At 71.5% G+C, this 54316-nt stretch carries 56 protein-coding genes and 1 tRNA gene (2 of these 57 cut by a window edge); 38 read left to right on the top strand and 19 right to left on the bottom strand.

The features are described from left to right. The 6 genes from EJV46_RS07470 to EJV46_RS07445 all read left to right on the top strand — a co-directional run. Window positions 1-38 carry the 3' end of a 4-hydroxy-tetrahydrodipicolinate synthase gene (locus tag EJV46_RS07470; protein ID WP_131547916.1) on the top strand. 898 nt of this gene lie to the left of the window's left edge, so 38 of the gene's 936 nt are visible here — the last part of the coding sequence; its start codon lies beyond the left edge, outside the window; the stop codon is at window positions 36-38. 151 nt (window positions 39-189) lie between these two features. After that, window positions 190-1887, top strand: coding sequence for a thiamine pyrophosphate-dependent enzyme (locus EJV46_RS07465; RefSeq protein WP_131547915.1), 1698 nt, complete (start codon window positions 190-192; stop codon window positions 1885-1887). A 53-nt stretch (window positions 1888-1940) separates the two neighbouring features. Continuing rightward, window positions 1941-2681, top strand: coding sequence for an SH3 domain-containing protein (locus tag EJV46_RS07460; protein ID WP_131547914.1), 741 nt, complete (start codon window positions 1941-1943; stop codon window positions 2679-2681). A 72-nt stretch (window positions 2682-2753) separates the two neighbouring features. Beyond that, window positions 2754-3581: a 2,3,4,5-tetrahydropyridine-2,6-dicarboxylate N-succinyltransferase gene (gene dapD / locus EJV46_RS07455; RefSeq protein WP_131547913.1), complete on the top strand. Its 828-nt coding sequence runs from the start codon at window positions 2754-2756 to the stop codon at window positions 3579-3581. Window positions 3582-3685: 104 nt separating this feature from the next. After that, on the top strand, window positions 3686-4834 hold the full coding sequence (gene dapE, locus EJV46_RS07450) for a succinyl-diaminopimelate desuccinylase (protein WP_131547912.1): 1149 nt from the start codon (window positions 3686-3688) through the stop codon (window positions 4832-4834). Beyond that, window positions 4822-5400 (top strand): hypothetical protein, encoded by a 579-nt coding sequence (locus EJV46_RS07445; RefSeq protein WP_131547911.1) that lies wholly within the window; start codon window positions 4822-4824, stop codon window positions 5398-5400. The genes dapE and EJV46_RS07445 overlap by 13 nt, the downstream gene beginning before the upstream one ends. A gap of 1 nt (window position 5401) precedes the next feature. On the opposite strand, the gene truA is transcribed toward EJV46_RS07445, so the two are convergent. Genes truA through def form a run of 3 tightly spaced genes read right to left on the bottom strand, consistent with a single transcriptional unit; the run spans window position 5402 to window position 7659 of the window. Beyond that, window positions 5402-6163, bottom strand: a complete 762-nt coding sequence (gene truA / locus EJV46_RS07440) for a tRNA pseudouridine(38-40) synthase TruA (RefSeq protein ID WP_131547910.1) — start codon at window positions 6161-6163, stop codon at window positions 5402-5404. 52 nt (window positions 6164-6215) lie between these two features. After that, window positions 6216-7124 (bottom strand): methionyl-tRNA formyltransferase, encoded by a 909-nt coding sequence (fmt, locus tag EJV46_RS07435; protein ID WP_131548074.1) that lies wholly within the window; start codon window positions 7122-7124, stop codon window positions 6216-6218. Window positions 7125-7128: 4 nt separating this feature from the next. After that, complete coding sequence (gene def, locus EJV46_RS07430) at window positions 7129-7659, bottom strand: peptide deformylase (protein ID WP_131547909.1); 531 nt, start codon at window positions 7657-7659, stop codon at window positions 7129-7131. A gap of 127 nt (window positions 7660-7786) precedes the next feature. Between def and EJV46_RS07425 the strand changes: the two genes are divergently transcribed. The 13 genes from EJV46_RS07425 to EJV46_RS07365 all read left to right on the top strand — a co-directional run bounded on the left by EJV46_RS07425 (window position 7787) and on the right by EJV46_RS07365 (window position 22229). Further along, on the top strand, window positions 7787-8251 hold the full coding sequence (locus EJV46_RS07425; RefSeq protein ID WP_131547908.1) for an Hsp20 family protein: 465 nt from the start codon (window positions 7787-7789) through the stop codon (window positions 8249-8251). A gap of 11 nt (window positions 8252-8262) precedes the next feature. Next, window positions 8263-8505 carry a hypothetical protein gene (locus EJV46_RS07420; RefSeq protein ID WP_131547907.1) on the top strand — a complete coding sequence of 81 codons (243 nt, stop codon included), beginning with the start codon at window positions 8263-8265 and terminating at the stop codon, window positions 8503-8505. A 442-nt stretch (window positions 8506-8947) separates the two neighbouring features. Beyond that, on the top strand, window positions 8948-10525 hold the full coding sequence (locus EJV46_RS07415; protein WP_131547906.1) for an ABC transporter substrate-binding protein: 1578 nt from the start codon (window positions 8948-8950) through the stop codon (window positions 10523-10525). A 500-nt stretch (window positions 10526-11025) separates the two neighbouring features. Continuing rightward, a complete protein-coding gene (locus tag EJV46_RS22705) occupies window positions 11026-11379 on the top strand; it encodes a hypothetical protein (RefSeq protein WP_165585390.1) in 354 nt (117 codons plus the stop codon). Between the two features lie 19 nt (window positions 11380-11398). Further along, complete coding sequence (locus EJV46_RS07405; RefSeq protein ID WP_131547904.1) at window positions 11399-12148, top strand: DUF4410 domain-containing protein; 750 nt, start codon at window positions 11399-11401, stop codon at window positions 12146-12148. A 61-nt stretch (window positions 12149-12209) separates the two neighbouring features. Continuing rightward, window positions 12210-14825: a hypothetical protein gene (locus EJV46_RS07400; RefSeq protein WP_131547903.1), complete on the top strand. Its 2616-nt coding sequence runs from the start codon at window positions 12210-12212 to the stop codon at window positions 14823-14825. A gap of 168 nt (window positions 14826-14993) precedes the next feature. Beyond that, window positions 14994-16160, top strand: coding sequence for a flagellar motor protein MotA (locus EJV46_RS07395; RefSeq protein WP_131547902.1), 1167 nt, complete (start codon window positions 14994-14996; stop codon window positions 16158-16160). Then, on the top strand, window positions 16153-18090 hold the full coding sequence (locus tag EJV46_RS07390; RefSeq protein WP_131547901.1) for a peptidoglycan -binding protein: 1938 nt from the start codon (window positions 16153-16155) through the stop codon (window positions 18088-18090). Before EJV46_RS07395 ends, EJV46_RS07390 begins: the two co-directional genes overlap by 8 nt. Beyond that, window positions 18087-18719 carry a uracil phosphoribosyltransferase gene (upp, locus tag EJV46_RS07385; RefSeq protein WP_131547900.1) on the top strand — a complete coding sequence of 211 codons (633 nt, stop codon included), beginning with the start codon at window positions 18087-18089 and terminating at the stop codon, window positions 18717-18719. The genes EJV46_RS07390 and upp overlap by 4 nt, the downstream gene beginning before the upstream one ends. Then, window positions 18716-19231 carry a GNAT family N-acetyltransferase gene (locus EJV46_RS07380; protein ID WP_206020727.1) on the top strand — a complete coding sequence of 172 codons (516 nt, stop codon included), beginning with the start codon at window positions 18716-18718 and terminating at the stop codon, window positions 19229-19231. Before upp ends, EJV46_RS07380 begins: the two co-directional genes overlap by 4 nt. A 9-nt stretch (window positions 19232-19240) precedes the next feature. Further along, window positions 19241-20266: an LLM class flavin-dependent oxidoreductase gene (locus EJV46_RS07375; protein WP_131547899.1), complete on the top strand. Its 1026-nt coding sequence runs from the start codon at window positions 19241-19243 to the stop codon at window positions 20264-20266. Further along, entirely contained in the window at window positions 20257-21117 is an 861-nt protein-coding gene (locus EJV46_RS07370; protein WP_131547898.1) for a hypothetical protein, read from the top strand. Before EJV46_RS07375 ends, EJV46_RS07370 begins: the two co-directional genes overlap by 10 nt. Window positions 21118-21203: 86 nt before the next feature. Next, window positions 21204-22229, top strand: coding sequence for a YeiH family protein (locus EJV46_RS07365; protein ID WP_131547897.1), 1026 nt, complete (start codon window positions 21204-21206; stop codon window positions 22227-22229). A 58-nt stretch (window positions 22230-22287) separates the two neighbouring features. Here the strand turns inward: EJV46_RS07365 and EJV46_RS07360 are convergent, their stop codons facing one another. The 4 genes from EJV46_RS07360 to EJV46_RS07345 form a co-directional block, all read right to left on the bottom strand. Continuing rightward, complete coding sequence (locus tag EJV46_RS07360) at window positions 22288-23466, bottom strand: multidrug effflux MFS transporter (RefSeq protein ID WP_131547896.1); 1179 nt, start codon at window positions 23464-23466, stop codon at window positions 22288-22290. Continuing rightward, on the bottom strand, window positions 23463-23897 hold the full coding sequence (locus EJV46_RS07355) for a MarR family winged helix-turn-helix transcriptional regulator (protein WP_131547895.1): 435 nt from the start codon (window positions 23895-23897) through the stop codon (window positions 23463-23465). The genes EJV46_RS07360 and EJV46_RS07355 overlap by 4 nt, the downstream gene beginning before the upstream one ends. An 84-nt stretch (window positions 23898-23981) precedes the next feature. Continuing rightward, complete coding sequence (gene pdxY, locus EJV46_RS07350) at window positions 23982-24830, bottom strand: pyridoxal kinase PdxY (RefSeq protein WP_131547894.1); 849 nt, start codon at window positions 24828-24830, stop codon at window positions 23982-23984. Window positions 24831-24909: 79 nt separating this feature from the next. Then, window positions 24910-25146 carry a hypothetical protein gene (locus tag EJV46_RS07345; RefSeq protein WP_131547893.1) on the bottom strand — a complete coding sequence of 79 codons (237 nt, stop codon included), beginning with the start codon at window positions 25144-25146 and terminating at the stop codon, window positions 24910-24912. Window positions 25147-25390: 244 nt separating this feature from the next. Here EJV46_RS07345 and EJV46_RS07340 point away from each other — a divergent pair, with 244 nt between their 5' ends. The 3 genes from EJV46_RS07340 to EJV46_RS07330 all read left to right on the top strand — a co-directional run bounded on the left by EJV46_RS07340 (window position 25391) and on the right by EJV46_RS07330 (window position 27653). Then, window positions 25391-26008 carry a GGDEF domain-containing protein gene (locus EJV46_RS07340; RefSeq protein WP_165585389.1) on the top strand — a complete coding sequence of 206 codons (618 nt, stop codon included), beginning with the start codon at window positions 25391-25393 and terminating at the stop codon, window positions 26006-26008. 132 nt (window positions 26009-26140) lie between these two features. Next, window positions 26141-26986, top strand: coding sequence for a GGDEF domain-containing protein (locus EJV46_RS07335; protein ID WP_131547891.1), 846 nt, complete (start codon window positions 26141-26143; stop codon window positions 26984-26986). Between the two features lies 1 nt (window position 26987). Next, window positions 26988-27653 carry an extensin family protein gene (locus EJV46_RS07330; RefSeq protein WP_240782434.1) on the top strand — a complete coding sequence of 222 codons (666 nt, stop codon included), beginning with the start codon at window positions 26988-26990 and terminating at the stop codon, window positions 27651-27653. A gap of 45 nt (window positions 27654-27698) precedes the next feature. Here EJV46_RS07330 and EJV46_RS07325 read toward each other — a convergent pair whose 3' ends face one another. Beyond that, complete coding sequence (locus tag EJV46_RS07325; protein WP_131547889.1) at window positions 27699-28835, bottom strand: CaiB/BaiF CoA-transferase family protein; 1137 nt, start codon at window positions 28833-28835, stop codon at window positions 27699-27701. 255 nt (window positions 28836-29090) lie between these two features. Here EJV46_RS07325 and EJV46_RS07320 point away from each other — a divergent pair, with 255 nt between their 5' ends. Beyond that, window positions 29091-29432 carry a Rid family hydrolase gene (locus EJV46_RS07320; RefSeq protein WP_131547888.1) on the top strand — a complete coding sequence of 114 codons (342 nt, stop codon included), beginning with the start codon at window positions 29091-29093 and terminating at the stop codon, window positions 29430-29432. A gap of 6 nt (window positions 29433-29438) precedes the next feature. Here the strand turns inward: EJV46_RS07320 and EJV46_RS07315 are convergent, their stop codons facing one another. The 7 genes from EJV46_RS07315 to efp all read right to left on the bottom strand — a co-directional run bounded on the left by EJV46_RS07315 (window position 29439) and on the right by efp (window position 36079). Beyond that, a complete protein-coding gene (locus EJV46_RS07315) occupies window positions 29439-30266 on the bottom strand; it encodes a DUF305 domain-containing protein (RefSeq protein WP_165585388.1) in 828 nt (275 codons plus the stop codon). A gap of 105 nt (window positions 30267-30371) precedes the next feature. Further along, window positions 30372-31538 carry an acyl-CoA dehydrogenase family protein gene (locus EJV46_RS07310; protein ID WP_131547886.1) on the bottom strand — a complete coding sequence of 389 codons (1167 nt, stop codon included), beginning with the start codon at window positions 31536-31538 and terminating at the stop codon, window positions 30372-30374. A 117-nt stretch (window positions 31539-31655) separates the two neighbouring features. Next, window positions 31656-32597: a LysR substrate-binding domain-containing protein gene (locus EJV46_RS07305; RefSeq protein WP_131547885.1), complete on the bottom strand. Its 942-nt coding sequence runs from the start codon at window positions 32595-32597 to the stop codon at window positions 31656-31658. A gap of 108 nt (window positions 32598-32705) precedes the next feature. Then, entirely contained in the window at window positions 32706-33671 is a 966-nt protein-coding gene (locus EJV46_RS07300; RefSeq protein WP_131547884.1) for a tripartite tricarboxylate transporter substrate binding protein, read from the bottom strand. Between the two features lie 528 nt (window positions 33672-34199). Continuing rightward, complete coding sequence (locus EJV46_RS07295; RefSeq protein WP_131547883.1) at window positions 34200-34655, bottom strand: OmpA family protein; 456 nt, start codon at window positions 34653-34655, stop codon at window positions 34200-34202. Next, window positions 34655-35506, bottom strand: coding sequence for an inositol monophosphatase family protein (locus tag EJV46_RS07290; protein WP_131547882.1), 852 nt, complete (start codon window positions 35504-35506; stop codon window positions 34655-34657). The genes EJV46_RS07295 and EJV46_RS07290 overlap by 1 nt, the downstream gene beginning before the upstream one ends. 3 nt (window positions 35507-35509) lie before the next feature. Next, window positions 35510-36079, bottom strand: coding sequence for an elongation factor P (gene efp, locus EJV46_RS07285; protein ID WP_131547881.1), 570 nt, complete (start codon window positions 36077-36079; stop codon window positions 35510-35512). 120 nt (window positions 36080-36199) lie between these two features. Between efp and EJV46_RS07280 the strand changes: the two genes are divergently transcribed. The 13 genes from EJV46_RS07280 to EJV46_RS07220 all read left to right on the top strand — a co-directional run bounded on the left by EJV46_RS07280 (window position 36200) and on the right by EJV46_RS07220 (window position 49536). Next, window positions 36200-36274: transfer RNA gene (locus tag EJV46_RS07280), tRNA-Thr, on the top strand. 311 nt (window positions 36275-36585) lie between these two features. Continuing rightward, window positions 36586-37353 carry a glucose-1-phosphate cytidylyltransferase gene (gene rfbF, locus EJV46_RS07275; protein WP_131547880.1) on the top strand — a complete coding sequence of 256 codons (768 nt, stop codon included), beginning with the start codon at window positions 36586-36588 and terminating at the stop codon, window positions 37351-37353. After that, window positions 37353-38408, top strand: coding sequence for a CDP-glucose 4,6-dehydratase (rfbG, locus tag EJV46_RS07270; protein WP_131547879.1), 1056 nt, complete (start codon window positions 37353-37355; stop codon window positions 38406-38408). The genes rfbF and rfbG overlap by 1 nt, the downstream gene beginning before the upstream one ends. Further along, on the top strand, window positions 38405-39226 hold the full coding sequence (locus EJV46_RS07265) for a transketolase (protein WP_131547878.1): 822 nt from the start codon (window positions 38405-38407) through the stop codon (window positions 39224-39226). The genes rfbG and EJV46_RS07265 overlap by 4 nt, the downstream gene beginning before the upstream one ends. Continuing rightward, a complete protein-coding gene (locus tag EJV46_RS07260) occupies window positions 39223-40125 on the top strand; it encodes a transketolase family protein (RefSeq protein ID WP_131547877.1) in 903 nt (300 codons plus the stop codon). Before EJV46_RS07265 ends, EJV46_RS07260 begins: the two co-directional genes overlap by 4 nt. Beyond that, window positions 40122-41039, top strand: coding sequence for an NAD(P)-dependent oxidoreductase (locus EJV46_RS07255; RefSeq protein WP_165585387.1), 918 nt, complete (start codon window positions 40122-40124; stop codon window positions 41037-41039). Before EJV46_RS07260 ends, EJV46_RS07255 begins: the two co-directional genes overlap by 4 nt. Further along, a complete protein-coding gene (locus tag EJV46_RS07250; RefSeq protein ID WP_165585386.1) occupies window positions 41036-41425 on the top strand; it encodes a GtrA family protein in 390 nt (129 codons plus the stop codon). Before EJV46_RS07255 ends, EJV46_RS07250 begins: the two co-directional genes overlap by 4 nt. 7 nt (window positions 41426-41432) lie before the next feature. Further along, on the top strand, window positions 41433-42188 hold the full coding sequence (locus EJV46_RS07245; protein ID WP_165585385.1) for a class I SAM-dependent methyltransferase: 756 nt from the start codon (window positions 41433-41435) through the stop codon (window positions 42186-42188). Window positions 42189-42193: 5 nt separating this feature from the next. After that, window positions 42194-42907, top strand: coding sequence for a bifunctional 2-polyprenyl-6-hydroxyphenol methylase/3-demethylubiquinol 3-O-methyltransferase UbiG (locus EJV46_RS07240; RefSeq protein WP_165585384.1), 714 nt, complete (start codon window positions 42194-42196; stop codon window positions 42905-42907). A gap of 2 nt (window positions 42908-42909) precedes the next feature. After that, on the top strand, window positions 42910-43884 hold the full coding sequence (locus tag EJV46_RS07235) for a glycosyltransferase family 2 protein (RefSeq protein WP_131547872.1): 975 nt from the start codon (window positions 42910-42912) through the stop codon (window positions 43882-43884). A gap of 7 nt (window positions 43885-43891) precedes the next feature. Further along, window positions 43892-45844, top strand: a complete 1953-nt coding sequence (locus tag EJV46_RS07230) for a hypothetical protein (protein WP_131547871.1) — start codon at window positions 43892-43894, stop codon at window positions 45842-45844. Continuing rightward, on the top strand, window positions 45841-47805 hold the full coding sequence (locus tag EJV46_RS07225) for a hypothetical protein (protein ID WP_131547870.1): 1965 nt from the start codon (window positions 45841-45843) through the stop codon (window positions 47803-47805). The genes EJV46_RS07230 and EJV46_RS07225 overlap by 4 nt, the downstream gene beginning before the upstream one ends. A 96-nt stretch (window positions 47806-47901) precedes the next feature. Further along, window positions 47902-49536 carry an NAD(P)/FAD-dependent oxidoreductase gene (locus EJV46_RS07220; protein ID WP_206020726.1) on the top strand — a complete coding sequence of 545 codons (1635 nt, stop codon included), beginning with the start codon at window positions 47902-47904 and terminating at the stop codon, window positions 49534-49536. A gap of 1 nt (window position 49537) precedes the next feature. On the opposite strand, the gene EJV46_RS07215 is transcribed toward EJV46_RS07220, so the two are convergent. The 3 genes from EJV46_RS07215 to EJV46_RS07205 all read right to left on the bottom strand — a co-directional run bounded on the left by EJV46_RS07215 (window position 49538) and on the right by EJV46_RS07205 (window position 52051). Continuing rightward, entirely contained in the window at window positions 49538-49822 is a 285-nt protein-coding gene (locus EJV46_RS07215; protein ID WP_255465989.1) for a 2-hydroxymuconate tautomerase, read from the bottom strand. After that, window positions 49819-50793, bottom strand: coding sequence for a tripartite tricarboxylate transporter substrate binding protein (locus EJV46_RS07210; RefSeq protein WP_165585383.1), 975 nt, complete (start codon window positions 50791-50793; stop codon window positions 49819-49821). The genes EJV46_RS07215 and EJV46_RS07210 overlap by 4 nt, the downstream gene beginning before the upstream one ends. A gap of 97 nt (window positions 50794-50890) precedes the next feature. After that, window positions 50891-52051 carry a beta-propeller fold lactonase family protein gene (locus tag EJV46_RS07205; protein ID WP_165585382.1) on the bottom strand — a complete coding sequence of 387 codons (1161 nt, stop codon included), beginning with the start codon at window positions 52049-52051 and terminating at the stop codon, window positions 50891-50893. A 172-nt stretch (window positions 52052-52223) separates the two neighbouring features. Between EJV46_RS07205 and fdhD the strand changes: the two genes are divergently transcribed. Both fdhD and EJV46_RS07195 read left to right on the top strand, forming a co-directional pair. Beyond that, window positions 52224-53042 carry a formate dehydrogenase accessory sulfurtransferase FdhD gene (gene fdhD, locus EJV46_RS07200; protein ID WP_240782433.1) on the top strand — a complete coding sequence of 273 codons (819 nt, stop codon included), beginning with the start codon at window positions 52224-52226 and terminating at the stop codon, window positions 53040-53042. 4 nt (window positions 53043-53046) lie between these two features. Beyond that, the gene (locus tag EJV46_RS07195; RefSeq protein WP_165585381.1) at window positions 53047-54264 is read left to right on the top strand and encodes a molybdopterin molybdotransferase MoeA; all 1218 of its coding nucleotides are present in this window, start codon (window positions 53047-53049) and stop codon (window positions 54262-54264) included. Here EJV46_RS07195 and EJV46_RS07190 read toward each other — a convergent pair. After that, window positions 54261-54316, bottom strand: partial view of a glutathione S-transferase gene (locus EJV46_RS07190; RefSeq protein WP_131547863.1) — the 3' end only. 628 nt of this gene lie beyond the right edge of the window; only the last 56 of its 684 coding nucleotides appear in the window; the start codon falls outside the window, past its right edge — the gene reads right to left on this strand; the stop codon is at window positions 54261-54263. The genes EJV46_RS07195 and EJV46_RS07190 overlap by 4 nt on opposite strands.

Below are 54316 nucleotides of genomic sequence, written 5' to 3'. Positions count from 1 at the left end.
TGGATGCCGCCGCCGGGCTGGCAGCCGGACAGGCCTGACCGGGCCGACGCGGATCTGGATGGGGGTTGCCGAAGCGCCCCCATTTCCCCGCGGCGGTCCGATGGGAGGCGGCACCCCTTCCCCGCGGACGGGTGACGCGCCGGTGAACCCGGTCTAGCTTCCGGCCGGTTCCGAAGGGGGAAGTGTCGCATGGCGAAGTCGCCGAAGCAGGGTCAATCCATCACCGAGCGCAGCGGCGGCAAGCTGCTGGCCGACGCCCTGGTGGCACAGGGCGCCACGCATGTCTTCGCGGTCCCCGGGGAGAGCTATCTCGACCTGCTGGACGGCCTCTACTCCGTTCGCAACCGGATCGAGCTCATCACCTGCCGCTTCGAGGCCGGCGCCGTCCACATGGCCGAGGCCCATGGCAAGCTGACCGGCAAGCCGGGCGTCGCCATCGTCACGCGCGGCCCGGGCGCCTGCCACGCCGCCATCGGCGTGCATGTCGCCATGCAGGACAGCACGCCGCTGATCCTGCTGGTCGGCCAGATTCCCGTCGTCGAGACCGACCGCGAGACCTTCCAGGAGGTCGACTACCGCAAGATGTTCGCGCCGCTCGCCAAGTGGGTGACGCAGATCGACGACGCCGACCGCATCCCCGAGATCATGGCCCATGCCTTCGACGTGGCGGTCAGCGGCCGTCCGGGCCCGGTGGTCGTCGCCATTTCCGAGGAGATGCAGAAGGATCTCGTTTCCGTGCCCGACATCGGGCCCGCGAAGGTGCTGCCCGCCCATCCGGCGCCGGCCGCCATTCCCGAGATGATGGCGCTGCTGGCCAAGGCCGAGCGCCCGCTCGCCATCGTCGGCGGCAGCGGCTGGACGGAAGAGGGCCGCGCCGCCATCCGCGACTTCGTCGTCGCCAACGACATCCCGACCGCGGTCTCCTTCCGCCGGCAGGGGCTGTTCGACGGCACTTCGGAGCATTTCGCGGGCGATCTCGGCGTCGGCGCCGATGCGAAGCTCGTGGCCGCCGCCAAGGAAGCCGACCTCATCCTCGCCTTCGGCACGCGCATGGGCGAGCCGGTGAGCCAGGGCTACACGCTGCTGGACATGGCGGGCGCCACGCCCATCGTGCAGGTCTATCCCGACCAGGCCGAGATCGGCCGCGTCTACCGCGTCGCGCTCGGGGTCACCTCCGACGTGAACGCCTTCGCCGTGGCGCTGCAGGGCCAGAAGGTGAAGCAGCCGCGCTGGGGCGCCTGGCGCCAGCAGGTCCGCGCCGCCCGCGAGGAGCAGGCGGCCGCCCCGGAATACGAAGGCAAGATCAACCTCGCCCGCGCGCTCCAGGCCCTCGAGAAGGAACTGCCGGCCGACACCATCTTCACGACGGATGCCGGCAACTTCGCCACCTGGCCCACGCGCTTCATGCATGTGAAGGAGGGCCAGGATTTCCTCGGCCCGACCAACGGCGCCATGGGCTATGGCGTGCCGGCGGCGATCGGCGCGGCCATCTCCTATCCGGACCGGCAGGTGGTCTGCTTCGTGGGCGACGGCGGCTTCATGATGACGGGCCAGGAGATCGCCACCGCCTTCCACCACGGCGTGGCGCCAATCATCCTGGTCTTCAACAATGCCATGTACGGCACGATCCGCATGTACCAGGAGCGCGTCTACCCGGAGCGCGTCAGCGGCACGATGCTGACCAACCCCGACTTCACCCGCTTCATCGAGGCCTTCGGCGGCCATGGCGAGCTGGTGGAGACCACCGAGGAGCTGGTGCCGGCCTACAAGCGCGCGGTCGCGAGCGGCAAGCCCGCCATCATCGAGATCCGCATCAATCCGGAGCAGGTCACGAACCGCGCGACCATCTCCGACCTGCGCGCGCAGGGGAAGGGCGCGAAGAAGTAGCCCGGTCCATTCCGGGATATGCGTTGCGGGGCGAGGGGAGTTATCCTCGCCCGGTGCGCAATCCATGGAACCTTCTGGTCGTCCTTCTTGCTCTCGGCGCCTGCGACGAGAAGGAGGCCGCCGCCCCGGCGCCCGCCCCGGCCTCCCGCCAGCAGGCGGCGCGGGACGCGGCGACGGCCGCGCTGCGCGAGCGGCTGGGCGGGCGGGAGACTCAGCTGCGCGGTGTGCAGGTGTTCTCCCAGGCGCTGGCCGACACCGTGGCCGTCTGCGGCCGGTCCAGCGCCGGGGTGGGCGATCCCTACATCCCCTATGTCGCGGTCCTGGCCTTTCAGGGCGGCACCGCGCGCGTGACGGGCTTCACGCTCGGCGCCACGGGCCCCGAGGCCACGCGCGTCTTCCTGGAAATGGTGGACCGCTGCTTCGACGGCGGCGGCCCCCTGACGAACCGGCCCATGGCGCGCAGCTACCCGCCCTTGCCGGTCATCGGCGCGGGCGATCCCGCCGAGACCGCCGCACTGCCGCCGTCCCAGCCCAGCCCGCCCACGGCCGCCGCTCCTCCAGCGCCGGTTCAGGCCGGCAGCCTACCCGCCTCCCGGCAGACGGTCGTCACCTGGTCCCGCACCGGCGCCAATCTTCGCAGCGGGCCGGTGGGCGGCGAGGTCATCGGCGTCGTTCCGGCCTCGACCACGCTCGAGGTGATCGGCGAGGCGCCCGGCGGGTGGTACCAGGTGGGGCGGGACGGCGTGGCCATCGGCTGGCTGCATGCCTCCGTGCTGGAGCCTTCCGGACGCTGAGATCGGCGCTGGGCCTGATTGACTCCCCCGCGCCTCGCTGCGAAGCCTCTTCGCGTCATCCGAGGAGCCGTCATGTCCAGCCTGCAATCCACCATCGAGTCCCTCTGGGAGAAGCGCGACACGCTTTCCGCCGCCACCCAGGGCGAGCCGCGCGAGGCCGTCGAGGCGGCGCTGGAGATGCTGGACAGCGGCAAGGCCCGCGTCGCCGAGCCCAAGGACGGCGGTTGGCACGTGAACCAGTGGCTGAAGCAGGCGGTGCTGCTCTCCTTCCGGCTCAGCGATTCCGCGCCCATGGACACCTCCGCCGGCGCCTACGACAAGGTGCCGCTGAAGTGGGAGGGCTGGGGCCCGAACCGCTGGAAGGAAGCCGGCTTCCGCGCCGTGCCGGGCGCCATCGCCCGCCGCTCCGCCTATATCGCGCCGAACGTGGTGCTGATGCCGAGTTTCGTGAATCTCGGCGCCTATGTGGGCGGCAGCACCATGGTCGACACCTGGGCGACCGTCGGTTCCTGCGCGCAGATCGGCAAGAACGTGCATCTCTCGGGCGGCGTGGGCGTCGGCGGCGTGCTGGAGCCGCTGCAGGCGAACCCGGTCATCATCGAGGACGACTGCTTCATCGGCGCTCGCTCCGAGGTGGTCGAGGGCGTGATCGTGGAGCAGGGCTCGGTGCTCTCAATGGGCGTCTTCCTCTCCGCCACCACCAAGATCATCGACCGCAACACGGGCGAGATTTTTGTCGGCCGCGTGCCGTCCTATTCGGTGGTGGTGCCGGGCAACCTTCCGGGCAAGCCGCTGCCCGACGGCACGCCGGGGCCGAGCCTCTACTGCGCCGTGATCGTGAAGCGGGTGGACGCGCAGACGCGCGCGAAGACCTCGATCAACGACCTGCTGCGCGACTGAGCGAGGGGTCGTTCGCATGCGCTCACGCCCCTCGCTCAGTTGCTTTGCTTTGACGCATTTTCCGAGCCTTCGAGCAAAGCCGCTCGACTTGAAAATGCTTTAGCGTGCGCGGCAATCTTCCCGAGGAGCCGAACGACCCGATCCCGCTGGCGCAGGCGCTCATCCGCTGCCGCAGCGTGACGCCGGCCGACGGCGGCGCGCTCGCGACCATGGAGGCGGCGCTCGCGCCGCTGGGGTTCACCTGCACGCGGCTGAAATACGGCGAGGTGGACAATCTCTTCGCCCGCCGCGGCACCGGGGGGCCGCATCTCTGCTACGCCGGCCATACCGACGTGGTGCCGCCCGGCGACGAGGCCGCCTGGGCCGACGATCCCTTCGCCGCGGTGATCAGGGACGGCGTGCTCTATGGCCGCGGCGCGTGCGACATGAAGGGCGGCATTGCGGCCTTCGTCGCGGGGCTGGCCGACTTCCTCGCCGCCAATCCGGACCATCCCGGCTCCATCTCGCTGCTCATCACCGGTGACGAGGAGGGGCCAAGCGTGGACGGCACCCGCCGCGTCTTGGAATGGATGGCGGAGAACGGCCACACCCCGGACATGTGCGTGGTGGGCGAGCCGACCTCCAAGATGCAGCTCGGCGACACCATCAAGGTGGGACGGCGCGGCAGCATGAATGCCTGGATCACCGTGAAGGGGCGGCAGGGCCACAGCGCCTATCCGCATCTCGCCGACAATCCGGTGCATCGGCTGATCCGCGTGCTGAACGCCCTCACCGCCGCGCCGCTGGATGCCGGCTCGCAGTTCTTCGAGGCCTCCACGCTCCAGGTCACCGGCCTCCAGGTGGACAATACCGCGACCAACGTGATCCCGGCCGAGGCCAAGGCCTTCTGCAACATCCGTTTCAACGACCACCATCACTCCGCCGCGCTCACCGAGCGCCTCCGCGCGGTGCTGGCCGAGCATGCGCCGGATCATGAGCTGCGCGTCTCGGTCTCGGGCGAAAGCTTCCTCACCGAGCCCGGCCCCTTCGTGGAGGCGCTGCAACGGGCGGTGCGCCGCGGCACGGGGCTGGAGGCGAAGCTCGACACCGGCGGCGGCACCTCGGATGCCCGCTTCATCACGCATTACTGCCCCGTGGCCGAGCTCGGCGCGGTCGGCGCCACGCTGCACCAGCGCGACGAATCCGCGCCGGTCGCGGAGCTGCGGGCGCTCGCCGGGCTCTACCGCCTCGTGATCGAGGAGTGCCTGCGCTGAACCCGCCCAGCGTGGCCAACGGCATCGCCGCGGCCCTTCTCTTCGCGCGCGGTCGGGCCGTCGGCCTGGCGCTGATCGCCCCGGGAATGGAGGGCGCGCGGCATTCCTTCCTTGCGGCGGCCATCTGCCTGCCGGTGCTGCTGGCGCTGCGCGTCTTCGGCTGGTCGATGCAGGGCGCGCCGCCGAGTGGCGCCGCCGTGGCGCTGGCGGCCGAGCTGATCGGCTACACGCTGGGCTGGGTGGCCTTCGCGCTGGCCTCCCGCGTGCTGGCGCATCAGGCGCAGCGCGGCGGCGACTGGCCGCGCTTCATCGCGGCCTGGAACTGGTCGAACCTCGTGCAATATGCCTTGCTGATCGTGCTGCTGCTGCCGAGCGTGCTGGGCCTGCCGGGCTGGATCGGCAATGCGCTGGGGCTGGCGGCGGTGGGCTATGCGATCTGGCTGGAGTGGTTCGTCACGCGCACGGCGCTGAACCTGCCGGGGCTGACGGCGGCGATGTTCGTGATCCTGGACCTGGCGCTCGGCCTGTTCATCGGCGGCGTGACGGCGCGCATCTCGGGCGGCTGATTCAGCGCCAGTCCAGCGGTTCGGGAAAATCGACCCTTAGGAAGCAGAGGCCCTGCGGCGGCGCGGTCTGTCCGGCGAGGCGGCGGTCCTGCCCGTCCAGAACCTCGCGCGGCCAACGGACGGGCCGGCGTCCCAGCCCGACCTCGTAGAGCGTGCCCACGAGGTTGCGCACCTGATGGTGCAGGAAGCTGCGCGCGCTGGCGAGGACGTGGATTTCCTCGCCGGTCCGGATCACGTCCAGCCGGTCGAGGGTGCGCAGCGGCGAATCCGCCTGGCAGGACGCCGCGCGATAGGCGGAGAAGTCGTGCTTGCCCAGCAGCCCCTGCGCGGCCGCATGCATGGCCTCCGTATCGAGCGGCAGCGGGACATGCCAGACGCGTCCCTCCTCCAGCGCCGGCTTGGCCCTCCGCGCGAGGATCCGGTAGCGGTAATGGCGCTGGACGGCCGAGAAGCGCGGCGACCAGCCCTCCGGCGCGAAGGCCGCCGCGCGGATGGCGATGCGATGCGGCCTGACGTGGAAGTCCAGCGCGGCCCGCATGCGATCGGGCGGGAGCCCGGCGGACAATTCCAGCTGCACGACCTGGCCTTCGGCATGCACGCCGGAATCCGTGCGGCCCGAGGCGGTGGCGAGAGGCACGACGCCACCATTCAGCGCGGAAGCGGCCTCCTCGATCGCCTGCTGGACCGAGGGGCCGCTTGCCTGCCGCTGCCAGCCAAAGAAGGCCGTGCCGTCATATTCGACGAGGAGAGCGTAGCTCGGCATCAGGCGAGCTCCGCCAAGGGTTGGCGTGGCGGCTCATTGGCGCGGCTCGGCATCAGCCGAGCCGCGTGCCGGTGGGGAGCGGAAAGCCGCGCAGGAGGGCGTGGGCATCCATCGCGCCGCGGCCGGGGCGCTGGAGCCGGGTGAGGCGCAGCGCGCCCTCGCCACAGGCGACGGTCAGCGCCGGGCCCGGCAGCACCTCGCCTGGCGCGCCCGCGCCGGCGGCGGGCTCGGCCGCGAGCACGCGCAGCACCTCGCCTCGATGCGGGAAATACGCGCCCGGCCAGGGGTTCATCGCCCGCACCCGCGCATCCAGGGCTGCCGCCGGCTTCCTCCAGTCGAGCAGCCCATCCGCCTTGGTGAGCTTGGGCGCGTAGGTGGCGCCTTCGTCGGGCTGCGGGATGGCCGGCGGATCCTCGTCCAGCGCGCGCAGGATCAGCCCGGCGCCCATGGCGGACAGCGCATCGTGCAGCTCCGGCGTGGTGCTGCGCGGGCCGAGCGGCACGGTGCCCTTCAGCAGCATCGGGCCCGTGTCGAGCCCTTCTTCCATCCGCATGATGGTGACGCCGCTTTCGGCATCGCCATGCAGGATGGCGGCGTGGATCGGCGCGGCCCCGCGCCAGCGCGGCAGCAGGGAGGCGTGGATGTTGAGGCAGCCGCGCCGCGGGGCGTCGAGCATGGGCCTGGGCAGGATCAGCCCATAGGCCGCCACCACCGCGACATCGAGGTCTAGCGCGGCGAAGGCCTCGTGCTCCGCCGTGTCGCGCCGCACCCGCGCCGGCGTCCGCACCGGCAGTCCGAGCGCCAGGGCCGCGCGATGGACGGGGCAGGGGGTCTCCTGCTGCCCGCGCCCGGCGGGCTTGGGCGGCTGGGTGTAGACGGCGCGGATGTCGTGGCCGGCCGCGTGCAGCGCATGCAGGGCGGGCACGGCGAAATCCGGGCTGCCCATGAAGGCGAGGCGCAGCGGCCTAATCGTCACGCGTCTTGGCCTTCAGCTCCTTGGCCAGCTTCCGCAGCAGCATGTTGCGCTTCAGCGCCGAGAGATGGTCGACGAAGAGGACGCCGTTCAGATGGTCGATCTCATGCTGCAGGCAGACGCCGAGCAGCCCTTCCGCCTCCATCTCGCGTTTGGAGCCGTCCAGCTCCTGCCAGCGCAGCTTGATCCGCGCCGGCCGCTCCACATCCGCATACTGCCCGGGCAGCGAGAGGCAGCCTTCCTCGCGGATCGCCATCTCCTTGGTCGCCGCCGTGATCTCCGGGTTCACCAGGATCATCGGCGCCGGCGGCTCCTCCTTGCCGGCCACGTCCAGAACGATCAGCCGGAGATTCGAACCGACCTGCGGCGCCGCCAGGCCGATCCCCGGCGCGGCATACATCGTGGCGAGCATGCGGGGGGCCAGCGCGCGGACCGCGTCCTCGTCGCCGGGCGCGATCAGCCGGGCCTTCTGACGCAGCCGCGTGTCGGGAACCAGCAGGATGGGAAGTTTTTCGTCGTTCATGATGCCGGGGGAGGTAGCGCCGCGTCCCGAGGCTTGCAACGTCGCGCTCGACGGGCCAAGTCTAGCCGCGCCGCTTGCCGCCTATTCCAGGGGCCTTCGGAAATGCTCGCTCCTGTCAGGAGGCTCAATGTCGCGTTCCTCGGTGTTCGGTTCGCCGCTGTTCCTCGGCTTCGACCATCTCGAGCAGATGCTCGACCGCGTCCAGAAGAACGCCGACGGCTATCCGCCCTACAATATCGAGCAGACGGGCGAGGCGCGCCTGCGCATCACGCTCGCCGTCGCCGGATTCTCCATGGACGACCTGGCGATCACGCAGGAGGACAACCAGCTCGTCATCCGCGGCCGCCAGCGCGACGACAGCGAGGGCCGGGTGTTCATCCATCGCGGCATCGCGGCGCGGCAGTTCCAGCGGGCCTTCGTGCTGGCCGAGGGCATCGAGGTGGAGGGCGCCTTCCTGGACAACGGGCTGCTCCACATCGACCTCCAGCGCCCCATGCCCGAGGTGAAGGTGCGCTCCATCCCGATCGGCCGGCAGGGGGCCGGTCCGACGCGTCCCGTGGTGCGCCAGCGCGTGCGCGACGAGGACGTCTAGGAGGCCGTGGAGTGAAGCCCTCCAGCCTCTGGACGCTCGGCGTCTGCCTCGTCGTGCTGGGACTGGGCGCGCACTGGTTCGGCTGGGATGCCCTGCTCTGGTTTCCCCGGGCGGTGCTGGACTGGCTGAGCTGGGGACCCGCCGCCCTCATCGAGGCCATCGAGGACTCGCCCGGCACGATCGGCCTGATCGCGCTCGGGGTCGTGCTGATGGTCGTGGCGAAGATCGCGATGCGGCAAAAGGGCCGCAGCTGAGGCCGCAGGGATCGGGGCGTCTCAGGCTCTGCTTCGCGGTGACGTGGGCCGCCAGGCCCATCTTCCCGCCGGCGATGCCGGCCGCTACTCCAACCCGGACATGGACTCGCTGACGGCGCGTGCCTCGGTGGTCATGGACGATGCCCGGCGCGAGGCGATGTGGCGCGAGGCGGTGGCGATGGTCGCCGACGACGTGCCGACCATCCAGCTCTTCCAGCTCAACAACGCCTGGGCGCTGCGCCCCGGCCTCGCGCATGGACGAGCGGACCGTCGCGATGGGGGTGCGGCCCGCGCCCTGACCCGGAGACCCCGATCGGCGAAGACCGCTTCGGATGGACGGCCTGAAGGAGCTCTTCCAGAGGTCCGCCGGAGGCCGGTACGCAGCCGGTTGGGCACAGGCCCCGGCTCTGTTAGAGTCCCTGCACGGACAAAGGGGATGGACATGATCAAGCGACGCGCCCTGGCGCTGGCGGCTCTCCTGCCGCCGGCCGCCGCGATGGCCCAAGGGCAGGACCGCACCCTCACCATCGGGGCCGGTGCGCCGGTCACCACCATCGATCCGCATTTCCACAATGTCGGGCCGAACAACGCGCTGGTCATGCACATCTTCGACCGGCTCGTGGAGCGCGACGGCCATGCGCGCCCCCATCCGAGCCTGGCCACGAGCTGGCGTCCGGTCTCCGACACCGAGTGGGAGTTCAAGCTGCGCGAGGGCGTCACCTGGCATGACGGCAAGCCCTTCACGGCCGACGACGTGGTCTTCACCTTCTCGCGCGTGCCGAACGTGCCCAACAGCCCGGGCGGCTTCGGTGGCTTCCTGCGCGCGATCTCGCGCACCGAGGTGAAGGACGCGCACACGCTGCGCCTCCACACCCGCCAGCCGCATCCGCTGCTGCCGCTCGACCTGGCCTCGGTCGCCATCATCTCGCGCCATGCGGGCGAGGGCATGGCCACCGAGGACTACAACAGCGGCCGCGCCGCCATCGGCACGGGTCCCTATCGCCTCGTCTCCTACCGCTCCGGCGACCGGGTGGAGCTGCAGCGCAACGACACCTACTGGGGCGAGCGCGAGCCCTGGGCGCGGGTGAACTACCGCATGATCCTGAACGACGCCGGCCGCACCGCGGCCCTGCTGGCCGGCGACGTCGACCTGATCGAGCAGATTCCCACCAGCGACCTCGCCCGCCTGCGCCGCGAGCCGCGGCTGCTGGTCACCGAGATCGCCAGCCTGCGCACCGTCTACATGGCGCCCGACTATTCGCGCGATGGCGGGACCCCGCTGATCACCGACAATGCCGGCGCGCCGCTGCCGGTGAATCCCTTCAAGGACGTGCGCGTGCGCCGGGCCCTCTCCATGGCGATCAACCGCGACGCGCTGGTCGAGCGCGTGATGGAGGGCGCCTCCGTCGCGACCGCGCAATGGCTGCCCGAGGGCGCCTTCGGCTACAATGCCGACGTCCGGCCGCAGGGCTTCGATCCCGAGGGCGCCAGGCGCCTGCTCGCCGAAGCCGGCTATCCGGAGGGCTTCCGCCTGACGGTCCACACGCCCAACGACCGCTGGCCCAACGACGCGCGCCTCACCCAGGCGGTGGCGCAGATGTGGACGCGCATCGGCGTGCGCGTGCAGGTCGAGGCTTCGCCCTGGACGGCCTTCGTCCCGCGCCGCGCCCGGGTGGAGTATGCGATGCAGATCGGGGCCTGGGGCAGTTCCACCGGCGAGGCCTCGAACTACCTGGCCAATGTCGTCGCCACGCATGACCGCCAGCGGCTGACGGGGGCGAACAACAACGCGCGCTATTCCAACGCCGAGTTCGACCAGCTGACCGCCCGTGCCTCGGCGACCATGGACGACACGGCGCGCAACGAGCTCTGGCAGCAGATCACGGCGCGCTATGCCGAGGAGATGCCGATGATCCAGCTGGTGCAGCTCACCAACACCTGGGCGCTGCGGCGAGGGCTCCGGCACGAGCCGCGGATGGACGAGCGGACGGTGGCGATGGGCGTGAGGCCGGAGCGCTGATTCGAATCACGAGGGCGGAGGCCCGCGATCGAGATCCCCGTCGGGGAGCGCGAGGGTCGGGGTTTTCCTTTACCGACAGTAGATCGAATCCATCGAGGTCGGGCGACGAGGATTCAAGTGCCTTCGTCAGCCCTGTTGCTGTCTCGCGTGGTCATGACCTGGTCAGCGTTGGGTTTGCCTGATGTCGGATCGGTGGGTGGCGCTGCCGGCGGAGCTAGAATTGTGAAATTCCTTGGGAGGAAGATCACAGAATTCGCACGATTTCGGATCTGGAGCTCGTTTACTCATTTTATGTACCATCCCGATCATAAAGACACACATTTTTACGCCGTGATTTCGTTATATTAGAGAAATTTCGGATAAGATAATTTCTTGTTATTGAATGGTATGTAGAATATTTGGTGGAAAGCTCCACATCTCTTCAAGTACATATCCTGCCAACGAAGAGTGGGGGATCAGTGGCGCGATGCGGTGTCAACCTGCGGGGGCGATGCCCGCGATTGGCGGCGCGCTGCATCCTTTCGCTGTCGCCGCCCGGATGGTTCAAGGGTGGCCCTGATTTCGTCGAGCCTTCCGCAACCATGGACCGCGCATGGCCGGCCGACCGGCGCCTCGCGACGCGTAATGCGGTCGCGGATGCGGGCTGGTGGCCCAGCTTCGGCGACGCGCTGATCGATTGGGCCTCGCGGGAGAACCTGTCGCTGCAGCGGGCCGGCGTGCGCGTGCTGCGGCCGCGCGCCTCGATCAACCTCGCGGTGCTCTTCGTGCCGTCCTTCTTCACGGTGCTCCAGGGCATCGAGCAACGCCTGCGTCGACGCCGAACCCGAGCGGCATCGGGAGCCGCCCGGCCATGAACAGGAGAGGACAACAAGGATGACCCCCTACGACTGGCCGCGCCGCGGCCTGATCATCGCGGCCTCCGGCCCGCTCCTGCTGGCCGCCTGCGCCCGCGAGCAGACGGTGGAGGAGCATCGCTACCGCGGCCCGCCCCTGCCACGGCCGCAGCGCATCTTCGTCCCCGATCTCGGCCTGCTCGCCGGCGACGTGAAGCTCGACGACGGCGTGCGGGCCAGGCTGATGCGGGAGATCTCCTCCGAGCCGGTCGGCGAACAGCGGCTCGCCGCCGGCCGGGAAGCGGCCGGCAACGTCACGCAGGAGATCGTCGCGCGGCTCGCCAGCTTCGGCCTGCCGGCCGAACGCACCACCAGGCCGGTGCCGGGACTTCCCGTTCCGAACGTGGTGGTGGAGGGGCACGTCCTCTCGGTCGATCAGGGCAACCGGACGCGGCGCACCATCGTCGGCTTCGGCGCGGGGCAGAGCCAGGTCGTCGTCGAGATCCAGGTCTATTTCCGCGACGTCACCGGATCTCCGCGCCTGATCGACCAGTTCGAATCCGCCGCGGAAAGCCCGCGCACGCCCGGCGCGGCCGCCACCATGGGCGCGGGCGCCGCGGCGGGCCGGGCCGCCGAGGCCGCGGCGAGCAGCGGCATCATGCGGGGGGTGAGCGAGGCACGCTCGGCCGATACCGGCGCGGAGGGCCGGCGCGTCGGCGATGCGCTCGCCCTCCGCCTCGGGCGACTCTTCGCCCAGCTCGGCTGGGTTTCACCATCGGCGGTGGGTTGAGTCGGGAGGAGCGGAGGCGAGGGCATCACGCTCCGGAGGCAGCCAGGGCAAGGAGGACACCATGAAGCACGATGCGGGGGTCGCCACTCGGCGACGGATTCTTCTCGCCGGCGCTGCCGTCGTCGCGGCGCCGTGGCCGGTCGTCGCGCAGCAGGCCACTTCGGCGGCCGCGGCGCCGGGGCCGTGGCCGCATGTGACGAACGTGCAGGGCGCGACGGTCACGATCCATCAGCCGCAGGTCATCTCCTGGCCCGGCCAGACGGTGCTGAACGCCCGCGCGGCGGTGGGCATCGAGCGTCCCGGGCAGCCGCGCCCGTTCCTCGGGACCTTCGAGATCACGGCGGACACGCGGGCCGACCTGCAGACGCGCATGGTGAGCCTGACGAATCTGCGCCTCGTCTCGTCGCGCTTCCCGTCGCTCGACACGAACCAGGCCGCCCAGATGGAGCAGCGCCTCCGCGCCGCGCTGGCCTCCGTCACGCTGCGCCCGGTGCCGCTCGACACGCTGCTCCTCGCGCTGCGCGAGGGCGCACCGCCCGCCGACAATGCGGGCATCGCCAATGATCCGCCGCGCATCTTCCACAGCGAGCGCCCCGCAAGCCTCGTCGTCTTCGACGGCACGCCGGTGCTCGTGCCCGTGGCGAACACCGGGCTCTCGGTCGCGGTCAACACCAACTGGGACGTCTTCGTCGACACGGCCGGCAACGCCGGCTGGTTCCTGCTGAACGACGGCGCCTGGCTCTTGGCGCCTGCGGCCCAGGGTCCCTGGGCCCCGGCGGGCGCGCTGCCCGCCGGCTTCGCCCGCCTGCCGGAGGGCGACGACTTCGCCGCCGCGCGCGCCGCGCGGCCGGGCCGCAGCCCCACGGCCGGGCAGATGCCGGCCATCTTCGTCTCGCTCACGCCGGCCGAGATCATCATCACGGAAGGTCCACCGGCCTTCGCGCCGGTGCCGGGCACGGCGCTCCAGCACGCCGCGAATTGCCGCGCTCCGCTGTTTCGCAGCACGGCGGACGGAAGGATCTACGTGCTGTTCTCGGGCCGCTGGTTTTCCGCTGCGGCGCTCGACGGCCCCTGGGCCTTCGCCACGCCGAACCTGCCGGCGGACTTCGCGCTGATCCCGCCGGAGAGCCCGGTGGGCAGCGTGCTCTCCTCGGTGCCGGGCACCTCGGAGGCACAGGAGGCCGTGCTCCAGGCACAGATTCCGCGCCAGGCGACGCTGAGCCGCAGCGCAACGCAGCTCACCGTCACCTATGCCGGCGCGCCGCGCTTCGCGCCGGTCCCCGGCACCAGCATCGCCTACGCCGTGAACACCACCTACGAGGTGCTGCGCATCGGCAGCCGCTTCTATTGTTGCCACAACGGCGCCTGGTTCGTGGCGGCCGCGCCGACCGGGCCCTGGGCGCTGGCGGATTCGGTGCCCCCGGAGGTGCAGCGGATTCCACCGAGCAGCCCCCTGCACAACGTCAGCTACGTGAAGGTCTATGCCGCGACGGCCGCGGCCGTCACCTTCGGTTATCTGGCCGGCTACACGGCGGGCTACGTGTCCAATGGCGTCGTGGTCTATGGCACGGGCTACTATTATCCGCCCGTGGTGCTGCCGGGGCCGGTGCCGGTCTACATGCCCTATCCCTGCACCTATGCCGGATCTGTCTGGTACAATCCGGCCAATGGCGCCTGGGCGCGCGGCGGCGCGGTCTATGGCCCCTATGGCGGCGCGCGCGGCGGCACGGCCTACAATCCGGCGACGGGGGCCTATGCCACGGGCGGCTCGGTCTATGGACCCTATGGCGGGGCCGGAGCCTTCTCGGCCTACAACCCGAGCACGGGCGGCTATGCCCGCGGCAGCGCGGTCTGGGGCCCCGGCGGCGGCACGGCGGAAGGCAACTGGTACAACCCGCGAACCGGCGTCGCCGGCAGCACCACGCAGAACTCCAACCCCTACGCCCGCTGGGGTTCGAGTACGTTCAGCGGGCCCGGCCAGACCGTAAACACCGTCAGCGGCTCCGATGCGCGCGGCTCGGTCGGCGGCTTCTCGTCCAGCACGGGGGCCGCGGGGGTGGGCGCGCGCGGCGTGGACGGCAACCAGGGTGGCGTGGTGCGCGGCTCCGGCGGGAATGTCTATGCGGGCGCCGACGGCAATGCCTATCGCCACACGGATGACGGCTGGTCGAAGTGGAACGACGGCTCCTGGCAGCCGGTCACCCCGCCGCAGCGCGGCGGCGGACAGAACACTCCCGGAGGCGCCCAGCAGCAGCAGCAGCGTGGCGGCGGGCAGGGCGATCTCGGAGGGGCGCAGCAGCAACCGCTGCAGCGGGGGGCTGGACAGAATGCGCGCGGCAGGGCGCCGCAGCAGGGCTCGTCGTCCATGTCGCAGCGCGAGAACGAGACCTGGAACCGGCTCGGCCAGGATCAGGCCGCGCGCGGTTTCGGCGAGGAGCGGCAGCGCTTCTACGGGGCGAGTGGGGAGGGCGGCGCCGGCCGCGGCCTCGAGGGCGCGCGGTGCCGGCGAATACCAGCGTCCCTTCGCCGAGCATGGATTCCAGGGCGGTGGAGGCGGTCGCGGCTTCGGCGGAGGGGGGTTCAGGCGATGAACGGGCGATGTCGCGCCGCAGGGGTGATGGATGGGGCTGCCCGCATCAGCGCCCGGTTGACGGCGCGGACGGCCTCAACGGCCTGACGGCAGGCGCTGGAGAACTGCGCTTTGTGGCGCACCAGGCAGGCGAAGGCCGGTTGCCCGCCCGGGGGCAGGTCGGAACAATGCCGGATGTCGTCCATGCGGCAGCCCGGCCGGCCCGCCGAACCCCCTCACTGGCGCCACCCTCCCGGCCTGGGTAGTGTCCCGTGCATGACGAAGCCGACTGCCTTCCTCTCCCGCATGCTGGCCTTCCTGGCGATCGTCGGGGTCGTCGTCGCGCTGCTCTACCCCTCGCTGCACCATGCCTTCGAGGCCAACCCGATCCTCAATGGCTTCATCCTCTTCGTGCTCGCCTTGGGCGTCATCTGGAATATCCGCCAGGTGCTGCTGTTGCGCCCCGAGGTGGATTGGCTGGAAGCCTTCCGCAACCCGCGCCAGGGCGATCCGGCGCGCCCCACGCCACGCCTCCTCGGCCCGATGGCGAGCATGCTGGCCGCGCGGCGCACGGATCGCTTCACCCTTTCCACCGCGGCCATGCGGTCGCTGCTGGACGGCATCTCCTCGCGGCTGGACGAGACGCGCGAGCTCTCGCGCTACATGACCGGGCTGCTGATCTTCCTCGGCCTGCTCGGCACCTTCTGGGGGCTGCTGCTGACCATCGGCGCGGTCGCCGAGGTGATCGGTGGCATGTCGGTGGGCTCGGGCGACGTGAACGCGCTGTTCAACCAACTCAAGGCCGGGCTGGCCGAGCCGCTGCGCGGCATGGGCGTGGCCTTCTCGTCGTCGATGCTGGGCCTTGCCGGCGCGCTGGTGCTGGGCTTCCTCGACCTCACCGCCGGCCAGGCGCAGAACCGCTTCTATACCGAGCTGGAGGACTGGCTGGCCAGCCAGACGCGGCTCTCCTCCGGGGCGCTCGGCAGCGAGTCCGAGGGCGGCTCCATGCCGGTCTTCGTCCATGCCCTGCTGGAGCAGACGGCCGAGAACCTCGAGCAGCTCCAGGCCATCATGGCCCGCGGCGAGGAGGCGCGGGGCACCACCGCCACCGCCGTCGCGCAGCTCGCCGAGCAGCTGTCGCTCCTGGGCGACCAGATGCGCGGGACGCAGCAGATGATCGCCCGCATGGCCGAGCAGCAGGCGCAGCTCACGCCCGTGCTGACGCAGCTGGCCGCCCATCAGGGCCAGAGCGCGATCGACGACGCGGCGCGCGGGCATCTGCGCAACACCGAGCTGCTGCTCGCCCGGCTGCTGGAGGAGGTGGCCTCGGGCCGCGCGCAGTCCACGCAGGAGCTGCGCAGCGAGATCCGCGTGCTGACGCGCACCATCATGGCCATCTCCGGCGGTGCGCAGCAGATCCCGGGCGGGAATCCGGGTGGCTAGGCGCCGCGCGCGCGTCACGGGGTTCGATCCCTGGCCGGGCTATGTCGATGCCCTGTCCACGCTGCTCATGGTCATCATCTTCGTGCTGCTGGTCTTCGTGCTGGCGCAGGGTTTTCTCTCGACCGCCCTTTCCAACCGGGACCGCGCGCTCGACCGGCTGAACGCGCAGGTGGCCGAGCTGGCCGAGCTGCTGTCGCTGGAGCGCGGGCAATCGGCCGAGCTGCGCCAGCTCCTGACCCGCGCCGCCGACGACCTGCGCGGCGCCGCCGGCTCGCGCGATGGCCTCGCCGAACAGCTCCGCGTGCTTCAGGCCGAGCGGGACGGGCTGGCCGGCGATGCCGCGACCCTGCGGGGCGAGCGCGACCGGCTGATCGCGCGCCTCGCCGACCTCGAAGCCGTGCGTGGCGCCACGGCGCAGCAGCTCACCCGGGCGGAGTCGCAGCTGGCGGAAGCCCTGGGCCGCGCCGAATCCGCGACCGGCGACGCGGCGCGCACGGTGCAGCGGCTGAACGAGCAGGCCCGTACGGCGGGCACCGAGCGCGCGGCGAACGAGCAGCTGCTGGCCGAGGCCAACCGCGGCCTCGCCGCGGCCCAGGCCGCCCGCATGGCGGGTGAGCGCAGCCTCGCCGAGGCGAACCAGGCGCTGACCGCCGAGCGCGCCACGCGGGCCGGCCTGGAGCAAAGGCTTGCCGAGGCGCAGCGCGCGCTGTCCGGCGAGCAGGCCGCCCGTGCCCATGCCGAACGCGCGCTGGCCGAGGCGCAGCGCGGCCTGGCTGCCGAGCGGACGGCCCGCGGCGGCGCGGAGCAGCGGCTGGCAGAGGCGTCGCGGAATCTCGCCGAGGCCACCCGCAGCCTCACGGCCGAGCGCACGGCCCGCGCCGCGGCCGAGCAGCGCCTCGCCGCCGAGCAGACGGCACGGGGCAACGCCGATCGACAGGTCCGCGAGACGGCCGGCGCGCTGGAAACTGCGCGCCAGGAATTGGCCACGCTGCGCCGTCAGGCGACGGAGCAGGCTGCCCGCGCCGCCGAGCTGGAGCGCCGCATCGCCGCGCTCCAGTCCGAGGCGGAGGCGCTGAACCGGACGGTCACCGCCGATCGGGCGACCATCGAGGCGCGGCTCGCCGATCTCGCACGGCTTCAGCAGGACATCGCCCGTCTCAATGCGCTTCGCGAGCAGGCCGAGCGCGCTGCCCAGGCCGCCGCCCAGGCACAGGCCGCCGCCCAGTCGCAGGCCGCCGCGGAGGCGCAACGCCGCCAGGGCGCCGAGGGCACGGCCGCCGAGCAGCAGCGCCTCTCCCAGGCCGCGCGGGCCCAGGTCGCGCTGCTGACGCAGCAGCTCGCGGAGCTGCGCGGCCAGATCAACCGCCTGGCCAATGCCCTCGACGCCTCCGAGGCCAAGGACCGCGAGAACGAGGCGCAGGTGGTGAACCTGCGCTCGCAGCTCAATGCCGCGCTCGCCAGCCGCGTCGAGGAGCTGCAGCGCTACCGCAGCGAGTTCTTCGGCCGGCTCCGCGAGGTGCTGGGCGACCGGCCGGAACTGCGCATCGTGGGCGACCGCTTCATCTTCCAGTCCGAGGTGCTCTTCCCGCCGGCCTCGGCCGAGCTGTCGGCCGCGGGCCAGCAGCAGATCCGGCAGCTCTCGCGCGTCCTCTTCGACATCGCCTCGCGCATCCCGCCGGAGATTCCCTGGCTGCTGCGCGTGGACGGCCATGCCGACCGCTCGCCCATCCGCAGCAACCGCTACGCCACCAACTGGGAGCTCTCCGCCGCCCGGGCCATCGCGGTCGCGAATCTACTGATCGAGGCCGGGCTGCCGGCCAACCGCGTCGCCGCCGCCGCCTTCGGCGAGCACCAGCCGATCGACCCCGCCGACACGCCCGAGGCCTATGCCCGCAACCGCCGAATCGAATTGCGACTGACCGACCGATGAGCACGCCCTTCCGCATCCCCGACCACGCGCTGCTGCGCGCCAAGCTCACCCGCATCCGGCGGCGCGAGACGGACAGCGTCACCTTCCGCCGCATCCTGGCCGAGATCGGCGCCATCCTGACGAGCGAGGCCCTGCGCGACCTCGGCGAGGTGGAGGCCGGCATCGAGACGCCGGTCGGCCCCATGCGCGCGCCCGTGCTGTCCGCTCCCGAGCCCTGCCTCGTCGCGATCCTGCGCGCGGGGCTTGGCCTGCTGGAGGGGGCGCGCATCGTGCTGCCCGAGGCTCCGGTCGGCCATCTCGGCCTGGTGCGCGACGAGCACACGCTGCAGCCGACGGAATACGTGGTGCGCCTGCCGCGCGACCTCGCCGATCGCGGTGCCTTGGTGCTGGACCCGATGCTGGCCACCGGCGGATCGGCGATCCAGGCGATCCACCGGGTGAAGCAGAGCGGCGCGACCTCCGTGCGCTTCGCCTGCGTGGTGGCTGCCCCGGAAGGCGTCGCCGCCTTCCGGGCCGTGCATCCGGACGTGCCGATCACGGCCGCCGCGCTGGACGAAAGGCTCAACGAGCGCGGCTACATCGTTCCGGGCCTCGGCGACGCCGGCGACCGGTGCTTCGGGACCGAATGATCCCCGTCCTGCGCACCCGACGGCTGGTCCTGCGCGGCTTCATCGAGGCCGACCTGGACGATTTCGCGGCGATGCAGGCCGATCCGGAATTCATGCGCCATCTCGGCGTCGGCGAGAGCGCGGGAAAGCCGCGCACGCGCAGCGAGACCTGGACCTCCATGGCCACGCAGCTGGGCCAGTGGGCCCTGCGCGGCCGCGGCTTCTGGGCCCTCGAACATGAGGGCCGCTTCATCGGCCGCGCCGGCATCCTGCACCCCGAGGGCTGGCCCATGCCGGAGCTGGCCTATGGCATCGCGCCGGCCGAATGGGGCAGGGGGCTGGCCTTCGAGGCGGCCTCGGCCGTCCTGGGCTGGGCACAGGCGAACCTGTCGGAGCCGGTGGTGAGCTTCGTCCATCCGGGGAACCTTCGCTCGCAACGCCTCGCGCAGCGTCTCGGCGCGGAGCAGGACGGCATGATCGGGCTGATGGGCGTCCAGGCCCAGCTCTGGAGGTATCCGGCCTCCCGGGAGTAGGCTCTGCCCATGCCCCTCGCACTCTCGATCCTGGACCAGTCCACCATCGTCTCCGGCCGGGACGCCGCGCAGGCGATCCAGGAGACGCTGGAGGTCGCGCGCCTCGCCGACCGCCTCGGCTATGCCCGCTACTGGCTGGCCGAGCACCACAACAGCCGCAGCCATGCGGGCTCGGCGCCCGAGATCGTCATCTCCGCGATCGGCGCTACCACGCGCCGCATCCGCGTGGGCAGCGCGGGGATCATGCTGCCGCACTACTCCTCCCTGAAGGTCGCCGAGCAGTTCCGGGCGCTGGAGGCGGTGGCGCCCGGCCGCATCGATCTGGGCCTCGGCCGTGCCCCGGGCAGCGACGGGCGCACCGCCTATGCGCTGAACCCCAATGCCGGCACGGCCGCCGACAACTTCCCCTCCGCCGTGCGCGACCTGCTCGGCTGGCTCGGCGACGGGCTGCCCGAGCAGCACCCCTTCCGCGAGGTGCGCGCCAGCCCCGAGGTGCCGACCTTCCCGGAGGTCTGGATCCTCGGCAGCAGCGACTACGGCGCGCAGGTCGCGGCCTTCTTCGGGCTGCCCTATTGCTTCGCCCACTTCATCACGGACGGGCAGGGCTGCGCCGAGGCGCTGACCCTATACCGCGAGACCTTCCGCGAGATGCGGGGGCAGAAGGCGCATGCGGCCATCGGTATCTATGCGCTGGCCGCCGACACCGAGGCGGAGGCCGAGCGGCTTTTCGCCTCGCGCGCGCTGTGGCGGCTGCACCGCGACCGCGGCAACTACCCGCCCCTGCCGACGGCCGAGGAGGCCGCCGCCTATCCCTATACGGAGGCCGACCAGGTGAAGATCGCCCGCATGCGCGCGCGGGCCGTGATCGGCACGGGCGCGCAGGTGCATGCGCGCATCGCGGCCCTGGCCGAGGAACTCGACGTGCAGGAGGTCGCGGTCCTTACGCCCTGCCACGATCGGGAGGCGCGACGGCGCAGCGTCACGCTGATCGCCGAGGCCTTCGGGCTGACCGGGGCGCTGGCCGCATGCGCCTGACCCTACGGATCGCCGTGGCGCTGCTGGCCCTCGGGCTCGGCACCGCGCGGGCGCAGGAAGGGCCGGTCGTTATCTCCTCGCGCGACGGCTCGACGCGGCCGCTCGATGCGCGCCCCACCGAGCGCTCCGTGGCAAGTTTCGCCGACGTGATCCGCGCCCTCTATCCGGATCTCGACGCAGCCGGCCGCGCCGCCCGATTCGCCGGCGCGCGCGCGGTGCCGGATGCGGTGGCGGGCGGGGACAGCCCGGCCGGCCCGGCCGAGATCGACCTCGCCGGCGGCGGGGCCGCCAGCTTCTCCGTGATCTCCGAGGGCGAGCGCGACCATGTGGCGATGCTGGTGGCCGGCGTGCTCGTGCTGGCGCAGGTCGCGCCGGAATTCCGCGCGACCGACGGGCTGCTGGTGCAGACCGATCCAGGCGGCTCGCCCTCGATCGCGCAGATGCTGCTGCTGGGCGAGGCGCGGCCCGCTGCCGTGGTGCTCAACGGCCACCACAACAGCCATGAGAACTTTTCCCGGCATCTCATCGCCACGGCCGTCGAGGGCCGGCTGCAGCAGGTTTTCCAGGGGCCGCTGCTCTACTCCGTTCAGGCCAACGAGCGCGGCTGCGAGCCTCGCCGTCTCGATCAGCGGATGCTGCCGATCGCGTTGCGCGAGGCCCGGCGCGACGGCTTCGCCGAGCTGTCGATGACGGTGCGCGAGGCGCGGATCTGCACGCAGCGCGGCCGTGCGCGGACCCTGAACTCGGTGGTTCACCACGCCCGTCTCCGGTGGGACCCGGCCCAGTCGCGCTACCTGGGCGGGCTCGACGCGCTGGAGCGCCGGAATCGCCGCATGATGGGCGAGCCCTGAGGCCCGTCCCACGCGGCACGGCGGCTTGACGCTCGGCCCGCCCGGGTGGACGGTCCTGGCAACAATCGAGGCAGTTTTCGACTCCCATGGCAGCACCCAGCAGCGCCTCCGCCGCGTCGCAATCCTTCCCTGACCGCGCGCGCAGCCTGGCTCCCGGCCTCGCGCTGAGCCTCGCCATCGCCGCGGTCGCGATCGTCGTCCGCAACATGACCGGCCTGGCCGCGCTGAACCCGGTTGTCGTGGCGCTGGTGCTGGGCGTGGGGATCGGCGCCGTGATCGGGCGGCCGGCGGTGGTGAAGCCGGGAATCGCCTTCGCGGTGCGGCCGCTGCTGCGCTTCGCGATCGTGCTGCTCGGCCTGCAGGTAACGCTGGGGATGCTGGCGCAGCTCGGCCTCGGCGCGCTGGTGCTGGCGGTGCTGGTGGTGGGGCTCACGCTGCCCTTCACCATCTGGCTCGGGAAGCTGCTGGGCGTGGACGAGAAGCTGTCGGTGCTGATCGGCACCGGCACCTCGATCTGCGGCGCCTCGGCAATCGTCGCAGCCAACCAGGTGGTGCGCGGCGAGGACGAGGACGTGACCTACTCGCTGGCCGTCATCACCCTCTGCGGCACGGCCTCGCTGATCCTCTTCCCCTATCTCGGCGATCTCATGGGCATGACGGGGCGGGCCTACGGGCTCTGGGCCGGCGCCTCGATCCACGAGGTGGTGCAGGCCGTGGGCGCGGCGGCGGCAGGCGGGCCGGACGCCTCGCAGAGCGGCACGGTCATGAAGCTCGCCCGCGTCTTCCTGCTGGCGCCGGCCGTGGTGGCGCTGGGCTGGTGGGTGGCGAAGCGCCACCATGGCGAGGCCGGTCACGCCAAGGCGCCGGTGCCCTGGTTCGCCTTCGGCTTCCTGGCGCTGGTCGTGATCGGCAGCACCGGCCTCGTGCCGAAGGAGGCGGTGGACGCCTCGCGCTTCCTGGTGCCGGTGATGCTGGCCGCCTCGGTGGCGGCGCTCGGCCTGCAGACCGATCTGCGGGCGCTGCACCGCCGCGGCGCGGCGCCGCTGCTGCTGGGGATCGCGAGCACCTTCTTCATCGCGCTGCTGGCGCTGGCGGGCGTCGCGGTGATCTGAGCGTGAGGGCTCGCGCGGCCTTCGGCTGAGAAGCCGCGCCCGCGGCCCCCGCGCCGCTTCAGGACGGAGGCCGCGCCAGCCGCTGCCAGCGCAGCGCCATCCAGAAGCAGCCCTGCGCGACCACACCCGCCATCGCCAGCACCAGCGCGGCCGACAGCATCGGATCGGACCCGAGCCCGGCCAGCGCCGCGCAGGTCGCGCCGACGCCCATCTGGATCGCGCCGTACAATCCCGAGGCCGAGCCGATCACCTGCGGGTTCACGCTCAGCGCCTGGGCCATGGCGGTCGGCGACGCGAAGCCCAGGCCGATGGCGAAGGCGAACATGCAGGCCATCACCAGCACCACGCTGACGTTCCCCGTCAGCGTGGCGGCGAGCAGGACCAGCATCGCCACCGCGCTCGCGAGGTTGCCGCGGACCATCAGCTTGATCATGGAGACGCGCCCCAGCATCCGGCTCACCAGCGCGCTGCCGAGCCACATGCCGAAGACCAGCAGCGCCAGGTAGAGGCCCGTCTCGTGCGGCGGGCGATGGAACTGCTGCGTGAAGATGAAGGGCGCCGCGGCGATGAAGGCGAAGACCGCCGTCGTGGCGCAGCCGCCGCCGACCGCATAGCCGAGGAAGGCCGGCGAGCGGGCCAGCTGCAGGCAATGACGCAGGAAGGCCCGGCCGTCGCCGGAATCGGCGGGGCGCGTCTCGGGCAGCAGGCGCCAGGCCAGGAGCAGGCTCACGACGCCGAAGCCGCTCATCAGCAGCAGGATGGAGCGCCAGCCGGTGGTCTCCGCGAGCGCCGTGCCGAGGAGCGGCGCGATCGCCGGGCCCACCGTGATCATCAGATTCATCGTCGCGAGCCGTTTCGCGGTCTCCGCCGTGGCCGAGATGTCGCGCACGATGGTCCGCCCGAGCACCAGCCCCGCGCAGCCGCCCAGCGCCTGGAAGAGCCGCGCGGCGATCAGCGTCGCCGCTCCGGTGGCGAAGGCGGCGGCGAGGCCTGAGACGGCGTAGATCACCAGGCCCACCATCAGCACGGGGCGGCGGCCGAAGCGGTCGGAGGCCGGGCCGTAGATCAGCTGCCCGAAGGCGAGGCCGTAGATGTAGAGGCTGATCGTCATCTGCATCGTGCCGATGCTGGCGCCGAGATCCTCCGCCGCGCGCGGCAGGGCCGGCACGAAGATGTGCATGGCCAGCGTGCCGCTGAAGGTGAAGAGCGCGAGCAGCCAGAGCGGGACCTTCGTCACGCGTTGCGGGCCGCCGTCTCGATGGCCTGGAAGACGCGCAGCGCGGCCGCGATCTCCGCGTCGCTCACCTCGCGCAGGACCTTCTCGCGGAGCTGCCTCAGCACGCGCTCGATGCGCTGGACCAGGCGGCGCCCCTCGGGGGTGAGCCAGAGCGTCTTGGCGCGGCGGTCGTCCGGATCGTCGCGGCGCTCCAGCAGCCCGGCGGCTTCCAGCTGGTCCAGCAGCCGGACGAGGGAGGGGCCTTCGATGCCGACATGGGCGGCGAGCGTCACCTGGCGCACGCCGCCGCCGAGGCGGCCGAGATGGATCAGGGGGCTGGCCTGGGCGTCGGAGATGTCATGCGCGGCGAGGGCGTCCTGCGCGAGCCGGCGCCACTGGCGGCCGGCCTGGAGCAGGGAGGCGGTGACGCGGATCCTGTCGGTCGGTGGCATGCCTATCATTAGCATGCAATCAATGAGTCGGGGACGCAAGAAGCTGAGGTTCCCGCGGGGGGCCGGGGGCGCTGCCCCTCGATCTCAGCAGGGCTGCGCTTCGAAGACGCTCGTCGGGCTCACGAATTCCTCCTGCGCCTGGACGGTGAGAATCTCGCGCGACTTTGCCTCCCAGGTCCGCCGCAGCAGCCCGAAGACGGAGGAGCAGGCTTTCGAGAGGGCCGCCGCCGGGTGGCCGGATTGCAGGCGGTGGAAGAGGAACAGCGCCGCGATGGCGTCGCCCGCGCCGTTGATGGAGATGGGCAGCTTCGGCGTGGTCACCCGGTGGAACCGCCCGCCCTCTGCGGCGAGCATGCCGATGCTGCCCGCCGGCATGTCGGGCAGCGAGAGGCTCGTCAGCAGCACGCAGCGCGGGCCCAGCTTCTGGAGCGCGGTCACGGCCTTCTTCGCGTCGTCGAGCGTCACCACCTGGATCCCGGTCAGGAATTCCAGCTCGAAGCGGTTGGGGGTGGCGATGTCGGCGAGTGGCAGCGCGCGGTCGCGGAAGAACTCGGGAATGCCGGGGCGGACATAGATGCCGCGGTCGTCGTCGCCCAGCACCGGGTCGCAGCACCAGAGCGCGGCGGGGTTCGCGGCCTTCACCTGCGTTACCGCGTCCAGGATGGCCTCGCCGGTTTCCGCGTCGCCCATATAGCCCGTGAGCACCGCGTCGCAGCGCGGCAGCGCGCCGCGCTCGGCAATGCCCTGGACGCAGTCGCGCACCAGCTGCGCGCCGAAGACCTGACCGCGCCAGGCGCCGTATCCCGTATGATTGCTGAACTGCACGGTGTTCACGGCCCAGACCTCGGCGCCGAGCCGCTGGAGCGGAAACATCGCCGAGGCATTGCCGACATGCCCGTAGGCAACCCAGGACTGAATCGAGAGGATGTTCATCGCCGGCCCAGGATGGCGGCCGCTCGCGCCTAGCGCCAGCCTGCGGCGCGCTGTCAGGCTCCCGGAAAGTCCAGGGAGATCATAAGATGTTCCGAAGGATGCTGGCCCCCGCCGGCACGCCGGCGGCCATCGTCGCGCGCTGAGCTAGGAAGGCTGCCGCTTCGCCGACGGCAACCGCGAGCGCTCGCGCATCCTTGACCAGGGCGGCGTGCCGATGGACCTTTCGCCGGCGCAGTTCCGGGAATTCGTGCAGGCGGAGATCGCCAGCCGGGGCCAGGTGATCCGCGCGGGCAATATCCGGGCGGAGCAGTACCATCTTTCTCGCGGATCTTCTTTTTCTCGGCGCGCGTCTCGCGACCGGGGCGCTGTGTCTCGTGGCCATCTGGATGTCCCTGGCGCAGGTGCGGCGCTACCCGGGGCAGCGCGACCGTCGGCTGCGCCTGCGGATCGGGGCCGGCCTCATGGCCGTGATCGGACTGCTCTGCATCGCCGTGGGACTCGACGAGGCCTTCCGGCGCTCCGGCCTCCCCATTTCACCGTTGACCTGGATGTCGGTCTTCGTGGACGCGCTGGTGCCGGGCTTCTACATCTTCGCCTTGAGCTCCCTCAGGTCGCGCGACGAGCTGGAGCGGTTGCTCGCGGCCGCGGCCGAGCAGGATCCATTGACCGGGCTGCCCAACAGGGCCGGCTTCAAGGCGCGGGCTGCCGCATCGCTCGATGCCTGCCGGCGTTCCGGCCAGCCAGCCACGATCGCCATGCTCGACATCGATCGCTTCAAGACGATCAACGATGGCTGGGGCCACGGTGCCGGCGACGAGGTGCTTCGCGGCGTCGCGCAGGCGGCGCGCGACAGCGTGAGGGCCACCGACGTCTTCGCGCGGTTCGGTGGCGAGGAATTCATCCTGCTGATGGTTGATGTCGGCCCCGAGGATGCGCTGCCGCTGGTGGAGCGGATTCGCGCGGCGATGACGCGGGCCGTGCCGCATCCGGGCGCTCCGGAGCATCGCGTCACCATCTCCGCCGGACTTGCGGCGATCGAGGGGCATGACGTCCCGGCGATCGAGCTGGCGGCGAAGGCGGCCGATGGCGGGCTCTACCTGGCGAAGGAGGCGGGTCGCAATCGCGCGATCGTCGTATCCAGAGAGCGGGAGACATCGGTTCTGCCGGAGCGGGCGTAGAAGCCCGTTCGTCGTTGCGGCGCACCGGTTCGCGGCGCCGGGGCGCCTGACGATGCGGGGGCGTGATCCAGAACCTCGTGATTCGCGGCCTCGTGATTGGCACTGGCCACACCCACGTGGAATAATCGCGGCATGCTCCTCAAGGACTATATCTTCCTGCTCGTCAGCCTGCTCATAGGGCTGCTGTGCCTCTACGCCGCGAGTCTCGCCTGGCGGCAGTCGCGTCGTTACCGGGACAGGCCGGAGCGCCGGCTGGTCTCCACCCTGGGGAGCCTGCTGATGGCGGGTCTCGGCATCATGGAGATCCTCGGCGGCCTCGCCGAATCCGTCCTCCGCCAGGGCCAGCCGGCGCGCCCGCTCGACTGGTTCTGGCTGGGGGGCGACCTGCTGCTCCCCTGCTTCGCCCTGATGTTGGTCCGCGCCTCCCGCCTGCGCGACGAGCTGGAGCACCAGCTGGCCGCTGCGGCCGCGCACGACCCGCTGACCGGCCTGCCGAACCGGGCGGGCTTCGCGGCCATGGCCATGGCCGCGCTCGCGGCCTCCCGGGCGGCGGGCCAGCCAGCGGTCGTGGCGCTGCTCGACATCGACCACTTCAAGTCCATCAACGACGGCTGGGGCCATGCCGCGGGCGACGAGGTGCTGCGTGGCGTGGCCCGGGCCACGCGCCCGGCGATCCGGACGCAGGATGTCCTGGGGCGGGTCGGCGGCGAGGAATTCGCAATGGTCCTGCCGGGCGTGGACCCGGAGGCGGCGCTCCTTTTGGTGGAGCGGCTGCGTGAGGCCATTCGCCAGGGGGTCGCCCATCCCGGGGCGCCGGAGCGGAGCCTGACGATCTCGGGTGGGCTCGCCCAGGTCGAGGGGAACGACATGGCCGCGCTTGAGGCCGCGACGCAGCGGGCGGACCGCGCGCTCTACGCGGCCAAGGCCGCGGGACGGAATCGCGCGCTGATCGCGGATGCCGCTGCCATGGCGGCCTGACTTGCGCCTGACGACGCCCGTGCTGGGCGCGGCCATCCTGCTCGGCCTCGGGGGCCTCGCCTGGTACGGCATGCGCTTCCTGCCGCCGGAATGGGATCCGCGGGCGCCGCTGGACCTGACGGCCGAGCCCAATATGGTCACGGGGCTGAAGCTGCGGCGGCTGCGGTCCAGCCCGGAGGCCTGCTTCGCGGCCTTCGAGGCCTCGCGCATCCCTGTGACGCGCGTCCCGGACCGTCCTTCCGAGGTCGGCTGCGGATTGGAGAACGCCCTGCGGCTGCCCAGCGCGCTGCGGATCTTGCCCTCGCCGCCCGTGGTGACCTGCCGGGTGGCGGCCGCCTGGGTGCTCTACGAGCGCCATGCCCTGGTGCCGGCGGGGGTCGCCGGGGTCACGCATCTCGGCGCCCAGGCCTGCCGCAACGTGAATCGCGCCCGGCACGGCCGGCTCAGCGAGCACGCCACGGCAAATGCGCTGGACGTCGCCGGCTTCCGGATGCGCGATGGCCGGGAGTTGCGGCTCGCCCGGCACTGGGAGAGCGAGAATACGCTGCTGCGCGGGCTGCGCGATGGCGCCTGCCGCTGGTTCGGCACCGTGCTTGGGCCGGAGTACAATGCCGCACACAGCGACCATTTCCACCTGGATATGGGCAGCGCCCGGATCTGTCGCTGATCTCGCGCGGCCTTAGGCCCAAGGCTTGCCGCCAATGACGCTTCCTTAGGCAAATTCCTTCCGGATCGCGTCCGTATGCGCGCCCAGCGCGGGAACTGCGCCGTAGTCGCGCATCCCGTCGCTGAACCGCGGCGCCGGGGCCACGATTTGCACCGGGCCCTTCTCGGTCTGCACTTCCATCCGCCGCAGCGCCTTGTGCTGCGACAACCCGTGCACGTCGTTCACGAAGCCGTAGGCGGTGTTCGCCCTGGTCAGCCGCGCCACACATTCCTCGCGGCTGAGCGCGCCGAAGACGGCCGCGATATGCGCGTCCACTACCGGCCGGTTCGCGACGCGCTGCACGTTCAGCCGGAAGCCCTCGCGCGTGATGAGCTCCTTGTCCTGCAGGAAGTGCTCGGCGAAGAGCGCCCATTCGCGCTCGTTCTGGATGGAGATGAGGATCAGCGCGCCGTCCTTCGTCTCGAAGGCGCCATAGGGGCAGAGCGAGGGATGCGCGAGGCCGATCCGCTGCGGCTCCTTGCCGGTGCCTTCCAGGTAGAGCAGCGGCACGTTCATCCAGTCCGCCATGCCGTCGAAGAGGCTGACGCCTATGCCCTTGCCGCGGCCGGTGATGCCGCGCTCGATCAGCGCCTCCAGCACGGCGGCATGCGCGTTCATGCCGCAGGCGATGTCGCAGGCCGAGACGCCGACGCGGCCCGGACCTTCCGGACGGCCCGTCACCGCGGCCAGCCCGCTCTCGGCCTGGACCAGCAGGTCATAGGCCTTCATGCCGGCATACTCGCCCTCCTCACCATAGCCGCTGATATCGACGGTGATGAGGCGCGGATGCTTCTCGCGCAGCTCGGCCGCGCCGAAGCCGGCGCGGGCCATGGCGCCCGGGGCGAGGTTCTGGATGAAGACGTCGGCCTTGGCGAGCAGACTCGCCAGCAGCGCCTTGTCGGCCGGCGCCTTGATGTCGAGGCAGAGGCTCTCCTTGCCACGGTTCAGCCAGACGAAATAGGTCGAGAGCCCCTTGCAGGCGGCGTCGTAGCCGCGGGCGAAGTCACCCTCGGCGCGCTCGATCTTGATCACGCGGGCGCCGGCATCCGCGAGCTTCATGGAGCAGAGCGGGGCGGCGACGGCCTGTTCCATCGCGACGACGAGGAGGCCGGCCAAGGGCTTGTTGGCGAGGGGCTTGTTCATGATGGCGACTATCCAATGGAACCGCCTCGGCGGCCAGATGTGCGGACAAGATTCAGGGGCGGACGGGCCTGCCGCTCGGTGCCCGCTGCGCAGTGTGGCGACGGAACAGGTGGACGAAGCGGCGGCTCCGCGGGCAGAAGCGCACATCGGGCGATGCGGGATGTGCGTTCCACTTCGCGATTCCCGGGATCACGGCATTGCTGAGTGCGCTGGTTAAAGGGAGGATCGCGCCGTCCATTCCAGGAGGAAGCCTTCATGATCACCCGCATTCCCGGCGCCGTCGCGTCGCGCAGCCGGGCCATTGTCCACAACGGCATCGTCACCACAGTGACGACCTCGCCGGACAAGTCCGACGACATGTACGTCCAGGCGAAGGGAGCGCTCGCCAATATCGACAAGAACCTCATCGACGCCGGGACCTCCAAGGCGAAGATCCTGACGGCGATCTGCTACTGCGCGGACATGTCCGCCAAGCCCGCGCTCAACAAGGCCTGGGACGAGTGGGTGGACATGTCGAACATCCCGATGCGGGCCGTGATCGGCGCGACGCTCGAGGGCAAGGACCTCATCGAGATCGTCTGCACCGCGGCCGTCTGACCGTCTTCAGTGATGGTGGTGGGCGTGCCCGTCCGGGCCGCCCGCCGGCCGGCGCGGAGGCGGGCGGACAGCCATGGGCGGGGCCGCCGACCCGGCCGCAGGCGCGGCGCCGTGGCCCGCATGCGCGGCATGCTGCATCCCCTCCATCCCATGCACCATCGAGGGATCGGGCACGATGGCGCCGGCATCGCCCCGATAGGCGTCCACGACCACCCGCATCAGCGCGATCTCCTGCGTCTGGTCGGTGACGATGTCCACGTTCATCAGGCCCAGGAAGCCGTTCCTCGCCGCGGGATTGGCGTGGTAGGCCCGTGCCATCTGCACCGCCGCCTCGTGGTGGATCGTCATGGCCTTGGCGAAGAGCACGTCGCGCGCGCTGACCGGGCCGAGCGCATGGCCCGCGGGCGACGGCACCGGCGCGCGGAGGAAGCGCTGCGCCTGGGTCAGCCCCTCGGTCGCGACCGGCTGGAGCGTGAGCCCGAAGGGCAGCCGCATCGGCGGCGCGTCGAGGTTCCGCGCCACGGCCTCCAGCACGCCGATCTCGAATCGCTGGTTGGCGACGATGGCGCGCGCCAGCGCCCGCAGCAGCGGGCTGGAACGGCCGGGATCGGCCAGGTAGTCGCGGCTCATGCTGAGCGCGCCCGCGTGATGCGGCAGCATGCCGGCCACGTAGTCGCGATCCGCGCGCTGCGCCGTGTCGGAGCGGAGCGCGAACCAGGTGGTCGTGATGGCCGCCTCGCCGGGCTGGTAGGGCTCCTCGACCGCGGCGAGGGCCGGGCCGGCCCCGATCGCGACGGCGAGGGTGACGGCCAATAGCTGGGACCTGGGCGGCATCGCGGCATTCCTCATCCGTTGACGATGGAGCGCGCGCCAACGACCGCCGCCGCGCCTCCGCTCATGGAGATGGGGGATGACCCTATGGGAAGGTCAAGGCCCTCCTCAATAGCTCCGCGGCATGCCCAGCACGTGCTCGCCGAGATAGCTCAAGATCAAATTCGTGCTGATCGGGGCCACCTGGTAGAGCCGCGCCTCGCGGAACTTCCGCTCCACGTCGTATTCCTCGGCGAAGCCGAAGCCACCATGGGTCTGCACGCAGGCCTCGGCCGCGGCCCAGGCCGCATCGGCGGCGAGCATCTTGGCGGTGTTCGCCTCCTCGCCGCAGGGCAGGCCGGCCTCGAACTTCTCCAGCCCCTTGTGCAGCAGCGCCTCGGCCGCGCGCATCTGGGCATAGGCCTTGGCGATCGGGAACTGCACGCCCTGGTTCTGGCCGATGGGCCGGCCGAAGAGCACGCGCTCCTTCGCATAGGCGACCGACTTCTGGGTGAACCACTTGGCGTCGCCGATGCTCTCGGAGGCGATCAGAAGCCGCTCGGCGTTCATGCCGTCCAGGATGTAGCGGAAGCCCTTGCCCTCGACGCCGACGAGGTTCTCGGCGGGAACCTCCATATTGTCGAAGAAGACCTCGCAGGAATTGTGGTTCATCATCGTGCGGATCGGCCGGATGGTGAGGCCGTTCCCCAGCGCGGCGCGCATGTCCACGATGAAGGTCGACAGGCCCTCGGTCTTCTTCGTCACCTGGTCCTTCGGCGTGGTCCGGGCCAGCAGGAGCATCAGGTCGGAGTGCTCGGCGCGGCTGGTCCAGATCTTCTGGCCGTTCACGATGTACTTGTCGCCCTGCTTCACCGCCGTGGTGCGCAGGTTGGTGGTGTCCGTGCCGCTGGTGGGCTCGGTCACGCCGAAGGCCTGGAGCCGCAGCGTGCCGTCGGCGATGCCGGGCAGGTAGCGGTCCTTCTGCTCGGGCGAGCCGTGCTTGAGGATCGTGCCCATGATGTACATCTGCGCGTGGCAGGCGGCCCCGTTGCAGCCCTCCGCGTGGACCGTCTCCAGGATCGCCGAGGCGGCCGAGAGGCCGAGGCCTGCGCCGCCGAACTCTTCGGGGATAAGCGCGCCGAGATAGCCCGCCTCCGTCAGCGCCGTGACGAATTCGGTGGGGTAGCCGCGCCGGGCGTCGAGCTCGCGCCAGTACTCACCGGGGAAGCGGGCGCAGAGCTTGCGCACCTCCTCGCGGATCTCGGCATGCGGGAGCGGGTTGGTGACGGCGTCCATGGGAGAACCTTCTGTGTGCACTGGCGTCGCGATGGGTCGCGCGGGAACCTACGCGATTGTCGCGCGGGACACTGCTCCCGGCCAACCTTCAGGCAAAATACAATCCGGGCCAGGCACCTATGCCGGAATTGGATCGCCGAGGAGCTGCCCGTCCCAGATGCCCTCTCGCACCATGGCGGCGACCTCCTGCCGCAGCGCCTGCTCGAAATGCCGCACCGCGTTCGAGGGCTGCCGCCCGAGGGGCTGCGCCACCACCAGCTTGCGCGACAGATGCGGCTCGACGATCGGCGCCGCGCCCAGCAGCCCGGCGGCGACCTCGTCATGCACCGGCGCGAGCGGCAGGATGGTCGCGCCTACCCCACGCCGCACCAGCCCCTTCAGCACCTGCAGCGCATCGGCCTCCACCGCGATCCGCAGCGCGATCCCATGCGCCCGGGCCTCCCGCTCGATGAGCCGGCGCAGCCCGTGCTGGGGGCCCGGCAGGACCAGCTTCTCGCGCGCCGCCTCGGCGAAGGGGATGGCGTGGTCCGGCGCCGGCGCGCCGCCCGGCCGCGTCACGAAGCAGAGGTTCTCCACCAGCAGAGGCGTCAGGCGAAGGCTGGCCTGGGCCTCGGTGCCGTAGACGACGGCGATGTCCACCTCGCCGGAATGCAGCCAGTCCAGCAGATAGCCGCTGAAGGCCGGGACTGCGCGCAGCGTCACCTCGGGATATTGCGCCAGGAACCGCTCGATGAGGCGGGTCGCGAGGATGTCGCCGACGGTGGGCGGCATGCCGAAGACCACGCGGCCGCGCACGGCCAGCGCCTCCTGGCTCAGATCCGCCCGCGTCTCCTCGAGCTGGCGCAGGATGTTTCCCGCGCGCGCCCGCAGAAGCTCGCCGGCCGGGGTCAGCGCCATGCCGCGGCCGTGCCGGTCGAAGAGGGGCAGCTTCAGCTCCTCCTCCAGCAGGCGGATCTGCCGGCTCAGCGCGGGCTGGGCGATGCGCAGCCGGTCGGACGCCTTGCTGAGGCTGCCGAGCTCGGCGACCTGGAGAAAGGTGTTGAGCTGCCGGAGATCCATGGAGCCGATATAATTCCGGCATGGCTGTCCGGGCAATCTACCCGTTCCGACAAGGATGGTCGGAGGGGGTCGCCGCCCCTCCACCTCCGCCGGAGGGCATGCGGCCCTTCAGTCGGCCTGCACCCGGTGTTCCTTAACCAGCCCGCCCCACAGCGCGACCTGCCGGTCCAGGAAGGGGCGCAGCACCTCCGGCCCGCCCAGCACCAGGCGGGCCTGCTGCGTGTCGGTCATGGTCCGGCGCACGCGCTCGTCCGAAAAGCTCTCCTTCAACGCCTGGCCCATGCGCTCCTGCATCGCGGCCGGCGTCCCGTGCGGCGCGAAGACCCCCCACCAGGCCTCCGCCTCGAGCCCGGGGAAGCCGCCTTCCGCGGCCGTCGGCACGTCGCGCAGCGCCGGCAGCCGCTCGGGGCCGAACTGCACCACGGGCCGCAGATTGCCCGCCGCGATCTGCGGCGCGACGAGGGCGGCGCTGCCGATCATCATCTCCACATGCCCGGCCACCGTGTCGTTCACCGCGAGCCCGCCGCCACGATAGGGCAGGTGGGCCATGCGCGTGTTCGTGCGCGCGCCCAGCATCACCATGGTCAGGTGTCCGAGCGTGCCGTTGCCCGTACTGCCGTAGTTCAGGGCGTCAGGCGCAGCCCGCGCCGCGTTCACAATGTCGGCCAGGCTGCGATACGGCTTGTCCGGCCGCACGGCGATCACATAGGGCGCGCCGCCGATCAGCAGCACGGGATCGAGGTCGCCGGTCAGGTTGAAGGGTAGGTTGGGCAGCAGCGCCGGCAGCGTGGCATGGCTGTCGAAGGTGAGCAGCCAGGTGTTGCCGTCGGGCCGCGCCGCGGCCACCGCGCCGGTTCCGAGCGAGCCCGCGGCGCCGCTCCGGTTCTCGACCACCACGGGCACGCCGAGGCGCTGGGTGAGGCCGGGCGAGGCGATGCGCGCCACCGCGTCGGTGCTGCCGCCGGCGGCGAAGGGCACGATGATGCGGATGGGCCCGGAGGGCCAGGTCTGCGCCTGCGCGAGGGCAGGGGCGGCCAGTGGCGCGGCGAGCATCGCGCGGCGCGATAGGGTCATTCTTGGTTTCCTCCGTCGTTCATTCGGGCCTCACGCCCGTTGCTGCCACGGGCAGGCGCCCCTTGGCTACCTCCCTTGCATCTCGCTCCGGGCGGGAGCAGGCGAGTGGAGGGCGCCGCTCGCGGGACCGTTTCTGCGGGCCGGGCGCGGAGAGGGTGGCCTGCGCCTTTCCCCGGGCGAGGCGGCGACGCCGATGCGACGACATCATCTTGCGCCGTTCCCGTTTGCGCCTCCCGCCCGGGCGAGACGCTGGACCATGGCGGATGACCCGAACATGAGCGGGTGTCAGGCCGACATCCGGTTTTTCTCGATCTGGTCGCGACGGCCCCATGCTGGTCGCGAAGACCGCGACTGTCGCGAGTCGGGCTGCAGCGCGTGGCTCTCGCCGTGCAGCATCAGCGCCTGGCGCGGTCCGAGACCAGCTCGCAGATTTGGCCCGGAAGGCGATCGGGCTTCATGCACGCTTCGTTGGGTTCCGGAGGTTAATCCGTGCTGTCGCCCAGGGTTGCTCCGCCCAGGGTTGCTCGCTCAGGGCTTCGCGACGGTCGGCGCCAGCACGTCGACCGAGTCGCGGTGGGCGGCGGTGTGGCCCATGGCGCGGATGTCGACGCGGGTCTCGGGGAGCCCGCCTGCCACCAGCGCCGCCCTCACCGCCCGTGCCCGCGCCAGGGAAAGCCGCCGCGTGGTGGAAAGGTCCGTGCCCTGGCCGACCTCCGCGATCAGGGTGACGCGGCCCTCGGTGCCCGTGCTCAGCACGGCGCCGATGCGACCCAGCACGATGCGGTGCGGGGCCTCGAGCACCTCACCGCCCTGCGGGAACTCGACTCGCCAGGCGCCCGGCTCCAGCAGCGCGATGCCCTGCGTCAGCGGCACGTTGGGCAGCGGCGGCAACGGCGGGGGAGGGGCGGCGCCGGCGCCCGGGGCCTGCGCCGCGGCGATGCCGGGGAGCAGGAGAAGGGCGGCCAGCAGCGCGCGGCGGCGCATCAGCCGGCCACGGCGCGGCCCTTGGCCGCCGCAGCGACGCTTTCCAGCACCACCTCCCGGAGCTTGCCGTGCATGTGCTGGTTGCCGGCGACGATGTTGCACTCGGCATAGGGGTCGCCGCCGTCGGGGGAGGTGACGAGCCCGCCGGCCTCGCGCACCAGGATCAGCCCGGCCGCGATGTCCCACTTGTTCAGCACCAGCTCCCAGTAGCCGTCGTAGCGCCCGGCCGCGACCCAGGCGAGGTCGAGCGCCGCCGAGCCGAAGCGGCGGATGCCCGAGACCTGCGGCATCAGCCGCACGAGGGCATGGGCGAATTCGGGCTTCTTCGGCGTGGCGGCGAAGGGGATGCCGGTGGCGAAGAGCGCCTCGCGCATCTCGCGCCGGGCGGAGACGCGCAGGCGCTTGTCGTTCAGGAAGGCGCCCATGCCCTTCTCGGCCCAGAAGAGCTCGTCCGAGGCGGGGTTGTAGATCACGCCGGCCACGATCTCGGACTTCTCGTCGGAGATGCGCTTCTCGATGCCCACGCTGATGCACCAGTGCGGGATGCCGTGCAGGAAGTTGGTGGTGCCGTCGAGCGGGTCCACGACCCAGCGCCACTCCCAGTCCGCCTCGCCGGAGACGCCGCTCTCCTCCATGAGGAAGGCGAAGCCGGGGCGTGCCTTGCCCAGGTCCTCGCGCAGCGTCTGCTCGGCACGGAGGTCGGCCTGGCTGACGAAGTCGCCGGGGCCCTTCATGGAGACCTGGAGCTGCTCGACCTCGGCGAAGTCGCGCAGCAGCCGCCGGCCGGCCTTGCGGACGGCGGAGACCACGACATTGAGCGCGGGGGAGAGGCGGGGGGAGGAGCCGGACATGGCTTAGCCCTTGGCGCGCTCCACGTAGGAGGCGTCCTCGGTGCGGACGACGATGCGCTCGCCGGTGGTGATGAAGGGGGGTACCATGGTCTTGATGCCGTTGACCAGCATCGCGGGCTTGTAGGAGGAGGAGGCGGTCTGCCCCTTCACGACCGGGTCCGCCTCGGCGATCTCGAGGGTGACGAGCTCGGGCAGGTCCATCGCTACGGGGTCGCCCTCGATGAGGCGGACGTTCACCGTCATGTTCTCCTGCAGGAAGGGCAGGCGGTCGCCCAGGATCGAGTTGGGGACCTGGGTCTGCTCGTAGGTCTCCGGATCCATCAGGACCAGCATCTCGCCCTCGGCATAGGAATAGGTGAATTCCTTGTCCTCGGTGGTCAGGCGCTCGACGACGTCGGCGGTGCGCCAGCGCTGGTCCTTCTTGGCGCCCGTCTTGATGTTGCGCATGTCGACCTGGATGATCGCATTGCCTTTGCCGGGAATCATGATGTTCTGGCGGATGATCGTGTAGCGCTGGCCTTCGAATTCGATGACCATGCCGGCGCGCATCTGGTTGGCCTGCATCTTCGCCATGGGCGTGGCCCCTGTATTTCCGTGGGTTGAGCTGAGGCGGGAGGGCTTACACGCGCGGAGGCCCACGGGCAACCGGGGGGTTGTAAGCGGGCGGGGATATGGCTAGAGCACGGCCCGCACGCTGTTGTAGCTCAGTGGTAGAGCACTCCCTTGGTAAGGGAGAGGTCGGGGGTTCAATCCCCCCCAACAGCACCATCCCGCACGTGCCGTAGCGCGGAACGCGCGCCTCCCATGCCCATCCCGCGCCGGACCGGATTCCTCGCGCGCCCCGCTCGGAGATTGTTCCCGGGACGGACCAGGCCGCCACGCTGAACCGCGTGCCTCGCCTGCGCTTCCCCGAACCGCATCGGCCAGGCCCAGCCCCATGGCCCGGCCGGCTGGCCCGGATGGCGACTTGTCCCACGCCGCATGGGCGCCCGCCAGGCGACCGAATCTGCGCCGGGCGCCGTTTGCGGGAAGTGATTCGCTGCGTTACAGGACGAGATGAGCGTATCGGGCGGGGTAGTATGCAGGCGGTGATCCTGGCGGGAGGTCTCGGCACCCGGCTGAGCGAAGAGACGGTCGTGAAGCCCAAGCCACTCGTCGAGATCGGCGGCCGCCCCGCCCTCTGGCACATCATGAAGATCTATGCCGCGCACGGCATCACCGACTTCATCGTGTGCCTCGGCTACAAGGGGCACCTGATCAAGGAGTTCTTCGCGAACTACACGCTGCACATGTCGGACATGACCTTCGACCTCGCGGCGCACACCTCGGTCAACCATCGCAACGAGGCCGAGAACTGGCGCGTCACCCTGGTGGACACGGGCGAGGCGACCATGACGGGCGGCCGTCTCGCCCGCGTGCTCGACCGCGTCGAGGGCGATGCTTTCTGCCTCACCTATGGCGATGGCGTTGCCGATGTGGATATCGGGGCCTCCATCGCCTTCCACCGCGCGCATGGCCGGCTGGCCACGGTCACCGCCGTCTACCCGCCCCGGCGCTTCGGCGTGCTGGAGATGGAGGGCGACGCCGTGAGGAGCTTCCGCGAGAAGCCCCAGGGCGAGGGCGGCTTCATCAATGGCGGCTTCTTCGTCCTGTCGCCCAAGGTCGGCCGCTATCTCAGCGGCGACACCACCGTCTGGGAGCAGGAGCCGCTGCAGCAGCTCGCGGCCGAGGGCGAACTGCACGCCTTCCGTCACGAGGGCTTCTTCCAGCCCATGGATACGCTGCGCGACCGCACCTATCTCGAGCAGCTCTGGGCTTCCGGAAGCCCGCCCTGGAAGTGCTGGTGATGAGCGGCTTCTGGGCGGGGCGCCGCGTCCTCGTCACGGGGCATACCGGCTTCAAGGGCGCCTGGCTGGCCTTCTGGCTCGCGGAGATGGGGGCGGAGGTCTCGGGCCTCGCCCTGGCGCCCTCGGGCGAGCCGAGCCTGCACGACATCCTGGACATCGCGTCCCGCGGGCGCTTCGTCCAGGCCGACATCAACGACCGCGCCGCGCTGGACGCGCTCTTCGCCGCGGCCCGGCCGGAGGTCGTCATCCACATGGCGGCGCAGGCGCTGGTGCGGCCCTCCTACGAGGCGCCGGTCGAGAGCTTCGCGACCAACACGCTCGGCACGGTCTCGCTGCTCGACGCCGTGCGGCGCTGCGCCGAGGTGCGCGCCGTCGTCGTCGTGACGACGGACAAGGTCTATGAGAACCGCGAATGGCCCTGGGGCTATCGCGAGACCGACGCGCTGGGCGGGCATGATCCCTACAGCGCCAGCAAGGGCTGTGCGGAGATCGCCACGGCCTCGATGCAGCGCAGCTTCTTCGGCCCCGGCCGCCACCCCGCCCGCATCGCGACGGTGCGCGCGGGCAACGTCGTCGGCGGCGGGGACTGGTCGGTGGATCGCCTCGTGCCCGACATCGTGCGCGGCTGCCTGGGCGAGGTCGGCTTGGTCCGGCTGCGGAACCCCGGCGCGGTGCGGCCCTGGCAGCATGTGCTGGAGCCCCTCCACGCTTATCTGACGATCGCCGAGCGCCTCTGCACCGCCCCCGAGGGGATCGACCAGGCCTGGAACATCGGCCCCGACGCCGCCGAGAACCGCCCGGTCCTCGAGGTCGCCGAGGCCATGGTCGCGGCCCTCGGCCGGGGGCGGATCGAGCTGGAGCCGCAGGCGGACGCGCCGCACGAGGCGCATCTCCTCACCCTCGACTGCGCCAGGGCGCGCGCCGTGATCGGCTGGCGCCCCAAGCTGGGCTTTGCGGACTGCGTCGAGATGACCGCCTCCTGGTATGCCGCCTGGGCCCGCGGCGAGGACATGCGGGCCGTCACCCGCGCCCAGCTCGCCCGGATCGCCGCATGACCCCCAACCGCATCGACACGCGCGCACTGGCCCGCAGGCTGCGGGCGCATGCCATTCGCATGACGCATCTGGCGCGCGCCTCGCATGTGGGCTCCTGCCTCTCGATGGCCGACATCATGGCTGTGCTGCATGGCGCCGTGCTGAAGCTCGACCCGACCCGGCCGGACTGGCCGGAGCGGGATCGGCTGGTGGTCAGCAAAGGGCATGCGGCGGCGATCGTCTATGCCGCCCTGGCCGAGCTGGGCTTCCTGCCCGTCGCCGAGCTCGACACCTATTCGGCCGATGGCGGCCGTCTCTCCGGCCATGTGACGCGCACCGTGCCCGGCGTGGAGCTCTCGACCGGCTCGCTCGGCCATGGGCTGCCGGTCGCGGCCGGGATGGCGCTCGCGGCCCAGCGCTACGGCGCCGCCTGGCGCAGCTTCTGCATCGTCAGCGACGGCGAGCTGGACGAGGGCTCGAACTGGGAGGCGATCCAGTTCGCGCAGCAGTTCCGGCTGGAGAACCTCGTCCTCGTCGTGGACTACAACAAGATCCAGAGCTTTGGCCGCGTCTCCGAGGTGAGCGAGCTGCATCCGCTGCCGGAGAAGTTCCGGGCCTTCAATTGGGGCGTCCACGAGCTGGACGGCCATGATCACGACGCGCTCCTGGCCGCGCTGTCCGGGCCGCCGCCGCTGCCGGGGCGGCCCACCGCGATCGTCGCGCATACGGTGAAGGGCAAGGGCGTCTCCTTCATGGAGGACCAGCTCGCCTGGCATTACCGCAGCGCGGATGCGGCGCAGCTCGCCGCGGCGCTCGCCGAGGTGGAGGCAGGCCGATGAGGACCGAGACCATCGACGCGCTCACCGCCCATGCGCGCGCGAACCCCGATATCATGCTGCTCACCGCCGATCTCGGCTATTCGGTGCTGGAGCGCTTCGCCGAGGCGCTGCCCGCCCAATACGCCAATGTGGGCGTCTGCGAGCAGGCGATGGTCGGCATCGCGGCCGGGCTCGCGCTCTCCGGCCACCGCGTCGTGCTCTATTCCATCGCGAACTTCCCGACGCTGCGCTGCCTCGAGCAGCTGCGCAACGACGTCTGCTACCACGCCCTGCCGGTGACGGTGATCGCGGTCGGCGGCGGGCTCGCCTATGGCGCGCAGGGCTACACGCATCACGGCGTCGAGGATCTCGGCATCATGGCGGCGCTGCCGCACATGGCCGTGGCCTGCCCGGCCGATCCGCACGAGGCGGTGGAGCTCCTGCCCCAGCTGCTGGAGCGGCGGCTGCCCGCCTATCTGCGCCTGGGCCGCTCGGGCGAGCCGGTGCTGCACGACGCGGCGACCCCCGTCACGCTGGAGCGCGCCATCTGGCTGCGGCGCGGGGCGGATGTGGCGATGCTCGCCACCGGCCCGATCCTCGGGCGGGCGCTGGCGGCCGCCGAGGCCCTGGCCGCGCGCGGCATCTCGGCCAGCGTGGCGAGCTTTCCCGGCATCCGGCCGCTCGACGAGGAGGCCGTCCGTGAGGCGGGCCGGACGCATCGCGCGGTTCTGACGATCGAGGAGCACAGCGTCTCCGGCGGCCTCGGCACGCGCGTGGCCGAGACGCTGCTGGCCGCCGGGCTTTCGCCGCGTTTCGGCAAGTATGGCGTGACCGACGCGCTGCGCGGACAGATCGGCAGCCAGTCCTGGCTGCTCGACCGGCTGGGCCCCGTCGAGGATCACGCGGCGGCCCTGCTGTGAGGTTCTTCCTCACGGGCGCCTCGGGCTTCGTCGGCGCCGAGGTGCTCCGGCTCGCGGTCGAGGCGGGGCACGAAGTGGTGGCGCCGGTGCGCCCGGGCAGCGCCGCGCCGCGGCTGGCGCCCTTCGCGGGCCGCTTCAGCCGGGTGGATCTCGACCTGCGCGACACGCGGGGGCTGGCGCAGGCCGTGGCCTCGCATCGCCCGGAGGCGGTGCTGCACCTGGCCTGGGCCGGCGTGGCCAATGCCGCCCGCTTCGACCGCACCCAGATCGCCGACAATCTCGACGTCGCCTGCGCGCTCGTGGAGGCGGCGGGCGCCGCGGGGGCAGGGGCCTTCATCGGCCTTGGCAGCCAGGGCGAGTACGGCGCAGGCTCCGGGATGCGCGAGGACGTCTTGCCCGAGCCGACCAGCCTCTACGGCGCCGCCAAGGTCTCGGCCCTCTTCCTGACGCGGCAGCTCGCCGCGCAGGCGGGGATGCGCCACGCCTGGCTGCGCCTCTTCTCGACCTATGGGCCCGGCGACAATGACGGCTGGCTCATCCCCATGTTGATCACCGAGATGCTGGCCGACCGACGGCCCCGCACCACCCTCGGCACCCAGAGCTGGGACTGGATGCATGTCGAGGACGTGGCCCGCGGCATCCTGGCCGCCGCGACGACGCCGACGGCCGCGGGCGTGTTCAATCTCGGCTCCGGCCGGGCGGTGCGGGTGCGCGACGTGGTCGAGCGCATCCGCGACCTCGCGGCGCCCGGGATGGAGCTGGTCTTCGGCGAGGTCCCCTTCCGGCCCGACCAGGTGATGCACATGCAGGCCGACATCTCGCGGCTGACGGCGGCGACGGGATGGGCGCCGCGCATCCCCATCGAGGAGGGGCTGGAGGGGACTGTCGCCTGGTACCGGCGGCACAGGACATGACCGCCGAGTGGCGGCGCGTGCTGCGCTTCCTCGCGGCGGGGCTGGTGAACACGGGCTTCGGCTACGCGGCCTATGCGGCCTTCATCCTGCTGGGCGCACCGCTCGCGGTGGCCGTGGCGGGCGGCACCGTCCTGGGCTTCCTGTTCAACTTCCTGAGCTATGGCGGCTTCGTCTTCGGCAGCACGTCCCACCGGCTGCTGCCGCGCTTCCTGCTCTTCTACCTCGCGCTCGGGGCGCTGAACTTCGCGCTGCTGCGCCTCCTGGGCTGGGTGGGCGCGGGGCCGCTGGTCGCGCAGGCGCTTCTGCTGCCGGTTCTGGCAGCCTGTGGATACCTCGGCATGCGATCCCTGGTCTTCCGTGGACAGGACTCGCGGCCTGCGCCATGAGGTGCCGATGACCTCGATGCCGGCCGCTGAGGAGTTCAAGCCCATCCCCATCCGGCGGAGGGAGGGACGCCTCGGCCAGATACTCTTCGCGCTGCGGACGGCGGTGGACCTGCAGCTCCTCACCTGCGTCCGCTTCCTGCGGCCCATCCTGGGGGGGATGCGCGGCAGCGTGCTCGATGTCGGCTGCGGGGAGATGCCCTTCCGTGGCCTCCTGCCGGCCGAGGTCCGCTACACCGGAATCGACGTGCCCGCGGCAGAGGACTTCGGCATGACGCGCCATGCCGAGATCGTCGATTTCGACGGGCTGCACATCCCTTTCCCCGAGGCAAGCTTCGACAACATCCTCTGCACCGAGGTGCTTGAGCATGCCGAGGATCCGGCGGCGCTGGTCGCTGAGATGCTGCGCGTGCTGCGCCCGGGCGGCACCCTGGCCGCGACGGTGCCTTTTGCCGCCCGCGTGCACCACGCGCCGCACGATCACCATCGCTTCACCCGCTACCGCCTGGCGGCGATGTTCGCGGGCTTCGGCGAGGTGACGGTGGCGGAGCGCGGCGACGATCTGGCCGTCATCGCCAACAAGCTCATCGTCGTCTGCATGCGCCTGGTCCAGCCCTCGGTCGCGCTGATCTGGCGGCTGCCGATCCTGCTGCTCGCCGGGCCCGCGGCGCTGGTCGCGCTCGCGGTGGCGCATCTGTCGATCCGGCTGGGATGGGGCTCCAAGGCCGATCCCCTGGGCTACGGCATCCTCGCGCGGAAGGCCTGAGCCGCATGTCGAAGATCGCCGTGCAGGACGAGCGGGGCTTCAACCAGGTCTTCGCGCCGGTGGGCTCGACGCCGCTGCGCATGCGCCGCCGCAACGACTGGTTCATCGCGCAGGCCGCGCGCCTGGGCGCGAAGCGCATCCTGGAGATCGGCTGCGGCACGGGCGAGGCGGCGGCCCAGGTGGCGGCCGGCACGTCGGCCGAGGTGGTTGCCGTGGACATCAGCGACGCCTTCCTGGAGCGGGCGCGCGCCAACCACCAAGCGCCGAACCTGCGCTACGAGAAGCTGGACCTGCTCGGCGCCGATCCGCTGCGGCTCGGCCGCTTCGATCTCGTCTTCGGCAACGGCATCCTGCACCACCTGGTCGTCCGGCTGCCGGAGGTGCTGCGCGCCCTGCATGGCGTGACCGGGCCGGGCGGCGGCCTCGCCTTCATCGAGCCCAACTTCCTCAACCCTTATTGCGCCTTCATCTTCGGCACGGGCCTGGGCCGCCGCTTGGCGAAGCTCGAGCCGGACGAGATGGCCTTCACCCCTGCCCAGCTGCGCCGTGCCCTGCCGGAAGCCGGCTGGCGCGAGGTGGAGGTCGCGACGCGCGACTTCCTGCTGCCGGGCCTGCCGACCGCGCTGGCGAAGCCGGTCCTGGCGGTCGAGCCCGCGCTCGAATCCCTGGCGCTGACGCGCTGGCTCGCGCAATCCCACTTCGTCACCGCGAGGGCCTGAGCTTGGCGCGCATCTCCATCGTCTCCCCCTGCTATAACGAGGAGGAGAATGTCGAGGCCTGCCACGCGGCCGTGCTGGAGCTCTTCGCGCCCGGCGGGCCGCTCGCCCATCACGAGCGCGAGCACATCTTCTCCGACAACTGCTCTCAGGACGGGACGGTGGCGATCCTGCGCCGGATCGCGGCCGGGGATGCCGCGGTCAAGGTCATCTTGAACGCGCGCAACTTCGGGCCCTTCCGCTCCAACTTCAACGCGCTGCGCTATGCCACGGGCGATGCGATCCTGGTCTTCCTGCCGGTCGACCTGCAGGACCCGCCCGAGCTCATCCCCGAGATGGTCCGCCATTGGGAGAACGGCATCGAGGTGGTGGCCGGCGCGCGGGCGAACCGGGAGGAGACCTGGGCGCTGCGGACCTGCCGCGGCATCTTCTACCGCATCGTGAACACCCTCTCGGACTTCGACATCCCCGAGAATGTCGGCGAGTTCCAGCTTATCGACCGCAAGGTCTGGGAGGTGGTGGTCAGCCATCGCGACCAGTATCCCTATATCCGCGGCATCATCGCCTCGGCGGGCTTCCGGCGGCTGATCATTCCCTACACCTGGAAGGCGCGGAAGCGCGGCCTCTCGAAGAACAACGCGCTGCGCCTGATCGACCAGGCGATGAACGGCATCTTCTCCTTCACCGACGCGCCCATGCGCATCTGCAGCTTCCTGGGCTTCGGCATTGCCGCGCTGGCGCTGCTCTACGCGGTCTTCACCGTGGTCACGAGCTTCCTGTTCGACGGCGGCGCGCCGGCCGGCACGCAGACCATCATCGTCGCGCTGTTCTTCTTCTCGGGCGTGCAGCTCATGTTCATCGGCATGCTCGGCGAGTACATCACGGCCATCCACGCCCAGGTGCGGCGCGGCCCGATGGTGGTCGAGCGCGAGCGGATCAACCTCGACGGAACGCCCCCGGTGCCGCCGGGCCTCGGCTGAGACGGAGATGTTCGAGAGCAAGACCGGGCTGATCCTGCTCTATCTGGGCCTCGTCGGGACCGTCTGCCTCTGGCCCTTCCTTCTGCAACTGCGGCGGCACCGCTCCGGATCCGTCTTTCCCGCGCTGCTCGGCATGGCCCTGGCGGCCGGCGCCGCCGCCCTGCTGGTGGCGCGCGGCGTGGCCGGGCCGCTCGCGCCGGTCGGGCTGGCGCCCGTCATGGTCCTGCCGCTTCTCGCCGCCGGCCTTCCGGCGGTCCTGGCCGGCCTCTCCGCGCTGGTCGTCCTGTCGGGGACGGTGTGGTGGGCGCCGGCCACGGAACTCGGCGTCGGGCAAGCCGCCGTCTTCGTCCTGGCAGGGCTGGGGGCCGCGGCGCTGCCGCGCCTGGGAGGTGGGCGGGAGGGATTGCCGAAATGGCCGGCCCTGGCCTTCCTGGCGGGTGTCGGCCTTGCCGGCGCGCTGGCCACGGGCGTGTTTTCCGCGCCCGGTCCCTTCATGGCCCTCTGGCACCACTGGAGCGCCTATGTCGCGCCGGCCGAGGCCCTCCTGGCGGGCGGCATGCCCTTCCGCGACTTCCCCGTCCAATACGGCATGGGGCCGACCCTGCTGATCGCGCTCGCCTGCGGCACCGACTGCTGGCCGGGAACCTATGCCCTGATCGCGGCGACGAACGTCGCCTATCTCCTCGCCATGGGCGCCTGCGTCGTCCTGCAGATGCGGCAGGCGCCGCGGGGCGTGGCGCTGCTGGCGCTTCTCGCCCTGGTCGCCTCGGTGATGTTCTGGACCGGTTATCCGCCCGACTTCATCGGATGGCTCGTCACGCCCTCGGTCGGCGGGATGCGCTTCCTGCCGCTCGCCTTGCTGCTCCTGCATATCCTGCGCAGGGAGGTCGCCGGGGAGGGCAACGACATGCCGCGGCCCGACTGGGCCGGCCATGCGCTCTGGCTGTTCGGTCTGGCCTGGTCGCCGGAAGCGGGATTTTTCGTGTCCCTCGTCTGGTGGCCCTATCTCGCGCTGCGGCAGGCGCAGGCGCGGACGGGATCCTGGCCCGTCCTGGCGGCGCTCCTGGCCGGGGCGATGCGGGCCGTGGTCGCGACGGCGGCCGGCGTCGCGGTCCTGGTCATCGTGTTCCGCCTGGCCTTCGGAGGCTGGCCCTCCCTGTTCGGCTTCCTGGCCTACGTCCGGAACCCGCCCGGCGTCCTGCACCCCAACCCGCTCGGGCCCGTCTGGCTCATCCCCGCCGCGGTCGCCGCGGCCCTCGCGGCGATGTCGCGCACGGATGAGCGGGGCCTGCGGACCGGCTTCGCCTCCCTGGCCGCCCTGCTCGCGGCGGCCTCCTACTATCTGGGCCGCAGCCACGACAACAATGTGCTGAATCTCCTCCCCTTCCTGGTTCTCGCGCTCGTGCCGGCGGCGGCCTCGGCGGCCTCCGGCGTGCTTCAAGGCTTCTCGCGGAGCGTCATGGCAGGACTCGTGGCCTGGATCGCCACCTTCGGCCATGGATCCTGGAACGAGGCGTGGCGAAGCGGCCGATGGGCGGATCTCGGTCCCTCCCATCTGCTGCGGCAGATCCGCCTGGAGGACCCGGACGCCCAGGTGCTGTTCGATCGGGCGATGGCGGCAGCGGGCACCCCGGCGCCGGCTGCCGATGCCGTGGCGGCGCTGCGCGCGATCGGCGGGGAGGCGGCGCCCGTCTGGGTTCACGGCTACCGGCTGCTCCCGGGCTTGCCGGCCGGCCGCGGCTGGACCGGCGTCAACAACATCGGCAACTACGGGGAACTGCCCTCCGCGGTGATTGAGCATTTCGTGCGGCAGGGGCGGGACAGCTATGCCCGGCCGGGCTGGATCCTCGTCGACCGGTCCTATCCCGCGCCATGGATGGAGCACTACCGCGGGGCCTATGACATCGCGGAAGAGCGCGTCTTCGGAGGCTACACCGCCTATCGGCTGATCCCGCGATGACGGCCCTGTTCGGCGCGGCGAGCCTCGCCGCCGTTGCGCCGGACCTCGGACCGGCGGCGCATCTCCTTCTGGCGGCGATCCTGATGGTGTCCCTCGCGACGGGGCGGCTGGCCTGCCGGGCGCTGCGCCTCCCCTGCGATCCGATGCTCGCGACGGTGACGGGATTCGCGGCCTTGTCCCACGCCATGGTGCTGGCCGACCTCGTGGTTCCCGGCGCGCATTGGCAGATCCTAGCCCTGCTCGGCCTCGCCACCCTGCCAGCCTGGCGCGGCACCCTGTCCCGGCCGGTCGATACGGCGATGCTGGGGCTCGGGCTGCTGGGGGGCGCCTTCACCTTCGCCTGGAACCATGACGTCGCGGCACGGCTGGCGCAGTTCAACTCGACCGGCGCGTTCGACTTCTGGCTGGACGGCCTCGTCCATGCCGGAAACCTCGCGCAATTCGCGTCGCCGGAGGCCATCGGCCGGGGCATGATCCTCCTCGCCGACATGCCGCGGGCCCTCTACCACACCGCCTCCTACATGCCGCCGGCCCTGCTTTCCGCCGTGCTGGGCGTTCCGCCGCTCGAGGCGACCATGCTGGGCTGGCTGCCTCTCGGTATCCTGGTCATGGCGTTCGGGGTGGCGGCGCTCGGCCTCGCGCTGGGCGGACCGGTCCTGGCGGCGGTGGCGCTGCTGGCGCTCGCGCTCGTGCCCGCGCCGGAACGGCTGAGCCTGGGCAATGGCCTGCTGGGCTTCGCCTGGTTGCTCGAGACGGCGCCGGGCACGCCCTACAGCCTGGGCATCGCCGGCGCGGCACTGGCTTCGCTGGCGCGCTGGATGGAGCGCGGCGAGGAGCGGCGATGGGGCAGCCTGGCGCTGGCCTTGGCCCTGACCGCGAGCTGCTTCCTCATCCGGGTCAACACCTTCGCGCTCCTCGCCCCGGCCGTCGGCCTGGCGGTGCTGGCCGGCTGGCCGGGGCTCGCGCGCCGCTGGCGGCGGGCGCTCGCCGGCGCCGGCTTCCTCGCCTTCGCGGCCGTCCTGGCGACGCTGTCCTGGCCGGCGCTGACAGCCGATCCCGCTCAGTTCCTCTTCGGCTATGTCGATCTGGTGCACCGCCATAATCCGCCGACGCGGATCGACGGGCTCCAGGCGGCGATGGCCGCCGCCATCGGGCCGATCGGGGCCGGCCTCCTGGCCCTGCCGCTCACCCTGCTGGGCCTGCTGGGGCCCTGGCTGCCGGCCTTCCTGATCCTGGCCGTCCTGGCCCGCCGGCACCGCGCCGCCGCGGATGCGCTGCCCTGGCTGCTGCTGGCGGCCGCGATGCTGGAGATGCTCCTGGCGCCCATGTCGCGGAACGGCGACATCACCGAGTTCCGGCATCGCGCGGGACCGCTGGTCGTCGTGGCGATCGCGGTGTGGAGCCTGCGCTGGGCCGTCCTCCTTGCCCGGCCATGGGCGAGCTGCGTGATGGGGGGCCGCGGCCGCGTCGCCTGGCCTGCCGCGTCGCTGCTGTGCCTCTCCGTCCTGGCCGCGACCATCGGGGCGGCGAAGCGGCCCGCCATGGCCTGGGGGGCGCCGTATCACGGCACGCATGTCGCTCCCGGGCTGATGGCCCTGGCACCGGCCCTTCGGCGAAGCGCGGGTCCAAGGCCGCGCTTCGCGGTGGCGAACCAGCCCGCGGATGCCCGCAATATCGACGAGGCCGCGCAACTGATCGCCCTGACCGGCGTGCCGGCCTATCTGTCCTGCCCGGGCTTTCTCGTCGCGACGGGCGGCGCCTATGGCGACGAGGCCCGGCGGCGGCTGGCGGTCGTCGCGCAGCTCGGCGCCGCGCCCGACCTGGAGGCGCTGTGGGCGCGGATGCGGGCCGAGGCGGTGACGCATCTCGTCGTCACGCGGCGGACGGACCTGCCCTTCGACCGGGAGCGGCGCCATGCGGCCGCCCGATCGGGGGAATACGCGCTGTATATCCTGCCCTAGGCAGGCCCGCTCCGGCGGCCGATCGGGCCTTCCTGGCACCGACGGCATGGGGCAACATGGCGCAGGACCGTCATCACCCGGGGACCCGCTATCCGCATGTCAGCCGCCGCGCCCATGACCGAGCCCGCCATCCAGACCGACAGCTTCGACGCCATCGTGATCGGCGCCGGCATGTCCGGCCTTTACCAGCTCATCAAGCTGCGTGAGCTGGGGCTGAGGACGCGCGTCCTCGAGGCCGGGACCGGCGTGGGCGGCACCTGGTACTGGAACCGCTATCCGGGCTGCCGCTTCGATTCCGAGAGCTATTCCTACGGCTATTCCTTCGACCAGGAACTGCTGGCGGAATGGGACTGGACCGAGCATTTCGCGCCCCAGCCCGAGACCGAGCGCTACCTCAACCGTGTCGCCGACAAGTACGACCTGCGCCGCGACATCCAGTTCTCTGCCCGGGTGAAGGCGGCGCGCTGGGACGAGGCCGGCCGGATGTGGACCGTCGAGCTGGAGAATGGCGGCCTTCATCGCTCCCGCTTCCTCATCACGGCCATCGGCGCGCTCTCCTCGCCCACCATGCCGAGCTTCCCCGGCATGGAGGAGTTCCGCGGCCCCTCCTTCCACACCGGGCTGTGGCCGAAGGAGCCGGTGGACTTCGCGGGCAAGCGCGTCGCCGTCATCGGCACCGGCGCCTCGGGCGTGCAGACCATCCAGGAGGTGGCCAAGACGGCGGCGCAGCTGACGGTCTTCCAGCGCACGCCGAATTGGTGCGCGCCGCTGCACAACGGCACGATCCCTCCCGAGGAGATGGCGGAGATCCGCACCCGCTACGACGAGATCTTCCAGCGCTGCCGCGAGACCTGGGCCTGCTTCCTGCACACGGCGCATCCGCAGAACACCTTCGACGTCCCGGCCGAGGAGCGCCGGGCCTTCCTGGAGAAGCTCTATGCCGAGCGCGGCTTCGGCATCTGGGTCGGCAACTATCAGGACATGCTGACCGACCGCGCGGCGAACGAGGAGGTCTCGCGCTTCATCGCCGGCAAGATCCGCGAGCGCGTGAAGGATCCGCAGGTCGCGGAGCGGCTGATCCCGAAGAACCACGGCTTCGGCACCCGCCGCGTGCCGCTCGAGACGCACTACTACGAGGTCTACAACCAGCCCAACGTGACGCTGGTGGACAGCAAGGCGACGCCGATCGAGCGCATCACGCCGACCGGGATCAAGACCAGTGAGGCCGAGTACGAGTTCGACATCATCGTCTATGCCACAGGCTTCGACGCGCTGCGCGGCGCCTTCGACCGCATCGACTTCCGCGGCAGGGACGGCGTGGCGCTGAAGGAGAAGTGGCGGGACGGCGCCACCTCGCTCGTCGGCATGCTCGTCGACGAATTCCCGAACATGCTGATGCTGGTGGGGCCGCACAACGCGCTCGGCAATATCCCGCGCACCATCGAATTCAACGTGGAATGGGTGGCCGACTTCCTGCACTACGTGACCGAGCGCGGTATCACCCGCTTCGAGGCGAGCCCTGAAGCCGTGGGCGAATGGATGGCCCATGTGATGGAGATCGCCCAGGGCCTCCTGAGCATGGAGGTGGATTCCTGGATGACCGGCGTGAACATCAACGTGGAGGGCCGGCAGGTCCGGCGCGTCGCGCGCTACACGGGCAGCGCGGAGAACTACCGCGCCTGGGCCAACGGCATCGCCCGGCGCGGCTACGAGGGCATCGGGACGAGCTGAGTCAGCCCTTCTCGGAGGCGAGCACGCCGCCGGAAGCCCAGTCGCTCTTCTCGATGTCCTGCAGGACGATCTGCACGGATTCTGGCGTGCTGCCGGCCGTGGCAACGAAGGCCTCGGTGAGGGCCTTCACCAGGGCTTTCTTCTGCTCGGGCGTGCGGCCGGCATACATCTCGACGCGGATCATGGGCATGAATCGTCTCCTGGCTGGCGAGGGGCCGGCGCGATGCCGGCTGGCCTGCCCCGAACCATCGAAGATCGCGCCGGCGCCAGCAAGGGGCCGGCTCATTCGAGCCTGATGCCGGCCTCCTGGATGAAGCTGTTCCAGCGCGAGCTCTGGCCGCGGAAGAAATCCGCGAACTGCTCGGGGGTGTTCGCCCGCGACTGCAGGTCGAGGCCGCGCAGGCGCTCGGCCACGGCCGGCGTCGCCAGCGTCTCGTTCATCATGGCGTTGAGCCGCGCGACGATGGCGGGCGGCGTGCCGGCGGGCACGAAGAGCCCGTTCCACTCATAGGTCTCGAAGCCCGGCAGCGTGTCGGAGAGCGGCGGAAGGTGCGGCAGCGAGGCGAGCCGCGTCGCGCCCGTGTGGCAGAGCGCCTTCAGCCGGCCTTCCTTCACGAAGGAGATCGCGGTGTCGGCATTGCCCCAGTAATACTGCACCTGGCCCGCCAGCAGGTCGTTCGTGGCGGGGCCGCCGCCGCGATAGGGAATGTGGTTCACCTGGATTCCCGCCCGCCGCGAGAAGAGCTCGAGCGCCAGGTGCTGCACGCCGCCGCTTCCCGCCGAGGCCCAGTTCTGCGCGCCTGGCCGGGCCTTCGCGTCGGCGATGACATCGGCCACGGAAGCCGCCGGGACCGAGGGATGCATGAGCAGCAGTTGCGGCACGGTGATCGCCTGGAAGACCGGGACGAGGTCGCGCGCCGGATCGAAGGTGATTTGCGGAAAGAGCACGGCGGTCGAGAGCGGCGTCGTGCCGTAGAGGACGGTGTAGCCGTCCGCCGGCTGCGTCGCGACATAGCCGCTGCCGATCATTCCGGTGGCGCCGGTGCGGTTGTCGACGACGAATTGCTGCCGCGTGCGCTGCGAGGTCTCAGCGAAGAGGACGCGGGCGACGCTGTCGGCCGTGCCGCCGGGTGGCCAGGGCACGATCACGCGGACGGGGCGGGAGGGCCAGTCGGTGCCCTGCGCCCTGGCGCTGGTCGCGGAGACGAGGGCGAGGCCGGCGGCGGCCGCGCTTCGACGGGAGATGGGTGCGTTCACAGGCGTTTCCTTGGTTTTCCCTTGCCCCCTTATAGCCGCCCTGGCGGCTGTGCCGAAAGCCGCGGCCCGGGTCGCCCGGCGCGCCACTCCCTATCGTTCAGGCCGCGCTCATCCCCGTCCAGAACTGCATGGACTCGCCGGTCTCGACGGGGATGGAGCTGGAAAAGGCCAGCCGCCCATCCTCGCCCACAAGGAAGATCGCGAGGCTCGCCGGGCGCATCGCCGTGCCCGCGCCGTCGCGGACCCGGCGTCCGGCGATCGTGGCCGCCACCATCATCCGGGCGCTGGGATCGAGCGAGAAGGTGCGCGGGTGGAAGCTCCCCACCTCCAGGCTCTGCGCGAGGCTGGGACGGCCTTCCGCGTCGAGGTCGAAAACGGCGATGCCGTTCTCGAAGCCCTCCAGCCCGATGGGCCGGCCCTCGAATTCGCCCATCGCATCGCTGCGATTTGCCACATAGACGTGCCGGCCGTTCGGATGGACGTGCAGCCCGCCCGCGAGCTGCTGCGGCGGATGCGCCCCCGGGCGCCGCAGGGTTTCCGCCGTGAAGAGTGGCTCGGGCGTCAGCCTCCCGTCGCGCAGTCCGAAGACCGCGAGCCGGTTCTGCCGCTCCAGCGAGACGAAGACGAGCGGCAGCGTCGGATGGAAGTCGATATGCCGCGGCCCGAAGCCGTAGCCGCCGCGCGGCGCCACCGTCTGCCGCAGCGTGAGCTGGCCGTCCCGAAAGCCGAAGACCTTCAGCGCTCCGGGATCCTCGGGCTTGCCCGCGCCGGCCTCGTTGCCGCGCGCGACGAGGATGACGGCGTCGTTGTCCGGCGTCGCCAGCACCTGGTGGCCGTAGATGCCGCCATCGGGCGGGACCGTCTGCCGCACCTCCTCGCCGAGCGCGCCGTCCCCGCCGAGCCGGTGCACGGTGACGCCGCTCGGCTCGTTGTAGGCGACCAGCGCGAAGCCGCCGGCGCGGTCGATGGAGAGATGGATCGGCCGTGCCCGCAGCCCGATCGTGCCGCCATGCGCCGTCAGGGCGCCGCTGCCGGGCGCGATCCGGAAGGCCTGGAGGAAGTGCCGGTCGCCCGTCCGGCGCGGCCCGCCATTGCTGGAGGCCGCGTAGAGCACATGCCGCGCCGGGTGCCGCCAGACATACTGCACATTGGCCGCGAGACGGGCCTCGGAGAGCCGCGTCAGCGAGAGCGCCGCGGGGTCGGGCTCCCAGACGGTGAGCACCGGGCCGACGCCCTGGTAGAAGCGGGTCCGGCTCATGCGCACCGGGCCCGTCGCTGGCCTGTTCGAGAATGGATCATTTCGCCCCTCCGTCCCGGGCAGGATCAATCCGGCAAGGCCGGCGCGCAAGGAGGCGCGGCCCTTCCGCCGGGCCCGGCGCGGTGCCAATCTCGGCGGCCCCGCCGCGGCGGATCCGCCCGAGGAGGCCCAGGTGCCGACGCGCCCCGAGACCATCGACACGCCCACCTCCCGCGAGGTCACGGCGACACGCGTGCCGGCGGGCGAGGGGGCGCCCCAGGCCCTCGCCCGGCGCGTCGCGGTCGAGGCGCCCGTCGGCCTCGTCTACGGGTTCCAGCCCTATGCGGTGATGATGGCCACGCCGGCCGATCTCGAGGATTTCGCCGTCGGCTTCAGCCTCACCGAGGGCGTGATCCGCACGCCCGCCGACATCCGTGGCCTGAAGCTGGAGGGCGGTGCGGACGGGCTGACCGTCACCATCGATCTCGTGCCCGACCGGCTGCACGCGCTCCTCGCCAACCGCCGGCTGCGCAACACGGCCGGCCGCACGGGCTGCGGCGTCTGCGGGGTGGAGGAGCTCTCCGGACTGCCCCTGGCCGAGCAACGGCGAGGCCAGGGCGCCCCTGTCGCGCCCGAGGCGATCCAGCGCGCGCTTGCCGGCCTGTCGGAGAGCCAGCCGCTCAATGCGGCCACGCGCGCCGTGCACGCCGCCGCCTGGGCCGCGCCGGACGGCACGCTGCTTCTCGTCCGCGAGGATGTCGGCCGGCACAATGCGCTGGACAAGCTGATCGGCGCGCTGCTGCGGGCAGGGACCGATCCGGCCGGGGGCTTCTGCGTCATCACCAGCCGGCTCTCCTTCGAGATGGTGGAGAAGGCGGCGGCCTTCGGCGCCGGCACGCTCGTCGCCATCTCGGCTCCCACTTCGCTCGCGCTGGACCGCGCGCGGCACCACGGCATGACGCTCGTCGCCATCGCGCGCGGCGATGGCCATATGGTCTTCGTCGGCGCATGACCCGATGCTGACGGCCCTGCCGCCCGATCCCCTCGCCATCCTCCGCGAGCCGCTGGCCCGCCTGCTGGCCATAGCGCGCCCCATCGCCGGGCGCGGGACCGTGACGGCCGAGGCGGCCATGGGCCGCGTCCTGGCGGCGCCGCTCGCTGCGCTGCACCACGTGCCGCCCTTCGACCAATCGGCGATGGACGGCTACGCGCTGGGCCCGCCGGCAGGGGCGGCCTGGCGCATCACGGCCCGGCTCGCGGCCGGCGACGCCGACGGCGCGCCGCTCGGTCCCGGCGAGGCGGCGCGGATCTTCACGGGGGCGCCCGTGCCGGCGGGCACCCATGGCGTCGTCCAGCAGGAGAAGGTGATCCGGCAGGGCGACGGCATCGCCGTTCCCGAAGGCATTCCCGCCGGCACCAATATTCGCCGCGCGGGCGAGGATCTGCGCGCCGGCGTGACCCTGCTGGAGGCCGGGCAACGGCTGGATGCGCGCCATATCGCGCTGGCGGTCGCGGCCGGGCACGATGCGCTGCCGGTCGCGCGGCGGCTGCGCGTCGCGCTCGCCTCCACCGGCGCCGAGCTGCGAAGGGCGGGCGGCGGACTCGGCTCGGGCCAGGTGCATGATTCCAACGGGCCGATGCTCCGCGCCATGCTGCGCGCGCCGGATGTGGAGCTGGTCGAGCTCGGCATCCTGCCGGACGAGCCCGGGCCGCTCCGGGACGCGCTGCTGCGCGCGGCCGGCGCGGCGGACCTGATCGTCACCTCGGGCGGCGTCTCGGTCGGCGAGGAGGACCACATGGCCGGGGCCATCCTGGCCGCGGGCGGCACGATCGAGGTGGTCCATCTGCCGATCCGGCCCGGCAAGCCGGTGAAGGCCGGGCGGCTGGGCGCGGCGGTGATCCTGGCGCTGCCGGGCAACCCGCTGGCGGCCTATGTGAACCTCTGGCTGGTGGGCCGCCGGGTGCTGGACCGGCTGGCCGGCGCGCCCGCCCGGCCGCTGCGCCCCATGGTCGCGCGCGCGGGCTTCCGGGAGGAGCGCAAGCCGGGCCGCGTGGAGTTCGCGCCCGTGCGCTTCTCAGGGACCGACGCGCTGGGGCTGCCGGTGCTGCAGCTGCTGGGGCGCGGCAGCTCGGCGCGGCTGGCGCCGCTGGCGGCGGCGGACGGGCTCTGCGTGATCGGCCCGGAGGTCACCCGCGTCGAGGAGGGCGACCTGCTCGGCGTGCTGCCCTTCTAGAACTCGGCGTCGAATTCCAGCTCGGTGATGCGCGCCTCCGGCTCCTGCTGCG

This window comes from Roseococcus sp. SYP-B2431 (assembly GCF_004336745.1).
GTDB lineage: Bacteria > Pseudomonadota > Alphaproteobacteria > Acetobacterales > Acetobacteraceae > Roseococcus.
Note: the sequence above shows the minus strand (reverse complement) of the source record. Positions and strands in the feature narration are given on the sequence as shown.

What these genes read in the sequence shown, in the direction of transcription:
- EJV46_RS07380 (WP_206020727.1), top strand. Translation starts at nt 18,716, where the DNA reads ATGATCCCCGTCCTGCGCACCCGACGGCTGGTCCTGCGCGGCTTCATC.
- EJV46_RS07325 (WP_131547889.1), bottom strand. Translation starts at nt 28,835, where the DNA reads ATGAACAAGCCCCTCGCCAACAAGCCCTTGGCCGGCCTCCTCGTCGTC.
- rfbF (WP_131547880.1), top strand. Translation starts at nt 36,586, where the DNA reads ATGCAGGCGGTGATCCTGGCGGGAGGTCTCGGCACCCGGCTGAGCGAA.
- EJV46_RS07405 (WP_131547904.1), top strand. Translation starts at nt 11,399, where the DNA reads ATGACCCCCTACGACTGGCCGCGCCGCGGCCTGATCATCGCGGCCTCC.
- EJV46_RS07245 (WP_165585385.1), top strand. Translation starts at nt 41,433, where the DNA reads ATGACCTCGATGCCGGCCGCTGAGGAGTTCAAGCCCATCCCCATCCGG.
- EJV46_RS07395 (WP_131547902.1), top strand. Translation starts at nt 14,994, where the DNA reads ATGACGAAGCCGACTGCCTTCCTCTCCCGCATGCTGGCCTTCCTGGCG.
- EJV46_RS07290 (WP_131547882.1), bottom strand. Translation starts at nt 35,506, where the DNA reads ATGTCCGGCTCCTCCCCCCGCCTCTCCCCCGCGCTCAATGTCGTGGTC.
- def (WP_131547909.1), bottom strand. Translation starts at nt 7,659, where the DNA reads ATGAACGACGAAAAACTTCCCATCCTGCTGGTTCCCGACACGCGGCTG.
- EJV46_RS07375 (WP_131547899.1), top strand. Translation starts at nt 19,241, where the DNA reads ATGCCCCTCGCACTCTCGATCCTGGACCAGTCCACCATCGTCTCCGGC.
- EJV46_RS07355 (WP_131547895.1), bottom strand. Translation starts at nt 23,897, where the DNA reads ATGCCACCGACCGACAGGATCCGCGTCACCGCCTCCCTGCTCCAGGCC.
- EJV46_RS07205 (WP_165585382.1), bottom strand. Translation starts at nt 52,051, where the DNA reads ATGAGCCGGACCCGCTTCTACCAGGGCGTCGGCCCGGTGCTCACCGTC.
- EJV46_RS07195 (WP_165585381.1), top strand. Translation starts at nt 53,047, where the DNA reads ATGCTGACGGCCCTGCCGCCCGATCCCCTCGCCATCCTCCGCGAGCCG.
- rfbG (WP_131547879.1), top strand. Translation starts at nt 37,353, where the DNA reads ATGAGCGGCTTCTGGGCGGGGCGCCGCGTCCTCGTCACGGGGCATACC.
- EJV46_RS07240 (WP_165585384.1), top strand. Translation starts at nt 42,194, where the DNA reads ATGTCGAAGATCGCCGTGCAGGACGAGCGGGGCTTCAACCAGGTCTTC.
- EJV46_RS07300 (WP_131547884.1), bottom strand. Translation starts at nt 33,671, where the DNA reads ATGACCCTATCGCGCCGCGCGATGCTCGCCGCGCCACTGGCCGCCCCT.
- EJV46_RS07425 (WP_131547908.1), top strand. Translation starts at nt 7,787, where the DNA reads ATGTCGCGTTCCTCGGTGTTCGGTTCGCCGCTGTTCCTCGGCTTCGAC.
- EJV46_RS07225 (WP_131547870.1), top strand. Translation starts at nt 45,841, where the DNA reads ATGACGGCCCTGTTCGGCGCGGCGAGCCTCGCCGCCGTTGCGCCGGAC.
- EJV46_RS07415 (WP_131547906.1), top strand. Translation starts at nt 8,948, where the DNA reads ATGATCAAGCGACGCGCCCTGGCGCTGGCGGCTCTCCTGCCGCCGGCC.
- EJV46_RS07305 (WP_131547885.1), bottom strand. Translation starts at nt 32,597, where the DNA reads ATGGATCTCCGGCAGCTCAACACCTTTCTCCAGGTCGCCGAGCTCGGC.
- EJV46_RS07335 (WP_131547891.1), top strand. Translation starts at nt 26,141, where the DNA reads ATGCTCCTCAAGGACTATATCTTCCTGCTCGTCAGCCTGCTCATAGGG.
- upp (WP_131547900.1), top strand. Translation starts at nt 18,087, where the DNA reads ATGAGCACGCCCTTCCGCATCCCCGACCACGCGCTGCTGCGCGCCAAG.
- EJV46_RS07310 (WP_131547886.1), bottom strand. Translation starts at nt 31,538, where the DNA reads ATGGACGCCGTCACCAACCCGCTCCCGCATGCCGAGATCCGCGAGGAG.
- EJV46_RS07230 (WP_131547871.1), top strand. Translation starts at nt 43,892, where the DNA reads ATGTTCGAGAGCAAGACCGGGCTGATCCTGCTCTATCTGGGCCTCGTC.
- EJV46_RS07250 (WP_165585386.1), top strand. Translation starts at nt 41,036, where the DNA reads ATGACCGCCGAGTGGCGGCGCGTGCTGCGCTTCCTCGCGGCGGGGCTG.
- EJV46_RS07265 (WP_131547878.1), top strand. Translation starts at nt 38,405, where the DNA reads ATGACCCCCAACCGCATCGACACGCGCGCACTGGCCCGCAGGCTGCGG.
- efp (WP_131547881.1), bottom strand. Translation starts at nt 36,079, where the DNA reads ATGGCGAAGATGCAGGCCAACCAGATGCGCGCCGGCATGGTCATCGAA.
- EJV46_RS07400 (WP_131547903.1), top strand. Translation starts at nt 12,210, where the DNA reads ATGAAGCACGATGCGGGGGTCGCCACTCGGCGACGGATTCTTCTCGCC.
- EJV46_RS07370 (WP_131547898.1), top strand. Translation starts at nt 20,257, where the DNA reads ATGCGCCTGACCCTACGGATCGCCGTGGCGCTGCTGGCCCTCGGGCTC.
- EJV46_RS07315 (WP_165585388.1), bottom strand. Translation starts at nt 30,266, where the DNA reads ATGCCGCCCAGGTCCCAGCTATTGGCCGTCACCCTCGCCGTCGCGATC.
- EJV46_RS07365 (WP_131547897.1), top strand. Translation starts at nt 21,204, where the DNA reads ATGGCAGCACCCAGCAGCGCCTCCGCCGCGTCGCAATCCTTCCCTGAC.
- EJV46_RS07215 (WP_255465989.1), bottom strand. Translation starts at nt 49,822, where the DNA reads ATGAGCCGGCCCCTTGCTGGCGCCGGCGCGATCTTCGATGGTTCGGGG.
- dapD (WP_131547913.1), top strand. Translation starts at nt 2,754, where the DNA reads ATGTCCAGCCTGCAATCCACCATCGAGTCCCTCTGGGAGAAGCGCGAC.
- EJV46_RS07220 (WP_206020726.1), top strand. Translation starts at nt 47,902, where the DNA reads ATGTCAGCCGCCGCGCCCATGACCGAGCCCGCCATCCAGACCGACAGC.
- EJV46_RS07320 (WP_131547888.1), top strand. Translation starts at nt 29,091, where the DNA reads ATGATCACCCGCATTCCCGGCGCCGTCGCGTCGCGCAGCCGGGCCATT.
- truA (WP_131547910.1), bottom strand. Translation starts at nt 6,163, where the DNA reads ATGCCGAGCTACGCTCTCCTCGTCGAATATGACGGCACGGCCTTCTTT.
- pdxY (WP_131547894.1), bottom strand. Translation starts at nt 24,830, where the DNA reads ATGAACATCCTCTCGATTCAGTCCTGGGTTGCCTACGGGCATGTCGGC.
- EJV46_RS07295 (WP_131547883.1), bottom strand. Translation starts at nt 34,655, where the DNA reads ATGCGCCGCCGCGCGCTGCTGGCCGCCCTTCTCCTGCTCCCCGGCATC.
- EJV46_RS07260 (WP_131547877.1), top strand. Translation starts at nt 39,223, where the DNA reads ATGAGGACCGAGACCATCGACGCGCTCACCGCCCATGCGCGCGCGAAC.
- EJV46_RS07465 (WP_131547915.1), top strand. Translation starts at nt 190, where the DNA reads ATGGCGAAGTCGCCGAAGCAGGGTCAATCCATCACCGAGCGCAGCGGC.
- EJV46_RS07345 (WP_131547893.1), bottom strand. Translation starts at nt 25,146, where the DNA reads ATGGTACTGCTCCGCCCGGATATTGCCCGCGCGGATCACCTGGCCCCG.